The following is a 57,671-nucleotide window of genomic DNA, read 5'->3' as shown; positions in this document are numbered from 1 at the left end:
TGCAGCAATACTGAGCACTTGAAGTTAGAGCTACGTCCCGATTCCCGATTCCCGATTCCTGATTCCCGATTCCCGATTCCCGATTCCCGATTCCCGTTCCCCTCCTGGGAGGGGTTAGGGGTGGGTTCCAATCCCCGATTCCCAATTCCCGATTCCCAACTCCCGATTGAAGATTTCGTATTAGAGAATCAATACCTACGAGTGGTGGTAGACCCAGAAACTGGAGATTTAAGTAGTGTCTTCGATCAGGTTAATCAGCGGGAAGTGCTTAGTGGTCCTGGAAATCAGCTACAAGCTTTCGAGGATAGTGGTCAATATTGGGATGCATGGAATATAGACCCAAATTATGCTGACCATCCTTTGCCGAGCACTGAGCTGATCGGGATCGAGTGGATTGAAACCGGAGTATTGCGTCAACGTTTGCGAGTGGTGCGTCGGCTAATGCGATCGCAATTTTGTCAGGACTATATCCTCTCAGCAGAATCCCCAGTCCTCAAAATTGCCACTACCGTAGACTGGCAGGAACGCCATGTATTAGTCAAAGCTGCGTTTCCATTAGCCATTGATGCCGATTATGTGTCCTATGAGATGCCTTGTGGGGTAATTCAACGTTCTACTCGACCCCAAACCCCTGCTGAGCAAGCTAAATGGGAAGTACCTGCTCTGCGTTGGGCAGACTTGAGTGATCAAACCTATGGTGTCAGTTTGCTTAATGATTGCAAATACGGCTATGATGCCCAGGCTTCCCAATTACGTCTAACATTGCTTCGCTCTCCCACTTGGCCCGATCCTGAAGCTGATCAAGGCATCCACCAATTCACCTATGCTCTCTATCCTCATCAAGGCAATTGGCGTTCTGCAGATACGGTTAAGCTAGCATACCAGCTTAATTTACCATTTCTAGGGTTACTTTGGTCTCCCGCTAATAGTTCTATTTTCAGTAATAATGTCAGTAATAATAGTAGACCTTCTTTACCATCAACCGGACAACTATTAAATTTGTCAGCCAAGACTCTAATATTGATGGCACTTAAACAATCCGAAGATATCCCTGATCAATGGATTCTCAGGTGCTATGAATCTCATGGGGAGTCAGCGAATTTATCCTTAGTGAGTGATTTGGGATTAAAAGTAGTTCACCCAGTTGATTTATTGGAAAGACCTGTTAGTTTATCAGAAGCATCAGCTGATGGAAAAGTAGTTAAGATAGAGCCTTGGAAAATAACTAGTTTGGCAGTTAAATCCATAATTTAGAAGGGAGTCGGGAGTCGGGAATCGGGAATCGGGAGTCGGGAGTCGGGAGCTATAAAAATTTTTCCTATCTCGCTATCTCGCTATTTCCCCATCTCCCCATCTCCCCATCTCCCCATCTCCCCATCTCCCCATCTCCCCATCTCCCCATCTCCCCATCTCCTCAATTTCAATTTCAATTTCAATTTCAATTTCAATTTCAATTTCAATTTCAATTTCAATTTCAATTTCAATTTCAATTTCAATTTCAATTTCAATTTCAATTTCAATTTCAATTTCAATTTCAATTTCAATTTAAACAATCAATAAAATTACCTAAAATGTAATTACTATTCTATTGAATATAGACTGTACTGTGTATAAAACAAATTTTAAAAACTAAGAGCTTCGTGTCTTTGATTTCCTTCCTAGCACCCCTTGAAACAACTCGGCTTTTTTAAGGGGGATGGAAGGGGGTTAATTAGGCAGAGGGAGTAAGCATTCAGCGGTCAGCGCTCAGCGGTCAGCTTATTTTATTCAAGTGCGACCCGTGGCGAATTTAATAATTAGATGCGGAAAGCGCACCTAAGCATCTCAAGTAGCGTGGCCACAGGCCTTTAGCTGATAGCTGATAGCTGATAGCTGATAGCTGATAGCTGATAGCTTACCAGAGGGATTTAGGGTAATCATAATTTTTTGACAAACAATCTATTAGCAACAACCCCAATACTTCTGTAACTACTACAGGACATGGTTGATTGCTCTTATTCACAAGGATCCTTCTTTATACTATGTTGTATTCACCAAAAGCTATAGTAAAAGAACTGGCTTCAACGCCTACTACACTATGCTAGAATCTGGAAAAGTCCTCCAAAATCGCTATTACCTCCAGCAGCAGCTGAATGACAATCCAGTGCGCCAGACTTGGCTAGCACTGGATTCCGAGTCTGACACACAAGTCGTAGTCAAGCTTTTGGCTTTAGGTGGTCCCGTACAATGGGACGATTTGAAACTATTTGAGCGGGAAGCGCAAGTTCTCAAACAACTGGATCATCCTCGGATTCCCAAGTATCGGGATTATTTTTCCCTCGATGAGAGTATCCTATGGTTTGGACTGGTTCAGGAGTATATCCCTGGTCTATCCCTGAAACAGCAACAGTCTCAAGGGTTTAGATTCTCTCAGCAGCAGGTAAATACTATCGCAGCTGATATTTTAGAAATTCTTCAGTACTTACATCAGCTCAACCCCCCAGTCTTACACCGAGATATCAAGCCAAGCAATCTAATTTGGGGTGAGGACGAGCAGGTATATTTAATCGATTTTGGAGCAGTGCAGGCTCAACCAACTACTGCGGGTGCCACATTTACAGTGGTGGGAACCTATGGTTATACTCCCATGGAACAGTTTGGGGGTCAAGCTGTGCCTGCTTCTGATTTGTATGCCTTAGGGGTGACCTTGATTGAACTGCTGACTGGAGTGGCACCTGCTGAGTTACCTCAGGAAAATTTGCGGATTCAATTTCGTCAACTACTCGGTTCTACTGTTGAGCCTGGCTTGGTGACCTGGCTAGAGAAAATTACAGAACCAGCTGTGGAGCGCCGCTTCAGTGATGCTAAACAAGCTACTGAAGCCCTATACACTAACCCAGTGGTTCCATCAAACAACACCTCCCCAACTGGTCTGCCAGACACTGTTGTCCGTATTCATAAATCAGCAGAACAACTAATCATTGATATCCCCTCTCACTGGGAAATGATAGTGATGAAACCCTTCAAACATGCCCTAAAACAAGCTAGAGGGGTGGTAAAGGGGGTATTTTCTTACTCCCTACAGCGATTCAAGACCTTAGAAAAGTCTAGGCAAAACCGGATATTAGTTGGTGTTGGGTTGGGAGTAGTCGTAGCAATTTTACTTGATTTATTTAAGCACCTTATTGTTCAAATATTAGTAATTTTATTAGCAATTCCAGTATCATTACTGCCTTTAGCTATCCCATTTTTTTTAGTGATGTGGATAACATCATTAAACTCGGAAAAAGACTTTTCTGAGGCAGTTCGTATTTGTTTTGATAACAAAAAATTTGAAATTATTAAGGCATCCTTGAGCCGCAAAAAATGGGATCGAGGAGAAAACTCACAAATTAAAGAAGTTTATATTACTGCCTATCGGGATGCACAAGGCAGATACCATCGGGGGATTGCGATCACTACTCAGGTAGAACGACCATCACCCTTTGGTCAAAAATCCCAAACTTACATCTTTGGCGAACAATTACCAGAAGCTGAATTGAATTGGTTAGTTGAAGAAATCCGAGCTTGGTTGGATATCAAATCTAGTGATTCATCACCAAATCCAGAAGGTTGAAGGTTGTTCGCGTAGCGTGGCCGAAAGGCCAAGGTTTAAGGTTTACGATTGAAGGTTGAACGCGATGGACGAAGTCCCGCTTTCAGCGAACGCGTGGCCGAAAGGCCAAGGTTGACGGTTGACGGTTGAAGGCAAAATACAAAACCAATCAATACCGAAATTCAGCAAATCAGAACTCAGGACTTAGCTCATCGATGACATAAAAAATGCGATTAGAAACCCCATTATCGTGGATAAGACAACGGAACTGCCTCCCAATTCATAGGCTTCTGGCATCATGGTGCTAGCCAACATTGCCAAAATTGCTCCACCAGCAGTAGCCTGAGCTAAGGCGATGAATGATTCTGGGGTATGGCTTTCTAAAACATGACCTGCAACTGCACAGAGTCCGCACAGCATCACCGCCCCCATCCATAACCCAAGAATCTGAGTGGTTTTAGTTCCAGCTTGTTTCATCCCAGTAGCACTGGATAATGCTTCTGGAAAATTGGAGATAAAAACTGCTAGTAAAAATGACAAGCTGAAGTGAGAGTCCCCAGCATTCATACCGATAACTGCAGATTCAGGAATATTGTCAATCAAGGTACCGATGACAATAGCAAAAGGAGCAGAATTCTTAACTAATTTTTCTAGTATAGCTGGATCTTCTCTAATTAATAGATCCAGTTCTGCTTGAGCAATCAACTGTTGTCGCCAACGGTCTAACTTATGTTCTACTGCTACCCTAGAGTCAGTAGCAAATTGGAGTCGGCGTGCTAAGGAACGGCTGAGAGCCCAAGCTAAGTGGGGAGACCAACTCAGGACATGATTAAAATGTTCTTGGTGTAGTTGATATAACTCCATGGGAGTTTGGGCAATAACAGTGGCTGAACGGGGTTCTCCCGTTAGCAGTGACACTTCACCAAATACTTCCCCTGAACCCATAGTATTAATTAATTTTTTACCTCTGAAGACTTCCGCTTTTCCGTCCACAATCATATAGAGGTGATCACCAGGGGCTCCCTCCTGACAAAGAATATCTCCAGGTTGAGCATAGACTGGTTTGAGGTAGGGAACTATAGCTTGCTTTTCCTGGAGGGGAATATTTTGCATCACCTCCACGTGGGCAATCCGATTGAGTACATCGGATACCTGTTCCTGAGTATGTTCAATTAAATAGCGACGACTAGAGGCAGGTTTGCGTAGGAAACCACCGTGCTGGTCGATATATGTGGTGATTCCAGTAAACAGGCTACCCCCCACTAGGAATCCTAGCAGGAGGGGTAAAAATCCACCATTTTCGTAAGCAGGTATGGTGATTTCAAATGCGATCGCACAAATTAAGGTTCCACTACCAAATGCCATGATGGCAGCAGAAACAGTGCGGTTTGGCTGCCAGAAAACCCCAACTAAGGCTCCCAATGCCAAACTCGAAGCTCCTAATATACCTTGAAAAAATGCGGCGGTTGCCATAGGCGGCTGGCTGCTTCCAATACTGCTTATTTTATAGCTCCATACAATAGCTCGATACCAAGTATAAAGTCTGAAGACAAAAAGCATGGATGCCAAAAAATTCAGCCTTGGCCTTGGCCTTGGCCAAAAGGCCACGCTACGGGAATGGCCACGCTACGGGAACATACTTCATCCTTCATCCTTTCGTTGGTAGATCATGATGGATAGAGGAATACGCAATACTGTAGTTGCTAGTTTGGACAAGCCAAACTTAACTTTAAGGGATTTGGGTAAGTCTTGCCAGGATACTGACACAAAACCGAAACGGTTGTAAAATGGCGTCAACCAACCCATACATTCGAGATAAAGCGCACCGGCAGGCTGAGTTGCCTCTTTGATTAGATTTTCTATCAGATAACTCCCCAAGCCCTGATTGCGCCACTTAGGTGCCACAACCAAACTCCCCAATTCTTGGGCATCGGGAAAGTTGCGCAATTGTCCACAAGCCACCACACGCCCCTCAAATTCAATCACCCGAAACTGGGTCCAACGCAACTGGGTAGGCTCTAGTTTAGCCATCAGAATTAATTTAAGAATTGCCCAGGTATCCTTGGCACAGGCAGGGCGGAAAATACATCCTGGTGGTAACGATGGAGATGGTTTAGTCATCAGCTGTTGTAAATTGAATGTTTGTTCATGGTTGACCATCAACCGTCAACCGTCAACCGTCAACCGTCAAACCTCCACAAAAAACGACTCCACAAAAAACGACTCCACAACAGACCGTCAGCCTGTCAATTTATCAGTTACCCATTTCATAGGTTAGTTGTGATCTCCGTCAGCCCTGACTCAATACAATTATTGCTACACTCAAATAAAATTCTGACTGAATGCAAGAGACTGCTCAATATTCCTGTGCCTATTGTGGTGAAACCAATTTGACCTTTGTTGATCTAAGCGCTGGTGAACAGCAATCCTATATCGAAGATTGTCAAGTGTGCTGTCGTCCAAACATTTTGTATGTAAGGGTAGATCAAGAAACTCTCGATATTGAGATTGACAGCGATTATGATGGCTAACTAAAAGGCAGATTGACCCAAGTTCACTCTTGGTAAGGATTTATCATTAGATTTGTGGCTAGCATGGTGCGTCTACCCAAGACCTTGCTACTGATAGGGACAGTGGCGAAACTCACCGATTTGCTCAATCTTAAGGTAAATGCCCATGCCCACTCATGCACTATTATGCTCCAAGCAGTTGCTAGGGGGACTATACGTTAACGAAGACGAGGAACACTCGGTATTTCCTCTGAAACATACAGAGGTTTACGCCAAAATTACCGGTCACCTGTCACGGGTAGAGGTGATACAGACCTTTGACAATCCTTTCAGCGAACCCTTAGAAGCGGTCTATATCTTTCCACTACCGGATCAAGCGGCGGTGGATGAGATGGAGATTAAATTAAGCGATCGCATAATTGAGGGCAATATCAAAAAACGGGAAGAGGCTCAAACTATCTACGAGCAAGCTTGCAGTCAGGGGCGGACTGCGGGACTCTTAGAGCAAGAACGGGATAATATTTTTACTCAATCTCTAGCTCACATTAAACCAGGGGAGCAAATTGAGGTCACCCTTCGCTATACCGATCAGCTACAGTTCCAGGGAGGTAATTATGAATTTGTCTTCCCAATGGTAGTTGGCCCCCGTTTCATCCCTGGTACTCCCATTGATGAGAGTGGGGATACTGACTTTGTTCCCGATGCTTCCCGGATCACTCCACCCTTGATTCCGCCAGACATGCGCTCAGGTCATGACATTGGGGTAACCGTCGAGATTGACGCTGGAGTAGCAATTACAGAGGTTTATTCTACCTCCCATCAGATTAACATTGAACAACAGGGGCAAATCCTGCGGGTAAAACTGAGTCAGGAAGACACGATTCCCAACAAAGACCTGATTCTACGCTATGGGATTGCCAAGGAGCAAACTCAGACAACAGTACTTACCCACGCAGATCAACGGGGCAATCATTTTGCTGTGTATCTTATCCCCGCGTTGGACTATAGCACCGATGAGATTGTGCCAAAGGATGTGGTGTTCCTGATCGATACCTCTGGTTCTCAAATGGGGGATCCTCTGCTAAAGTCTCAGGAATTGATGCGTCGGTTTATTAATGGACTCAATCCGAAGGATACCTTTACCATTATTGATATTTCAGATACTGCTACCCAGCTATCTACCAAACCCTTATCGAATACCCCCCAAAACTGTAGAAAGGCGATTAACTACATCAATCAATTAAAAGCCAACGGTGGTACTTATTTACTCAAAGGTATTCGTAACTTGCTGAATTTACCGGCTGCACCAGAGGGACGACTACGGAGTATTGTACTGCTAAGTGATGGCTACATTAGCAATGAGAATCAGGTACTAGCAGAAGTACAGCAACAGCTTAAACCTGGAAATCGCATCTATAGCTTTGGTGTCGGCAGTTCTCCGAACCGCTTTCTGCTCAATCGCTTAGCTGAAATTGGACGGGGAATAGCTAGAATGGTGCGTCAGGATGAACCAACTGAAGCAGTAGCGGAACAGTTTTTCCGTCAAATTAATAACCCAGTGCTAACCAATATTCACGTTACTTGGGAAGGCCCAGGGGAAGCGATAATTTATCCCAATCCCACTCCGGATCTATTTACCCAGCAGCCTTTGGTTATCTGTGGACGCATTTCTCCCATTCAAGAGTTCCAGGCAGAACAGTTGCAGGTTAGCAAGTTGAAGGTTAAAGGTTTGGAGAATAACCAACCCGACTCGAATGCTACAGCTGATCGCGTAGCGTGGCCTACGGCCTTAGAACTTTCAACCAAACAACATTCAACCTTAACCCCAAACCAACCTTGGCCAAAAGGCCACGCTACGGGAACAACCCCTACTGGTACTCTCAGGATTACTGGTACTAGGGCGGATGGTAGTTACTACGAGAAAAGATTTAACCTCAATTTTGATCAAGCCGACAATCCAGCCATTGCCCAGCTGTGGGGTAGAGCAAGGATTAAACACCTGATGCAGCAAATGTTGAGCTGTGAAACCAAAGCTGGGGTAGAGGCAGTGACCGCAACAGCGTTGAGTTATCAACTATTGTGCCAGTACACCGCTTTTGTTGCTGTCAGTGATCAGGTGGTTGCAGGAGAAAGCCAGCTCGTATCGATGCAAGTACCAGTAACAATACCAGAAGGAGTTAACTGGGAAGGCATGATCAAAAGTACTTTTGCTAGTGCAATTCAGGATAGACTCAGGCTACAGAAGTGGCGTTCAGGGTTGAGAGCAGGGGATAAGGGCAGCACCAGACAAGCAGAAATTGACATCAATTCCAAATTCTTGCCTCATGACCAGGGGAAAAAGGCGACACCGAAGCACTCTAAGATCAACCGATCTTTACTGTTTTCCCTCTCTCCCTTGTCTTCTCCCACCGCCTGGTCTTCTCCTATGCCAAAGTCTGTCCTACCAATAAGTGAATATAGGAAATTGGGGGTTAAAACCAAAGCTTGGATTCAACAGTCAGAGTATAAGCAAAACAGGTACCAAGAATCTAAGCTAACTAATGATAATGATAATTTATATTCTGGCAATCAGGCATCAGAAATTATCCCTCAGGATTATATTACTTCTAAGACACTTCAGGATCGCATCACTGATAATGATAATCCCTATGATAACCATCAGGCATCAAAAATTATTACTGAGGACTATTTCGGCACTCAATCACCAGATAATTTTGAATTGACCTTGGTCTGTCCTAGATTGATTCAAAAGGTGAAGTCAGAGATATTAAGCTCAGCAGCAATCAGCCATCACAGGTTACAGTTGGTCAGAGTTAAGGGATTAGATGAAATAGGGACAACTTGTTTAACCCAACATCTGCAACGGTTGAACCTACCCCTAGGGGTAGCTGGTGAAATTGTCTTCGAGTTCCTAGTGCGTAGAGGTCGCGTGATCAGGGTGATGTGGGATGAAGCAGCCTCTACCCTGACCGAATCCCAAATGATTGATTTGATTAAGCGATCGCTTTCTTGTTGGCGAGTTCCCCAAACCTCTCTCAAGAGCGTGTGTTTAACCTTACGGATTAACGAAGGTGCAACTCAATGACATCTTGCTTAATGGTGAGATCATAATCTTGATAGAAATTGTGTCCTAGCAGTCCAATTGACAGGGATGGACTAACAGCAACCAGTAAGTTGTTAGCCACAATACCTCCTGCAGCAGCGGAGGTCAAGCGACCCAGGGGTACATCAATTCTACCATTAGCTGTATCCATCGTGGCAGTTCCTTCTGGCTTCAATGCCAAAGCTTTTGCCATTTTTGGGGTAATTGTCACGACGGATGCTCCTGTATCAACCACCATTTCAAAGGTTCGTTTACCATTAAAAGTGACATCAATTACAGGAGTGTTATAGACTCGGCGTTTGATCGGGATTGTAATCACTCCTGAACTCTTTTGCTTTGATATGCCGCAAAGTTTGCCAAGGTCAATCAGATTGCCATTGGCATCCCGCATGAAACAGGGTAAATCAATTTGAGCGTTAGAAACAGCAGGAGTGAGGGTGCTGGTTGTGATTAGAAATAATGTTGTTAATAGTTGGATTGGTAAATAGGGTTTCACCTGATTTATCTACTCCAGTATTTTTAATTAGTACAAACTTTTAGGAAAGATCAAGCATTAAGGCTGAATGGTTAATTATCACCTAATCCTAGATTACCCAGGGAAACTCTTAAACCAACACTACTTTTAGATAGAGTTTATAGATAGAGTTTATAGCTAATACCTAATAACTCAACTAGCAGATAGGGAATCTTTGTTGGCTCGTTATCGGTAAAAGTTTGGGGAGTTATACTGATAGCTGGCACCATTGCAAAAAAACTTAATAAAGCAAGTCATAACAATCGATTTCAGTACTGAAATCGATGCAGCAAGGCAACAGGGGAGCCAGCGCCAGCTGCACATTGAGCATCGGCCAGCAATCCCCACTGGGTCAGGGATTGCGCATTGCCGCACGCTACGCGATTGGCCGTAGGCCACGCTAAAAGCGATCGCCTTTGGTGCTCAAACAGTTGAGCGAACCATGGGCTTACTGCCTGTTGTCACTCTGTTTTTACTGTGCGATCGCACTCAAGTGTTGCCACTATCGGTTATTCAGAACTATCTTCGACTTTGGTGTTGGACTCAGACTGCCCATTCCCTACTGCCGGTTCTGCCGATATCTCTTCGACCACACTAGTTGATTCAGACTCCTCGGTCTCTACTGCTGGTTTTTCCGATATCTCTTCGACCACACTAGTTGATTCAGACTCCTCGGTCTCTACTGCTGGGTCTTCCGATATCTCCTCGACCACACTAGTTGACTCATATTCACTTGGTGTTACCGCTGGTTCTTCCGATATCTCTTCGACCACACTAGTTGACTCAGACTCCCCTGTCTCTACTGCTGGTTCTTCCGATATCTCTTCGACCACACTAGTTGACTCAGACTCCCCTGTCTCTACTGCCGGTTCTGCCGATATCTCCTCAACAACACTAGTGGACTCAGATTCCCTCGGAGCTACCACAGGTTCCTCTGATGTAATGTCCAGTTCCTCTAGCGCTTCAGGTGAGGGGCTAGGGGTGACAGCGGAACGTCCGAAGAAACTGCCAAAGCGACTCCAGATGTTTAATTTTGGCTTTTCTGACGGTTCAGGTAGAGGGGTTACTGATTCAGCGCCAGTAGTTGCTTCCTCAACTGGTACTGGGGTTTCAGTGGCAGGAACCAGCTCTTCTGCTTCCAAAGTTGTTTCCAGCTCAGGTAGGTTGGGCTCAACCTCAGGGGTTGCTTCCTCCAGAGTTATTGGCAGTTCAGTTGGTGTTAGTGATTCCTCTAGTTCTGGTATTTGCTCTGTTTCAGTAGGGGCTAATTCTCCTGGTGATGTAGTGTCTTCTTCTGTAGTTTCTTCTTCTGTAGTTTCTTGTTCTAGGGAAGTCGGTTCAGAGGTGAGAGGTTCTTCAACTATAGGAACAACCGAGGGTATTGGTGTTGGCTCTGGTGTTGGCTCTACTGTAGGTGAAGTAGTCAGTGATGGACTCGGAGCTGGTGTGACTTCTGGTACAGGTATTGGGGTTGGCGGTGGCTGATAGTTCGGGTCTACAATACCACCAGCTTGCTCAGCCGAGAGTTGACCTAGTACTAGCTGGGAAAGGGTGTCTTCACCGTTAGGCTGGTAGTTAATCACCTCTACTGTGTTGTTGAAAACATTCTTGACTGGGTTGCCCTGTTCATCCAGAAACTCTAACTCTACCCAGTTTTTGCCCTCTTTAAACCCTGTCAGATAAATCGATTCCCAACGGTCGAGTAGGAAACTTTGACCGTTGACAGTAACCCGAATATGCCAATCAACACTATCATCATCTAGATTGTCTTGAGCCACTAGCTGCAGAGGGGTATTACTCAAGGGCGTATTCGTCAAATAGAAGTCCAGCAGAATCGGCTCTGCTCCGTAGTCGCCTTTTGGAACGCTGTAAGTTAGGAGTGGCAGGGCTGGATCTGGGTTGTTGTCGTCAGTTTTAGTAAAGATATGAAATGTGGTCTGGGCATAGGCACCTTCATTTTTGAAGCTCTCATCCCAGGGGCGAGAGGCAAATGCCCGCAAGGTATGGGTGCCAGGGGATAAATCCTCTAGGATTAGAGGTTGGTCTAGGTCATAGATGGCTTGGAAAGGTTGGTTGTCCAGGATGACGTTCAGATGAGGACCTATACCTAGATCGGGATCTTGGAAAATTGGCAAGTCCTGAACCTGAAATTTCACTGATACTGTTGTATCTTCGAGCACCATGTCATCACCAGGTCTGACAATGATGACTTGAGGCTGGTAAGCCTCTAGGCTCTCACTAAGCTCTTGAATAGCTAGGGGTGGCCCTACTTCTGATAACTGATTAACTTGGTTGGTTTGGGAGCTGGCATCGATGCCAAACCGCTTCGATGTCTTTATGCGATCGCTTCCACAGGCCACCAGACCCCAAACTAAAATCGTTGTGATTAGGAAGAAAAAAAGTCTTTTCACCATGATTATCTGGCTGTTCCTACCCAACAAGCCATCTCCTTTGATCACCAGCCTTTAATCTTAACTTACAGGTTGACCTCTAGTCTTGCTGCTTGTCTAATGGTGTTGGTCTATGAGCGTTGGGGTTGCCTATTGGCAGGATGATCAAGTGTGTTCTCACTTTTTCCCTCTTGGTGCCCGTTCCCTTGGTTAGGGGATCTGCCCGGGGTCGCACCCCTGTTTCAAGTCTTCCGCTTTTTTATAAATATTCCGCTTCTGTATTAACCATATCCCTAGACGTTTAACCTTTGAGGGTCCTCTTTATAGATTGAGGACACTTTTTTTTAAAATATTTAGCATTTCTTTACGTTTTGTAACATTTTGAAGAAATTATCATTGATTTTTCCTATAGTTACTTTTGATTTGTTGTGATGGCGGCTTAGACACAAACAGTGGTATACCTATTGATACTGCTAATTGAAAATAGTTAACGATTATCCAAAAAATTGTTAACTATTTTTAACTGAATTCAAAAAGCGCCTGAAGCAAGACCTATTATCTTCTAAGGGAGGTATCCGTTTTGACGTAAATTCAGAACAGGTCCTTGCTTCCGTTAGAAAGCAGTGATTAGAAAAGTGCTTTCTTATCCATAAAAATAAAACTCCCCTAGGGGTATTAGTCGTTCCTTGTCTAGAGAGGAGATTCCTCATGCCACTCGAGGTCGATAACGACCCGGTACCAGCTTCCTTTGAGAAGTGGGGTAAGCCAGGTCATTTTGATCGAACCCTAGCGAGAGGTCCCAAAACCACCACTTGGATTTGGAACCTTCACGCTAACGCTCATGATTTCGATAGTCATACCAGTGACTTAGAAGACGTTTCTCGCAAAATTTTTAGTGCACACTTCGGTCACCTAGCCGTTGTCTTTGTGTGGTTGAGCGGCATGTACTTCCATGGTGCTCGTTTTTCCAACTACGAAGCATGGCTGAGTGATCCCACTACTATTAAGCCCAGTGCTCAAGTGGTTTGGCCTGTGGTTGGTCAAGGCATTTTGAATGGCGATGTTGGTGGGGGCTTCCACGGCATCCAAATCACCTCTGGTTTCTTCCAGCTGTGGCGTGCTTCCGGTATCACCAATAGCTACCAACTGTACGTAACAGCTATTGGTGGTCTGGTAATGGCAGCCCTGATGCTATTTGCTGGCTGGTTCCACTACCACAAGAAAGCTCCGAAACTGTCATGGTTCCAGAGCGTGGAGTCGATGATGAACCACCACTTAGCTGTGCTGCTGGGCTGCGGCTGCCTGGGTTGGGCAGGTCACCAGATCCATGTGTCTTTGCCCATCAACAAGCTCTTGGATTCTGGGGTGGCTCCTAGTGAGATTCCACTGCCCCATGAGTTCATATTAGATAAGAGCTTGATGGTAGATCTTTATCCCAGTTTTGCTAAGGGCATAACCCCCTTCTTCACCCTGAACTGGGGTGTCTACTCTGACTTCCTCACCTTCCATGGTGGTCTGAATCCGGTAACCGGTGGATTGTGGTTGTCAGATACCGCTCACCATCACTTAGCTCTAGCAGTCCTGTTCATCATTGCTGGCCACATGTACCGTAATACCTACGGTGTTGGTCAAAGCATGAAGGAAATTCTAGAAGCTCACAAGGGTCCGTTCACTGGGGAAGGACACAAAGGTCTTTATGAAATCCTGACTACGTCTTGGCATGCCCAGCTAGCGATTAACCTAGCCATGCTAGGCTCCCTGACCATAATTGTGGCTCATCATATGTACGCGATGCCTCCGTATCCGTACCTTGCCACAGACTATGGTACTCAGCTGTGCCTATTCACCCACCATATGTGGATTGGTGCCTTCTTGATTGTAGGAGGTGCAGCCCATGGTGCTATTTTCATGGTGCGGGACTATGACCCAGCCAAGAATGTGAACAACCTACTAGACCGGGTGATCCGTCACCGGGATGCAATTATCTCTCACCTGAACTGGGTGTGTATCTGGTTAGGTTTCCATTCCTTTGGTCTTTACATTCACAACGATACGATGCGGGCTTTGGGTCGTCCTCAGGATATGTTCTCTGATACGGCGATTCAGCTACAGCCAATCTTTGCCCAGTGGATTCAAAACATCCACAACCTAGCGCCGGGAGGAACTGCTCCCCATGCTTTGGAAACCGTTAGCTATGCCTTTGGCGGAGGCGTTGTAGAAGTAGGCGGTAAAGTGGCAATGATGCCGATTGAGCTGGGTACAGCGGACTTTATGGTCCACCATATCCATGCCTTCACCATCCATGTCACTGTACTAATTCTGCTCAAAGGGGTACTGTTTGCCCGTTCGTCACGTCTGATTCCCGATAAATCTGAGCTAGGCTTCCGCTTCCCCTGCGATGGTCCAGGTCGTGGCGGTACCTGCCAGGTATCTGGTTGGGATCATGTTTTCCTAGGCTTGTTCTGGATGTATAACTGCATCTCTGTGGTTATTTTCCACTTCAGCTGGAAGATGCAATCTGATGTCTGGGGAACAGTATTCCCAGATGGGACTGTGTCTCACATTACCAATGGCAACTTTGCCCAAAGTGCGATCACTATCAATGGCTGGTTAAGGGACTTTTTGTGGGCACAAGCCTCAAATGTAATCACATCTTACGGCTCAGCTCTGTCGGCATACGGCATAATGTTCCTAGCTGGTCACTTCGTCTTTGCCTTTAGCCTGATGTTCCTATTTAGTGGTCGTGGTTACTGGCAAGAACTGATCGAATCCATCGTTTGGGCTCATAATAAATTGAAAGTAGCCCCATCAATTCAGCCTCGTGCTCTGAGCATCACTCAGGGTCGGGCTGTGGGGGTAGCTCACTACCTCCTCGGAGGAATCGTCGTTACCTGGTCATTCTTCATAGCACGTATCCTGTCAGTGGGATAACTGCTTACCAGGAATCGATGCCAAACCTTGAGTGGGATACCATAACCTGTGTCTCGCCTGTCGATACCATAAGCAACCTGGAACTTCGGTTCCAGGGAGTTAATTAAGAAAAAACAATGAGCAGCATGATTGCATAAGTCTCATTGGTCAGCGAGGAGAATTTCCTTAAAGCATATGGCAACAAAATTTCCAAAATTTAGCCAGGACCTCGCTCAAGATCCGACAACACGTCGAATCTGGTACGGGATTGCCACAGCCCATGACTTTGAAAGCCATGATGGCATGACCGAGGAGAATCTATATCAAAAGATTTTTGCTTCTCACTTCGGCCATCTTGCAATCATTTTCTTGTGGACCTCTGGCACCCTGTTCCACGTCGCCTGGCAAGGTAACTTTGAAGAGTGGATTAAAGATCCTGAAACTGTCAAGCCCATCGCCCACGCGATTTGGGATCCCCAATTTGGCTCAGGGGCAATTGATGCCTTCACCCAAGCTGGTGCTTCTAGCCCCGTAAACATCGCCTATTCCGGTGTTTACCACTGGTTTTACACCATTGGTATGACAACCAATAACCAACTGCATGGTGGTGCCATGTTCTTGTTATTGTTGTCATCCCTATTACTGTTTGCAGGTTGGTTGCACTTACAGCCTAAGTTCCGCCCCAGCTTGAACTGGTTCAAGAATGCAGAGTCTAGGCTAAATCACCACTTGGCAGGTTTGTTTGGTGTTAGCTCCTTAGCTTGGGCAGGTCACTTGATTCACGTGGCTATCCCCGCATCTCGCGGACAGCGGGTTGGTTGGGATAACTTCCTGAGTGTCAAACCCCATGCAGCTGGATTAGGACCTTTCTTTACCGGGAATTGGGGAGTCTATGCCCAGAACCCAGATACCGCTGGACACATCTTTGGTACCTCTGACGGTGCAGGGACAGCGATTCTGACCTTCTTGGGTGGCTTCCATCCCCAGACTGAGTCCTTGTGGCTGACCGATATGGCTCATCACCACTTGGCGATCGCAGTGATCTTCATCATTGCTGGTCATATGTACCGCACCAACTGGGGTATTGGTCACAGCATCAAGGAGATTCATAGTGCCCACAATCCCCCAGCAGGTACTCCCTTTGGGGGCCTCTTAGGTGAGGGTCACAAGGGTCTATATGACACCATCAACAACTCTCTCCACTTCCAGTTGGGCTTAGCCCTGGCTTGTTTGGGTGTGGTCTGTTCCTTGGTAGCCCAACACATGTATGCGATGCCGCCCTATGCTTTCATAGCAAAGGATCACACCACCATGGCAGCACTGTATACTCACCATCAGTACATTGCTGGTTTCTTGATGGTTGGAGCCTTCGCTCATGGTGCTATCTTCTTTGTGCGGGATTATGACCCAGAGGCTAATAAGAATAATGTGTTAGCCCGGATGCTGGAACACAAAGAAGCTCTGATTTCTCACCTGAGTTGGGTAACTCTGTTCTTAGGTTTCCACACCTTAGGACTCTATGTCCACAACGACGTCGTGGTTGCTTTCGGCACCCCCGAGAAGCAAATCCTGGTTGAGCCAGTATTTGCTCAGTTCATCCAAGCGACTCATGGTAAACTGCTATACGGCTTTGACACCCTGCTGTCTAATCCCGATAGCATAGCTTCTGGCACTGGTGCAGCTTACCTTCCTGGCTGGCTAGATGCCATCAACAGCGGAGCTAACTCCCTGTTCCTGACCATTGGTCCTGGCGATTTCTTGGTACACCATGCGATCGCTCTAGGTTTGCACACCACCACCCTGATTCTAGTCAAGGGTGCGCTGGATGCCCGTGGTTCCAAGCTAATGCCCGATAAGAAGGACTTCGGTTATGCCTTCCCTTGTGATGGTCCTGGTCGTGGCGGTACTTGCGACATCTCTGCTTGGGATGCCTTCTACCTCGCCATGTTCTGGATGCTGAACACCTTAGGCTGGTTGACCTTCTACTGGCACTGGAAGCATCTGTGCGTCTGGCAAGGTAACGTGGCTCAGTTCAATGAGAACTCTACTTATCTCATGGGCTGGTTCCGGGATTACCTGTGGGCTAACTCTGCTCCGTTGATCAATGGTTACAGCCCGTTTGGAACCAACAACCTTTCTGTCTGGGCTTGGATGTTCCTCTTGGCACACCTAGTTTGGGCAACTGGTTTCATGTTCCTGATCTCGTGGCGTGGTTACTGGCAAGAGCTAATCGAAACTTTGGTCTGGGCACACGAGCGTACTCCTCTGGCTAACTTGGTTAGCTGGAAGGATAAGCCTGTTGCGCTGTCCATCGTTCAAGCTCGTCTGGTTGGTTTAACCCACTTCACGGTTGGTTATATACTTACCTACGCGGCATTCTTGATTGCCTCGACAGCTGGTGCGTTTGGCTAATGGTTGCTGAAACTAGCTTTTTAGGTATTTGAATTGTAGGTAATTAATTGAAATCTCCTGCCTTCCGGTGGGGGATTTTTTGTTGTCTACCAAAAGCGATTGACCGTAGGTCACGCTACGGGAACGGAGATTACGAACAGGTAAACAACCGCTGAAACATTGATTATTTCGTCAGTTTTACGTCTACTGAATAGAATTCCATGGCTTGGCAGGGGCAAAACTATAGCGCTATATCACACGTCAGTGATTATCAGGGAAAATAGTATTGACAAAAAATAGAAAATGTGGTATTGAAAAGAAAACTAGTGAATCATGTAAATGAACAACTATCTCGCTCAGTTACTGATTCCCCCAGAATCACTTAACTCTGCTCTAGTTCAATCTTGTCTACCATCTCGACAGTCGTACTGAGTACTGAGGGGGTTCGGTCGTCAGGGGGTCGCTGCTACTGTTCATAAATTACAAAAGATTGCCAGATAGATAAATAGTGTAAAACTTCTGTAATTCTCTGATCCATAGTTCGGTGATCCGAAGTTCCCTATTGGCTAAAACCTTGATTCTTGGTTTGAGCTGGATAAGTTCTATTAAGTTATATCAGGATTCACACCTTTTGAACCTTAAAAACTTTTATGAAAGACCTCAAGCCAAATGATTTACTTGATCGGCGTTATCGAGTAATTGATACCTTAGCCCAAGGTGGATTTGGAAAAACTTACATTGCCGAAGATACTCGCCGACCCACTAATCCCCAGTGCGTGATCAAACAACTGAAGCCACCTAGCAACCATCCCAAATCCTTGGAAAATGCCAGACGTTTGTTCCGAACTGAAGCCGAAACTCTAGAGAGACTGGGGAAGAATGACCAAATTCCGATGCTTTTAGCTTACTTTGAGGAAGATGAAGAGTTTTACCTGGTTCAAGAGTTTATTGAAGGAAACACCCTCAGCAGTGAAATCAAACCTGGTCAAAGCTGGTCTGAAAGCCAAGTTCGTCAAATGCTTCAGGAAGTGTTGAGAGCTCTGAGCTTTATCCACCAAAATCGAGTTATCCATCGTGATATCAAGCCCGATAATATCATCCGACGACATCGGGACAATAAGCTGGTTTTAGTTGACTTCGGCACAGTCAAGCAAATTCGCGGACCCAACCATCAAGTCAGTGGCACAATCGCTGTTGGAACCCCTGGTTATATGTCCACAGAACAAGGTAGAGGTAATCCTCGTGCCAACAGTGATATTTATGGTCTTGGCATGATTGCTATCCAGGCAGTAACTGGCTTAACGATTAATCAAATTCAAGAAGACCCTAATACTGGAGAAGTGATCTGGGAACCTTGGGCAAAGATCAGCGATCACTTAAAGTGGATTCTCTCTAAGATGGTGCGCTACCATTTTAGGGAACGTTACCAGTCTGCCACAGAGGTTCTACAGGCTCTTGAGTCATACCCACAAGTCTTATTACCACAACAGCAATCAGTACAACAGCCGACAATAATACAACCGACACTAGTTCCGCAACAGTACTCTCCAGTCCCCTCAACAGCCATTCCATCGATACCACAGTCTGGGCAACCTCAACCCACAGAGATTTCATTACCACCATCTCAACTTTCGGCAACAGCAGCATCATCGGCGCAACCGTTTGCTGGGTCTCAGTCTTCAGGAGTTGGATCTCAAAACCTTCGTCGGTTCTTGCTTCCCATCGGTGTCGCCACTACTGTTATTGGCATCCTTATCTATTTAATCTGGTTATTTTTATTTAATAAAACTCCCAAGACTACGGAGTCACCCAACCCATCACCTTTTGCTACGAATGCTCAAATTACTCCAACTTCAACACCTGATCAGAGTAATATTCAAGCTCGAATTAGCCTTGGGGAAAAGTCTCTAGTTAAAACAGAAGAGGTAGGCACTCTAAATCCCCAATTCCAAGCTACCAAACAACAGGGTATGCAAGCCATGGCTGCTAGTGATTATGACAAAGCCGTGAGTGACTTTGAAGCAGCAATTCGGAAATACCCCAACGCTCCTGAAACTCTAATTTATCTCAATAATGCTCGCATTGGTAATCAGAAATCCTATACTATTGCTGTCGCTGGACCGATTGCTACTGACCCCGATGGCACATTAGCAATTTTGCGTGGCGTTGCTCAAGCTCAAGATGAAATCAATAAAACTGGGGGAATTAATGGCGTACCCCTCAAAGTAGCTATTACCAGTGATGATCAAAATCCCGATATTGCTAAACAAATTGCGTCAGAATTGGTCAACAATCCGGAAATATTAGGTGTAATTGGTCATTCCGCTAGCAGTGTAACCTTAGCCGCAGGAGAAGTATATAATTCCGGTAAACTAGCAGCTATCTCTGCTGTTAGTACTTCCGTAAAGTTGTCAAACTTTAGCCCCTATGTGTTTCGCTCAGTGCCAAATGATGCGTTTTCAGCCAGAGCCTTAGCTAACTACATGCTTACCCAGTTGAAAAAGCAGAATGCAGCGGTTTTATATAATTCTAAGAGTGACTACAGCAAATCTCTCAGAACTGAATTTGTCACAGCGGTTTCCCTAGGAGGAGGACAAGTTGTTGATGAGATTGACATCTCCAATCCAGATTTTAATCCTGTTACACCTGTAGAACACGCGATTGAGCGGGGAGCACAGGTGCTATTTTTAGCTCCTAACCCAGCAGTTCTAGATCAAGCTTTGGAGGTTGTTAAGGTCAATGGTAAACGTCTAAGTCTGTTGGGAGGAGATGTAATGTATTCTCCCAAAACCTTAGAGAAAGGTTCAGAAAACGCTGTTGAAATGGTGGTAGCTGTTTTTTGGGATATTGATAGCAACCCTCAGTCAGACTTTGTCCGTAAATCCAAAGCCCTTTGGAATGCCGAGGTTAACTGGCGCACAGCCATGGCTTACGATGGAACCCAGGCTTTGATAGAAGCCCTGAAACGTAATCCTACTCGTGCTGGTGTTCAAGAAGCCCTCTCAGCCTCAGACTTTGTAGCACCTGGAGTATCTGGTTCAATTCGGTTTTTGCGTTCAGGCGATCGCAATGGTTCAGTCCAACTAGTAAAAATTCTTCCGAATCAGAACACTTCCAGCGGTTACGATTTCCTGCCCATACCCTCTAATTAGTTTTAGGAGTTTTAGTTACCTAATAGCTTACTCGAATTGTGTAATAATTGTCTAATTTAAAAAATAAAACCTCTTGCAACTGGAGTTTAGTCTAAACTCTAGTTGATACTATTCTAGGGAATTCCAAGCTAAATTACATGACACAAAGACTTTCTGGGTCTTTTGGTGTACCCACACCAACCGATGAAGAACAAGAACACTTGTTTGATTACTTTTACGATCAACCAGGCACGATACCGGGAACAATCAGCATTGACGAAGATGCTAGACCATCCACAATCGTTCTAATTGACTATAACCAAGAGCAAGTCAGACGCATCGCTAACCTAACGCCAGAAGCTTGTGGCTCTTACCTAGAGACAAATTCAGTTTCGTGGATTGATGTACTCGGCTTAGGTAGTGAAGATATTTTAAAGGGGTTGAGTCAAGTTTTCAAATTACATCCGCTGGTGCTGGAAGATTTGGTCAATGTACCTCAGCGACCGAAAGTGGAGAACTATGAAGACCAGCTAGTGGTCATTACCCAGATGGTCATGCCCAAGGAAAAAGCTAGTGGTTTTTGGATTGAACAAGTCAGTTTTGTTTTGGGGAAACATTATTTGCTCACCTTCCAGGAAGAACCAGAAAGAGATTGTTTTAACCGAGTTCGGAAGCGCATTCGCCACAACCAAGGCATCATCCGCAAGCGCCAAGCTGATTATTTAGCCTATGCCCTATGGGATGCAATTATCGATAGCTTTTTCCCCGTACTAGAAGCCTATGGTGAGCAAATTGATCAATTAGAAGATGAAGTAGTGATCAACCCTACCAACAAAACCTTAGCAAAAATTTATCAACTTAAGCGGGAATTACTGGCGCTGCGTCGTGTTCTTTGGCCACAACGGGATGCAATTAGTACCCTGATTCGAGACCCAAGTCCTCTGATTAGTGCCGATGTGCAAATTTACTTACGAGATTGTTATGACCATACCGTTGAACTTTTAGACATTATGTCAACCTACAGAGAATTAGCATCAAGTTTGATGGATGTCTACTTGTCCTCGGTTAGCAACAAAATGAACGAGGTAATGAAGCTGCTGACAGTAATCTCAACTATTTTTATTCCTCTGACTTTTGTTGCTGGAATCTATGGGATGAATTTTCACCCCGAAGCTTCTCCCTGGAACATGCCAGAGCTAAACTGGTATTGGGGGTATCCAGTTTGTTGGGCTGTGATGATAGTGATTGCTTCTGGGCTAATATACTTTTTTTGGTGGTGTGGCTGGTTTTCGAGTTTTTCTAAAATCAACAATGGTTAATTCAGTTCTAGTGTTGGTTCTATTGGTAGGAATGAGCGTTTCAGGTTGCGTTAAGGTAGCTAAAGAATCAAAAAACTCTGAAATTGGAACCCAACAAGCAAAAGCAATGAATTGCCCAGGCTGCGATCTAAGTTACTCTAACCTGAGTTACACTCGGTTAAATGGTGCTAACCTCAAGGATGCTAATCTAAGTTATGCTCAACTCAAGAATGCTAATCTCAATGGTGCTAACCTCAGTGGTGCTCAGTTAACGGGAGCCAATCTTACGGGAGCTAACCTTAATAATGCGAATCTCAATCGCGCTAACTTGAGTCGCGCCAAATTGATTAGCGCTCAGCTAGTTAACACCAAGCTAATTAGTGCTAACTTAAGTGGGGCTAACTTTAACGGTGCTAATCTATGCAATGCTCTGATGCCTGATGGCACTATCTCCCATCGCGGTTGTGAATAAGGGGATTTTAAATAGTAACAGGGGACTCTACATAAATTGTTGGTTCCTCCATTTTAAACTCGATCCCATAAGCCATCAGCTTCTTAGACATAGTTACATTCGCCAACTCCAGTAGACGCTTACGCAGTTGCACTGAATTCTCACTGGAGCCAAGGATAAAAAAGGTCACTCTAGCACGGGTAAATTTTGGCTCAGGCAGGTCTAGAAAATTGATCTTAGTACTACCTGGGTCAATACCAAACAAAGAGTTTGTGCTTTCCTTGATTACTTCCTGCACCAAAGCTTGTTCGGGAGCTGCTAGTAACTGGTAAAAATCTAAGTAGAGTAAAACCATGATCTTCTTACCTCTACTAATATTTTCAATTTCCAGATTGGCGAAAATAGAGTTAGGAACAACGAACAACGTACTTTTGGCCGGAGTCCGAATTTTGGTAGAGCGTAAACCAATCGATTCAACCCGACCAAACAAACCTTGAGGATTTAATCCTGATTGTAAACGAATATATTCTCCAGAGACAAAAGGACGGTCTAAATACAAAACAATAGTACTCAAAAGCTGCTCCAAAGTCTTTTGAGCGGCGAAAGCAATCGCTAATCCTCCTATTCCTAAACCAGCTAATAAGCCAATTAAATCAAAACGACCCTGGGCAAAGGCGAGAATGGCGATAAACCCAATAATCACATTGGCTAAAGCCTCAAATACTAATATTAATTCATCAACTTCCCACCCTAACTTGCGGACTATGTCAATTCCATAGATCCGGATAAATTGCCGGAACAAGCGTGAAAGTAACCAAGCTAGACTGACAATTAATCCTAAATCTATAAAGAACCGAAGAAAACCATAAATAAATTTATAGTTGCTTAGCCAAAATAAAGATAAAGACAGTAAAATTAAACTACCGGTTAGTCTAAACAAGTTAATAATCGGTTCAACGAAGTTTTCATAAATGTTCGTTATTGGTTCAGGTGAAAATCTCAAGATAGCTGCCCTTACCAGTGAAGGACTATATTGTCCAGCTATAACAGAAAAGAAAATTGAGAGCAGGAAGTAAATTAAGGTAATCAGTAAATTCTCACCAAAGCGGTAAGTCCACTGTCGGGTGATGGGAAACATGTTGAGGGAGAATAGGATTACCCACACCCAAACTATTGTGCGTGCTAGTAACAGTGTCAGCTTAGAATACAGATTTGATGCTAGGGATTGCCTTTGCTGGGTGTTGTCATCTACTGCTGGTAACTGTAGTGAACCTACCAGAGAATATCTCCACAACCTGCCCAAGCCCCAATGTAGGACGATTGCCAGCACTAAACTTCCAGAAACTAACAGCGATGCTTGCCACAGAAACTCGCTAGTCCTTTCTTTCCGGGCTTTCTTCACCGCCTGGTCAATGGTTTGGCTCCAGATTACGGCTTGTTTTTCAGGAGAGTTCTCCGAAACCACATCGCTTTGAGTTACAGTCAATAAGTAGCGACCATTGATACGAATAATTGGAGACTTATTGCGCTGCTCAATCTCGATTTTGGGAGGTTCCTCGGACTCCACTAGAGTTTCGAGTTGAGAGTTAATCCAGTCTGCTCTTCCCTGAGCAGTAAATGGTTCAGAGTTACTGACCTCAAAAAGTTGCCGACCATCGAAGACTACAGGAGCTAATTCTTTTGACTGGGCTGTTGCTGGAACTAATAACACCATTAACAGTAGTGCGATAGTAATTCCTAGGATTTGCAGAAATTTGAAGCTCTGAGATTGGTATAATTTGCCCTTGAAATAGTTGTTTATCATTGAATACATCTCCATCAGATAGTAATCGGTGAATCAACATAGATACTTGGCTGTTCAATATCGAATTCAATGCCGTATTGTTGCAATTTATTAGTAATATTGTACTGGGCAATATCAAGTAGTTGGCGACGTAACTCCATGGAAACTTCTCCAGCACCTAGAATAAAAAATGTAGTTTGTGCTTGAGTTATTTCTTGATGCTCTGCACTAGAAAAAACTCTAAAGCCTACGTCTGTACGTCCGGAATTTATTCCTGGAATATCCCCAGTACTATCCACAATTACCTGACGAATTAATGCTCTTTCATCATTGCTGATGGTTCGATAAAACGTGAGATATAGAATGGAAATGACTTTTTTAGCACCCGTGAAGTTTTCAATATTTACCTGAGTTAAATAGTTATTGGGAACTACCATCAAAGTTCCCTTTCCAGAAGTGCGAATTTTAGTGGAGCGCAAACCAATAGATTCAACTCTGCCAAAGGTTCCATCCGGCAGACCAATGTAATCATCGACAATAAAGGGACGGTCAATGTAAATAAGAATTCCCCCCAATAACTGCTCCAAGGTTTTTTGAGAAGCAAAGGCAATGGCAATACCACCAACTCCTAAACTGGCGATCAAACCAAAAATATTGATTTGGTGAGTTTGAGCGAAAGTGAGAATAGCAATGACGACTATCAAAAAATTGGCTATTAACTTAATCAGAATTAATAGCTCACTGTTAATATTACCTCCTTTTTTGAGAGTACTATTTAGTAGATAGACATCAAAAAAATAGTTAAATGACTGAGAAGCTAGCCAGCCAAGTATAATTAATAGTGATAAATTAACTGGAATTTCAATAAGTCTCAGGAAAGAGACTTGAGACTTATTGATAAGAATTACATCAGCGGACGCTAAAATACTTACCAACCACAGTAACCATTTGTAGGGAGCAACCACTTTTTGATAGGCCGCGTAGATCTGGGAATGAACCAAAAGCTCTTGTAACTGCTTCAAAAGTTTGGGGACAAACCAGAAGCTGAAAATAACTAAACCTATTCCAGCTAATGCTACTGGAATTAGTAACCACCTTATGTCGATAAGAATAAGGTTTTCTGGCAAAGCCTCAAGCATCAATAAACTCCAAATAAACGAAAATAAGGAATAAGGATTGGCAGAGAAATTATCGTCCAAATTTTGTTAGCAATTACTCTTGAGCTTCTATTTTAGATTCTCTTACTCAATTGTTTTACTCAAATTTTTTTGGGAGTTATAGTTTCCTCTTCAGCAGCAGTAACGGAAGTTTCCAAAACATAAATTTTCAGTCCCACTGGCTGCTTCGAAAGATTTTCTGCCCAGAGTTGGTTGATGGGAGTATCGGGAGTAGCGGTTATTTCCAAGGGATTTCCTAGTGTACAGCTGTATGCTTGCAAGTTCCTGGTATGCCACCAGGCTTGGTAAACGGTTAACAGAATGTGTTTGTGCTTGCCATTACCAAAATGCTATGGTCACTTCAGCGATACAGTAAATATACACCCAGATTTCAGATTAGAGGAGAGTTAGCTTCCGCTGTATAGGGGATAGTTATCCTCCGCTATACAGTAAATATACACCCAGATTTGCTATTACAGGAGAGTTAGCCTCCGTTGTCAAATAACTATACACCAAGATTTGCTATTACAGGAGATTTTGCGATCGCTTATCAGGAGGTAGTTAGCTTCCGTTGGTTAGGGCAGAGTTAGCCTTGGCTAACTCTCCTGGTCTCTTAACCTATATGGACTGCTAACAGTTAAAACTCAACAGTCAAAACTAAACAATCAATCTTCAAACACCAAATCCCCTGCGTAAACCCGGAGATTACCTATTTTCCAACCTAGAGAAATCGGTCCATCACCATTAACTGGTTTGTACATATCAAGGTGTTTTGACCAGTCATGTTTTATCCCATTTCGGGTCACAATTGGCAAATCATTTTTAGGATTGTAGGTCAGTTTAAGACTCTCACCAGTGCTACCAATCCACTGCACTTTACCTAGGTCAATTTCACGTAAATCTAACTTACTTTTTTCCTTAACTGCCTGTTTAAAATCCTCATAGTTACCATGAGATTCCTCCTCTCCTACTTCTAGAGCAAAGCCAGCATAGCTATTGCCTAGAGTTGTTGCCTTCAGAGTTTTTTCCTGACTATAGAGCTGGGCGAATTTCTGGTTGGGTATAGCCACCTCAGTATAGGTATCCAAATTAATCGAGCGAATCGCTAACCAGGTTTTCTCCAGTTTAAAGAACCAAATCCCATCTTCTATTTCTGCTTGAGCCGTCTTAGGTAATTGGAAAAAGAATGGTCTATCCGTAGCTGGTCTTAACCAAAGAACTAGGTTACGGTATTGCCCAACTTGGTCTCCCTGATTTTTTCCTGGCTTCACCCAATCACCACCAGTATTAGCAACAAAAAAATCTACACCCCGCTGTTGATTGTATGCCATTAGCTTAAATGGTCCGACATCACCATCAGGGAATTCACCCGCCAAACTCCCCAACTGATAGGTATGACCAAAGAAGGTGGTTTCCCAATATCCTGGTTTGTCCTCACCTCCAGCTTTCCAATTTTCATAGACTGGTTTACTAGCCAGGATTTCCACAGGCTTCTGAAACTGCTTACGAGCTAACTTTACCACCGCCTGGGGAGGTCGATAGGCGCTAGTAATTACGTGAATCACATCCCGTTCTGGCTTAGGATTGACTAAGGTAACATCGCCAAAATAAAGCCAGAACAGACGGGCAGCACTGGCTCCGTATACCACATTACTTTTGCCGTAATCCCGCTTAGTCGGTCCGCCAAAACCACCTCGATAATATTTCACTGCTGCCGCCGCTGACATCCAATCTAGAGCCGCTTTGGCCAGTTGCTTCACCTCCGGCTCCTTCGCAAAGTCGTAGAGATTTAGATAAGCCGCAAAGGTGTGACCATGGTAAGTCTCTGAATCCCACTCTCCCATACCAATGTTGTAGAGCGCCCAGACATAGCGCTGAATTTTCTTTTTATACAGACGCCTAGTCTCTTCATTTCCGGTTTCCTCCGCGATCAGATAAACGGAAATCTCTCGCATTGCCCGGAGATTGTCCGTGTTGCGTCCATCCACCCAACCTCCTCGCACATCCGGTCCCCAACCATCACCACCTTTTCCCTTACCATAAATGGGGTGAGGACGCCCGTTGGGGTCTGTTTCTGTCCAGGTTTTAGCACCGTCAAACATTCGCTGTTTGTAGGTCGGGTCGAGAAATTGCCCAAAGAAAAAGTATTTTCGGATTTGTCCTTTGAGGGTGAAAGCGTAATAGTAGTCAATACCCTCAGTGTGTTGGTTATCTTCAGCTTGGGCATCTTCTGATTGCAGAAACTCTAGGGCTTTCTCCCGATTGCCAAAAATAAAATCAAACATGGCATAGGGATAAGACCGCTTCTCATTTTCCCCGTAGTTGTTGCCATAACCTTTACCACCGTAATACTGAATTGCCTGGTTGGCTCGCACCCAGAATTCCGATTCCAATTCAGGAGTCCACTGATTCCTATACTTGGTCGCAATCGGTAAGGGTTCAATCTGAATTAGATCAGTAACAGATCTGCTAATCACTGGTTTAGCCTCTAGCGCTGGTGTGGTCGGTATAACTTGGTGGGTACAGCCCAAGACAGCACCAGCCACCAAGGAAGCTACTAGTAAGTTACGAGATTTCGGAGATTTCACCAGATTTCACCAGTTGTAGCGATTGGCCTCAATTCTTACACAACAACCAAAACAGTACACCTGAGCGTCAACCCTAAATTAAACATCGGCACTTCAGAATTTTTAATCATGGGCAATGGGGCTCAGAACCCCCAGGGATTGAGAAATTCAGGATATAGTCATGTTCGATTTACTATTTGCTCGCAATTTGGCCACTACACTAATTATACTCACTGTCTTCATTCTTGGCTTAGACAAGTTGTATCGGCAGGATCAAAACCCTGGAAAACTCCAAAGGGTTCAGCACATGGAACACGCCCTTCGAGTCTGATTTGCGCTCAAGGCAACTCAATTCCGTTGAGATTCCCTGAACTAGGTGTGGAATAGGAGCCAGTTCCCTAGTTCGACCCAAGTTACTGGTTTGTCAGATCGCTGTGAATATTAGTAGACAAGAGCCCTATAGTAACCATGGATAAGGCAAGTACGTAATTATTCGTAGGCCACTATTGCGAGTGGCTCAGAGATTTCCGAGATTTTGCGGATACGGTTTACTGTCATTTCCGATTACTGTTGTATATGGTAGTTTTAACCTTTTGCTGCATCCCCCTGGGGCACCCAACCGCCCATCAGGGGTTTTTTGTATTGAGTGTGGCTAAATTTTATCAGTTATAGTATGCTGTAGTCTTAACCGTAATTTAAGGAGAGCGCAGTGGGGAGTAGGAATCGGGTTTTGATAATGTCTAGATTAGGCTAACCGTCGCCACCCAGTCTTATCCCCTAAACTCAAGGTCTCCCAACGTTACTACACTTTTAATAATCGGCAAAAAATTCAAGCTAGGCTAGTATTAGCCTGGGCAATACCTAAATTTTTCCAGATAAAGGACAATTGATTTTAAGCTTTTTAAGTTTTGTAGCCCTATAACTTAAATTCAAAGGTGACATAGTTTTCGATTATTTTTTCCAAAACTATTATATTTATATATAAAAATATTTGGATATTAACTATTAACATAACACTCAGAAATTAGTAAAAAATACTTGGCATTGGTTTGATTATTTTCACATAATTGAGTATTGATTTAATTTTTATTAAAGTTTAAAAAAAAAAAAATTAAAAATATTCTGTAAATCCTGCCATTAAAAAAAGCAAAAAACAACTGATCTAGAAATCCTAATTGAAACGTGATAAACATCAACAGGAGGATGGGTGGATTCTTCCCCATCTTCCCCATCTCCATAAATCATCCCCCTACAGGTGCAACGCTCCAGATTTATCTGTGGGGAGTCGTCAAAGCTAACAAGTTCTGATGGTACAAAGCGCACTAAAAACCGGAATTACGGGCTTGCTCCATCAATTGCTCAGCCCTACGTCCCCACTGGGGATTACCTTGGCTATTGTAAAGGTCTCTAGCATACTGCAAGACTTGCAGAGCATCACTAAACCGGTTTTGGCGCAGAAATACTACACCAGCAGCATAATAGGCATTAGCGTAATTCGAGTTAGCTACCGCTGCTTGCTGGAATGCTGCCAGAGCACCATCCAAATTTCTCTGACTAAATAAAATTCCCCCGATATTGTAGTGGGCTTCGGGGTATTTGGGATTGATTTTGATCGCTTGCTCAAATGCCTTTTTTGCCTCCTCTAGCTTGCCCTGTTGCCTATAAATCAGTCCTAAATGATATGGCGGTTCGGGAGCATTACGGCTAAATTGCATTGCTTGTTTAAATGATGCGATCGCTTGTGCGGGTGTTCGCAACTTGGACATAACTAGACCCATGTTATAGTGAGCAACACCAAGTTTAGGGTCAAGTTCCAGAGCTCTTTCTAGATATTCCCGTGCCTGAGACAAATTCTTTCCTTCCAACAGGGCAGCCCCTAAATTAGCAAAGGCTAGAGCAAATTCTGGATCGGTCTGGGTCGCCCGATAAAAGGCATCGGCTGACGCCTGCAATTTTCCAACCTGCCGCAATGCTAGGCCCAAGTTGTAGTGTGCTGGTGCTAGCTTGGGATTCAGTTGGGCGGCCTTTTCAAACGCCACGATTGCTTCAAGTACCTTACTCTCTTGAATTAATGCCAGTCCTTGGTTAAGTTGCTCGAGGGCTGCGGGTTGAGTTGGTTTGAGTGCTGGGAGATACTGAGACTGGGCGATTAGTCTACCACTGTAACGGTAAGGGCGAGTAAGGGGATGATGTCTACTCAGTCTCCCTGGTGAATCATTCAGATGATCTGGGTTAACCCCTAGGGCATGGGACACTAGTGGCTGTGTCAGCACCAACAGCCAACTGACTCCTAGGAAGAAATAGCTTCTAGTAGTGACTTTTCTGTTAAAAAACATTAAGTTGAGTGGGAATAAATTTTGCTTAAGATTTTTTAAACATTTTTTTTTATAGTTGTTACGTGTATTCATATTTTTTGAAAATTAGTGACCTAGAGTTATCTTACTTAACAGTTTTAGTAGTTTACATTACAAGACATTGCAAGTTCGATCTAGATCAAACCAAAATAAGTTAATCTCACAACCAGATAACGTTGATCCCATCTCAACAAAACTTACGCATAAACCAGTAGTCAGGAGATAAGTAGGTAGGATGAGCAGGTAAGAGAAGCGTTGACGTATGGCACGTTTTAACCAACTCACCTCGCTACCAGATCATCCCCTTCAAGCTCCGCTTCAATGCATAAGTCCAATTGAAATAATTTGGGGGTAAATTATGAACGGCAAAGCGTGTAAAGCCACCCGTAATGTGGCAATTGTTGGTCCGTATCTCAGTGGGAAAACCACTCTACTCGAAAGTTTGTTGTCCGTTACTGGTACGATTTCTCGCAAAGGCACAGTAAAGGAAGGCAACACCGTCGGTGATAATGCCACCGAGGCCAGGCAACGCCAAATGAGTGTGGAGGTAACTGCCGCCAGCACCGAGTATCAAGATATCTGCTTCAATTTTATAGACTGTCCCGGTTCCATTGAATTTGCTCAAGAAACCTACAACGCCTTAGTTGGTGTGGATGCGGCTGTCGTGGTTTGTGAACCAGTAAGCGATCGCGTCCTCACCTTAGCACCCTTATTCAAATTTCTCGACGACTGGGAAATCCCCCACTTAGTCTTTATTAACAAAATGGATCGGTTTGAGTTGACCGATGATGCTAATGGTAACTCCTTACGGTCCGTCTTTGATGCCCTCAATTCAGTTTCCACTCGCCCCTTAGTACTGCACCAATACCCCATTGGTAAGGGAGAACACCTCACCGGGTTTATTGATTTAGTCACCGAGCAAGCCTATCTTTACCATCCTGATGCCCCAGCTGATCCGATCCCACTGCCAGAGTCATTGAAAGAGGCAGAACAGCAAGCACGCACAGAATTACTAGAAACCTTAGCAGATTTTGACGACCACCTCCTCGAAGAACTACTAGAAGAAATTGAGCCACCCCAAGAAGAAATTGTCCAAGACCTGAAGATGGAATTGGGGGCCGACTTGATTGTACCTGTATTTATGGGTGTTGCTCAGCAAGATTATGGTGTTCGCCCCTTGATCGATGCCCTACTGCGGGAAGCACCAACCCCAGAAACCACCGCCGAGCGTCGCGACATTGCTGGTGATGAATCAAGCACGGTGGCACAGGTACTCAAAACCTATTACACTCCCCAAGGTGGAAAACTCTCCCTAGTGCGAGTGTGGCAAGGGAAACTAACCGATGGCATGGTCTTTAACGGTGTCCGGGCCGGAGGCTTATACCGTATGTTTGGTCACCACACTCAGTCAGTTTCCCAAGTATCTGCTGGTGACATCGTTGCCCTGGGACGCTTAGAGGGCATTAAAACTGGTGACACCCTGACCACGGATACGGGTAATCCAGAGATTAAATTACCAATAGCTGAGGGAACCAAACCAGTCTATGCGTTAGCCATTACTCCTGAGAAGCGCAAAGATGAGGTTAAGCTCAGTGGTGCCTTAACCAAGCTGCTGGAAGAAGACCCATCTCTGATCTGGGAACAACATGGAGACACTCACGAAATCATCCTATGGGGACAGGGAGATATTCATCTTCAGGTTGCTCTAGACCGGATGAGCCGCAAATACAACTTACCGATGACCACTCACTTACCCCGAGTGCCTTACAAAGAAACTATCCGCAAATCCACTATCTCTCACGGGCGCTACAAGCACCAAAGTGGTGGTCATGGGCAATATGGTGATGTCTACCTTGATATCCAACCCTTGTCTCGGGGTGAAGGGTTTAACTTCTCCGAAACCATTGTCGGTGGGGTCGTGCCAAAGCAATATATCCCTGGTGTGGAGATCGGAGTAAAGGAGTACTTGTCCCACGGACCCTTAGGCTTCCCAGTGGTAGATGTGGCTGTTACTCTCACCAATGGCTCTTACCACTCGGTAGATAGTTCGGAACAGGCATTTAAACAAGCAGCACGGCTAGCTATGACCGGTGGTATGCCCAATTGTGAGCCAATGTTACTTGAGCCAATTATGTCTGTTGGAATCTATGCACCTCAGGAATTTACCTCTAAGGTGCTGCAATTGATCACCGGTCATCGGGGTCAAATCCTGGGCTATGAGACCTGTTCTGATTGGACAGGATGGGATTGTGTTTCTGGCTATATCCCCCAGGCAGAAATGCAGAACTTGATCATGGAATTGCGATCGCTTACTTTAGGGATCGGTTTCTTTAATTGGACCTATGACCATCTCCAGGAAGTGCCAGGTAAGCTAGCTGATCGGGTGCTGGCCACCGCTGGCAATGGTAATGGTAATGGTAATGGTCGCAGCTAGGTGAATGGTTTTAGGGGTTAGGTTTTAGGTAAGCATATGCGCGTAGCGCATATGCTTACGGTTTTAGGTATTGGGTTAATGGTTAATGGTTAATGGTTAATTTCTAGTACTTAAAGCCTAAACCGATCATGGCTAATCCCTAGCGAGAGGCTACCCGCTGGAGTTTTTCAATAAAAAAGGGAAGGATCAAAATTAGTAGTTTGATTGGCCAAGGAACAAAAAATAGGCTGACAAACAGACAGATTAAGGCTGTTATAGCTGCAGCCACTTTGACGATTTCTTCAGTAGTCTTAACGCAAAGGTAAATGGCTACTGAGGCGATCATCAAAGTCATCGATAAGGGTATAAGCATAATTATTACCGATACTTTTTAGCTACCAAAGTCTACCAATATCAACTTTAGCCCGCCAATGCAAGCTGATTCCTCAGCCAGGGGGTATCTCCCAAAGCACAGTGAGGCGAGGGATTGCTCGCCTCACTGTGCGCCATCATAAAAGTGCGTAGACCAGATCCAATGTCACTACAAAACCCTTGGTTTTCGGGAAATTTATTTAATTGAGACAAGGTCGTGGCACTAATATCATAGTTAAAGTATAGCAAATTACTTGAGGCAATGGCCAAGCTTTGTGATACTTTTGCCTACTGTCCACTAACCTCAACTTTTTCCGCCATAATTACCTAACCTAGCATCAGGGTTATGGAAAACATAGCAGTTGAGTCAGGTCGCCCCGTCTAGGCAACAGGGGGGTGCTGACCATCCAACACTGCCAATTAGCAGAACGTGATCCCAGATTATTCTCCTAGAGACTACACGATTGAGAATGGGATTTTCGGATACTTATCTAAATTTTCCCACCTTGGGGTTGGTTTGATTCACCTCAAGATGCACCTCAAGTAGCGGCTCCTAGGTCCCATCTCATGGTGCTACAGCAGCAAAGCCTGGCAACGATGAAGCCAATCCCTTGTGGAGTCGGAGTAGAGCGATTGGCCGTAGGCCACGCGGGGCGCGTTCGCTTGATTTTGGTATTAAAGCGATCATGCTATCATGCTTAATCTCAGGGCAATTGGAGCGTGCCATTGAGTTTAGCTTGGCTTCAAGAAATATTATACATAACCTACACATAAATCATACGTTTAGCTAACGCGATTGGCCGTAGGCCACGCTACGCGATCGCAAACTTTCGTCAGCCTTACTAAAGATGTAGGCTAACGGAATTTGATATAACACACCGAACTCTTGACTAGCTCCTACCCCATCGAGACATTAATCATTTTGAATAACGAAGTAGGCGAAGCCAAAGAACGAAGCAATTAGGATTTCAGCAAAAGGGCTATCATCTTTTGGTTTGCGTCTACCCATAATTTTGATTACTGACCCGGTAGTCTAGCAGTTTTCTATGGTTATATCACACTCAGGTTAGCCGCCAAGAATCATGTAGGGTGCAAAGTAAATGGCAGTGCTTAACTTACAATACCTGATCGATATTCAGGAAGGATTAGGATTTGCGGAACAATTAGTGTTTTCCAACACAGGGCAATCTCTCAGTGATATCCAAAGAGCAGTTTTGCAAAAATCCTGGCAAGGGCAACGCAAAACCTATGACCATATCGCTCAAGAGTTAGGCTATTCAGCAAGTTATATCAAGCAGACCGTTGCCCCTAAATTATGGAAACTGTTCTCAGAGGCACTAGGGTAAAAAGTTAGTAAAACCAACTTTCGTAGTGTACTCGAAAGACGACAGGTCAATCAAGAATCGAGTCATACTCAGGAGCTGCTTGGGGTATTGAAACAGGGACTAGAGCCTTACGAAAAAGGGAAGGTGGAATCTACAGCTACTGAACAGATATCAAATGTTTCTTTTCCGAACCATCCCCAATCCCAAATCCTCAATCCTCAATCGCAGCAGTTGGAGTTACCAGAGGGAAGAGTTCCTTTAGCTTCCCGATTTTATGTCGAGCGAGTCCCCTATGAATTCAGGTGTTACGAAGAGATTGTTAAACCAGGAGCCTTTATTCATATTAAAGCACCCAGACAGATGGGGAAAACATCCCTGATGGTGAGGATTCTGGCTCATGCAGAAACTCAGGGTTACCAAACTGTGCGTTTGAACCTTCAGCCTGATTTAGCCGTAGCCTTTGAAGCAGTGGTTAGGGCAAAAGTTCCAGTGGCCTTGGAACAGGTACAGGCATTTAAGCTTTACAGTATGGGACTGGTGAATTGGTCAGACAATCAAGTCATGGTTAGCTGCAATTTGTATCAGCGATACTTTAGCGTTCGCTTTCATAGCCATAGCGCTACGGGCTGGGAATAGGCAAGAGGCATGCTAGCAAGAGGCATGCTAGCAATAGAAAAGCCAAGTTTGACAAAGCTTGTAGCAATTTATCCCTCACCATTATTTGTAAATACCCAAGCGCGTATTGCTATAGTAATCGGAAATATTGCTATATAATCGTTACTGTTCAAGGCCCCCCGATAGCCTGCAGAACTTAAACAAATATCTGGCAGTAACATTATGACCTCTTGCCACAATACCAGCACCGCCGTCATTGAAGAATCCAAAGGGGTTAAGCGAGTTGCCTTGCTAGGAATGCCCAACACGGGCAAATCAACCTTCTTTAACCGTATCACAGGTACCACTGCTCACGTTGGCAATTGGCCCGGCATTACTGTAGATCTACTACAAGCTAATGTCCAACTCAATGGCGAACCTACGGAATTCGTAGATTTACCAGGAATTTATGACCTCAAGGGATTTTCTGATGATGAGAAAATTGTTAAAACCTTTTTAGAAAATTTTGCTGTTGATCTATTTATTCTTGTTCTCAATGCTTCCCAAATTGATAGTCAAATTCGCTTAGCATTGCAGGTAAAATCCCTAGGTTTACCGGCAGTTTTGATGCTGAATATGGCTGATGAAGCTAAGCAATATGGAGTTAAAATAAACACAGAACTATTATCCGATAATTTGGATATGCCCGTGTTACTCATTAGTGCCAAATACGGAGACGGCTATATGAGGGCATACCTAGAAATTTCTAAAACTTTAAAGGCACAAGAACAATCGATTAATATAGATAATCTAAAAACTCGTTTATCTGAGCATAGCTCTATCTCCACTAAAGAGATAGATTCAGTCCTCAATGGTGCGGTAGAAATGCCCTCTGAGATGGCAGTCAATTTAACCGCCAGGATTGATAAGTTACTCCTGCATCCGATATTGGGATTACCTTTGTTTTTCTTAGGAATGTTCCTGGTATTTTGGGTAGTTTGGACTGTGGGACTCCCCTCTCAAGACCTGATGGATGATATGACTGGCTGGATTCAAGGTGCGATGATTGAGCCTGTCATCCAACCCTTACCCACAGTGGTTCAAGACTTTTTGATTAATGGGATTTGGAACGGTTTAGCTACCGTTGCTTCCTTTGTACCATTAATTGTGCTGTTCTTTATCTTAATGGCAATTCTAGAAGATAGTGGCTACCTATCCCGTTCTGCCTATTTAATGGATATCTTTATGGAACGGTTGGGGTTAGATGGTCGCAGTTTTGTGATGCAAATGATGGGATTTGGCTGTAATGTTCCAGCATTAATGGGAACTAGAGTTATGCGATCGCAAGCCTTGCGACTGCTAACTATGCTAGTCATTCCTTTTGCTTTGTGTGCTGCCAGACTCCAGGTATTTGTCTTTATCATTGCCGCTGTCTTTCCCCATGGCAACGGGGCTTTAGTATTATTTTCCCTGTACCTACTTAGTTTTGTAGCCGCCATTGTCACTGCTGCTCTTTTCCAAGGAGTCTTTAAAAACGAGGAACCCTTTATTATAGAATTACCCCCTTACCGAATTCCGACTATCAAACAAGTCTTACTGAGAGGGTGGGGAGAAGTCAAAGAATTTTTGCAACGAGCATCTGGGTTTATTACCTTTGGCTGTGTTGCCGTTTGGTTCATCACGAATTTACCTCCAGGAGCGACAGGATTGGATACCATTGGCGGGCAAATTGGACAATTTTTAAGTCCGATCATGAATCCCATTGGTATTAATCCCCATTTAACCCTAGCCCTAATTTTTGGTTTTATTGCTAAAGAAATTGTGATTGGCTCTTTAGCCGTAATTTATGGACTTAACTCCCTGGCTGTTAGTCAGCAGATAACTGATACAGTAACATTTATCCAAGGATATAGTTTTTGTATCTTTTGCTTAATCTACACTCCCTGTTTAACTACTATTGTTACCCTATTTAATGAGGCAAAATCATGGAAATTTACCCTATTTTCCTTAGTGTTTTCCTTAGGCTTGGCTTGGGTAGCTAGCTTGATATTTTACCAGGGAGCTTTAGCACTCGGATTTCATTGAAGATATAGCACTTCTCAATTGGGTGAGGTACAAATTTATGGGTTTTAGGGAGTAGGGATCCCCCCTAACCCCCCTTAATAAGGGGGGAATGGAGTAGGGAGTGGTAAAAAAACCTGTGTACCTCACTAGTGATGGGAATTTATATAAAAATTAAACGGGAAAAGTTAAATGGGAAAAGTGAAACGAAAAAATGGGGATTCTCCCTTATCCTCCGTGAGCAAGGCAGGCACGAACATGGGCGTTAACAAATGACCTATGACAAAAGTATTATTTTTTACAGAAAAATTTATTTTTCGTGGTATATCTGTCATGCTGGTCTTAGTCAATTGGAGTGGTAGCCCCAGTAAGGGGCTGGGAAAATGCAAAAAATCGAGGCAATTATCCGAGCCTATAAGCTCGAAGACGTCAAAATCGCTTTAGTCAATGCTGGTATCGTTGGCATGACCGTGTCTGAAGTTCGGGGATTTGGACGACAGAAAGGTCAAACTGAACAGTATCGCGGTACAAAGTACAGGGTAGACTTTCTTCCTAAGGTAAAGCTAGAAGTCGTTGTTGAAAATGGCTTAGTTGACATGGCAGTAGAAAAAATTCTCACTGCTGCTCACACCGGTAAAATCGGCGACGGTAAAATTTTTATCAGTCCCATTGAGCAAGTTGTCCGGATTAGGACTGGAGAAAGGAATTTAGAGGCTGTTTAATCTCTAATCTGCTTGAGCTTGTAGCTTGTAGGGTGGGCAAAAACAGTTTGGTTCAAATGAGTATTAATGATTAGATTACTTTGCCCACCCTACTTGAATTGGTCTAAGTGCTAATGGGTAATGGGTAATGGGTAATGGGTAATGGGTACTTGACGATTACCCATTACCCTTACCCAAAAATCCAGGGACGATTTGCTAAGTGATTAGTAGGAATTAGTTGGAATTAGATTCGTAAAACATTGATTTGCTCCGATCGTACACTGGCCAATCGTCGTTTTCACCACCAATAATTAATTTTTCAATCTCCACATATTCTTTGGCAAGTTGCCGCAGAGAATTAATTAAAATATCAAGAGCGATCGCATCACTAGTTCCTAAATCAAACCAGCAGCGCCCCCAAGTGCCTTCATACTCAAACTCGCCCTGATTATGCATCAAGGCCATTAAACTCTTTTCCGCTACTCTATCATCATATTCCATGTAGCTGATTTCTAGGCCAACCTCTTGCACCGGTAGGTTTTCTGCATCAAATCCTCCTAATTTCCCTAATAAAAACCAGGAATTGAACAATTCTTCCACATATTCCTTTTCCCGATAGGAGGGAACAGTGCTAAATTCTATCCAAATCCACAAATCAAATGGGTTAAACTCACGAAATATAATTTGCATATCGTTAGGGAATAGGGAACAGGGAATAGGGAATCGGGAATCGGGAATCGGGAATCGGGAATCGGGAATCGGGAATCGGGAATCGGGAATCGGTTAAAAGCAAATATTTTAACAATAACTAAGTTTTAGTTATTACCATAAATCCCTACTATCCGAGAGTAAACTTTTGATTAATCCTGAATTTTTTCCAAAAACTATCTTATCACAATTTTCAACTAGTTGTGAAAAATATAGTTATGAAAAATCACCAATAGTGAGAGAGGGAGCAGGGAGCAGGGAGTAGCGATGGAGCGCGCTCTTGGAGTTCCAGTTGCTTATCTGACTCCCCATCTCCCCATCTCCCCATCTCCCCATCTCCCCATCTCCCCATCTCCCCATCTCCCCATCTCCCCATCTCCCCATCTCCCCGCGCCCACTCCTGTGATTCCCTCAAAGAGTATAACTAATTGTTGCTACTACTACCCAATCGTGATCGTGAGTTTCCCCTAAGGCATAGTGAACTGTACACCATTCTCCAGACAGATTGAAGTTAAGATGGTAAGTTTTGGAATTAAGCAGTTGAGTGGCAAACAAGTTTCTCAAGTCTAACTCGAACTTGCATTCTGTTTGGATTTCCTCTAATCCTGCTCTTTCTTCTGACAATTATTCTTGAACCTCTTGGTCGCTGCGGTCTCGATCAGCAGCGTGTGGGGCAACGTCGGCAACGCCGGGCTGGCCATCGTCGCCTTCGCTCTCGGCGAAGACGCGCTGCCCATCGCCGGCCTGTTGATGGTGACGATCAGCCTCGGGTCGCTGGTGTTGNTGGAACTGGGTCGCTCTAACCTGACTAAGGATAGATGGGTGGATAGATGGGTTGTCAAGCCTGATTTGAGCTTTAATCCCTTAGCTTGATCGGTTGTCAAGCCAGACTTGACCTTGAATAAGTTAGCTTGATGGGTTCTATAAAGGTTACTTGTCATGATTCCAAAAGCAGTGTTTTATGGTAATAATCAAAAAAATATTCGGAAAAAATAAGCCTGGATTATGTCCAAGATAACCCTTAACTGATAAAGTTGTAAAAATAGTAATGATTTAAGACAAATCACCACATTATTAGCTGTAAACCGAGGAAAATCGTCACTTTAAAAAGACGTTTGGGCTAATTAGTACCGATTTTTATTTAATTGATTGCAGAAATGATGAGGTCAAGGCGTGATGACTGAGTTGCTTACTCAGACGATTTGGGTAGTTCCCATTTACAGTTGGATTGGGGCATTTTTAACTATCCCCTGGGCAACAGGAATAGTGCGTCGTACGGGACCGAGACCAGCGGCTTACTTTAACCTGTTGATGACACTTTTCGCCTGCATTCATGGCTGGCTGATCTTCCAAGCTTCATTACAGGAAGCGGTGCAAGAGATAGAGTTTCACTGGCTAATGGTTGCTGATATTGACATATCCTTTGTTCTGGAAGTCTCACCAGTGAGTACTGCAGCAATGGAGTTTATCACCAGCCTAAGTCTATTGGCGCAACTCTATGCTCTCGGATATATGGAGAAAGATTGGGGATTAGCTCGCTTCTTTGCCCTGATGGGATTTTTTGAAGGGGCATTGATCGGAATTGTCTTGAGTAATTCCTTATTCCTGACCTATGCTCTGTTGGAGATGCTCACGGTGTGTACTTTGCTCATTGTGGGTTTTTGGTACGCTCAGCCTTTAGCACTCAAAGCTGCCCGAGATGCTTTTCTAACCAAGCGTGTAGGAGATATATTGCTGCTAGTTGGGGTGGTGAGCTTAGCAACCTTTGCGGGAAGCTTAACCTTTTCAGACTTGTATACCTGGGCTTATTCAGCTAATCTACCGCCACTAGTGGGTAACTTACTGGGATTGGCTTTGATTGCTGGTCCAATTGGTAAATGTGCCCAATTCCCCTTGAATTTATGGTTGGATGAGGCGATGGAGGGACCCAATCCCGCTTCAGTACTGCGGAATTCCTTGGTGGTGACTTGTGGTACTTATGTGCTGATTAAACTGGTGCCGATCGTGACCATGGTCTCACCGTTGACCTTATCGGTGTTAGTAGTTATTGGTACTATCACAGCACTAGGCACCTCAATGGTAGCGATCGCACAAATCGATATTAAGCGATCGCTTTCCCATTCCACCAGCGCTTACATTGGTTTAGTATTTATCGCGGTTGGAATGCAGCGCGCTGATATTGGTGTGATTTTACTGGTTGCCCATGCCTTTGCTAAAGCCTTGATGTTTATGAGCATCGGGGGGGTAATCTTCAACACCAATAACCAAAATTTAGCTGAATTGGGGGGCTTAGGGTCAAAAATGCCCGCTACTAGCACTGCCTTTGCCGTGGGTATGGTTGGTCTGATTGGACTTTTCCCCCTGGGTGGCTTTTGGGCAATGAGTGAAGGGATTAACGCCTTTTGGTTTGATGCCCCTCTTCTGGTCATACCCTTTCTCTTCGTTAACGCAGTTACTGCCTTAGGTTTAGTCCGGGTGTTTCGGCTAGTTTTCCTAGGGAAACCCCAAGCGAAGACCCGTCGAGCACCAGAAGTACCGTGGGCTATGGCCTTACCAATGGTAGCGTTAACCATACTGACATTGCTGGTACCAGTGCTAATACGTCCGATGGAATTGCTATCGGAATGGGAGGATCTCAATCTCCTAGCCGAGGTAAGCTTGATAATCTCTAGTGTCGTAGGTTGCACTACAGGGGCTTTAATTTACCTACCCAGAACCTGGTCGCGCTCAATTCGGATGCCGTTGAAATTGTTCCAAGACCTATTCGCCTATGACTTTTACCTAGACGAACTGTATCGTTACACCATCGTGTTTGCTGTTCGCTTATTTTCTAACATTACAGCTTGGGTGGATAGATATATCGTTGATGGCTTAGTCAATCTGGTTGGTTTAGGAACAGTATTTAGTGGTCAAAGCCTAAAATACAGCGTTTCTGGTAAATCACAGTTTTATGTACTGACTATCCTTTTAGGAATCAGCTTATTAGCAATCTTCATCACTTGGCCCTTGAATCAGTGGTCTTGGAGTCAGTGGTCTTTGGAGCAGTGGTCTTTGTTGATAGGTGATTAGTTGAACGCGCACGCGTGGCCTTTTGGCCAAGGTTAGCAGGTTGAAGGTTAGCAGGTTGAACGCGCACGCGTGGCCTTTTGGCCAAGGTTAGCCCGTTGAAAGTTAGCAGGTTGAAAGTTAGCAGGTTGAACGCGCACGCGTGGCCTTTTGGCCAAGGTTAGCCCGTTGAAGGTTAGCAGGTTGAAAGTTAGCAGGTTGAACGCGCACGCGTGGCCTTTTGGCCAAGGTTAGCCCTTTGACTGTTGAACCTTCAACCCCAAACAACCTTCAACCTTCAACCTTCAACCAAACAACCTTCAACCCCAAACAACCTTCAACCAAACAACCTTCAACCTTCAACCAAACAACCTTCAACCAAACAACCTTCAACCTTCAACCTTCAACCTTCAACCAAACAACCTTCAACCAAACAACCTGCAAATAAACAACCCGATAAGAACAGTTAGTAAACAAATAATTAGGAGACTGGTCGATTTATGTTGAGTGCCTTGATTTTGGTACCAATACTTAGTGCCGCTATAGTGGGGTTTTGGCCCGGGAATGTCACCGCTAAAGCAGCTCGTCAAATTGCCTTGGTGGTTACTGGTGGTATTTTCCTCTGGTCAGTAATATTGATGACCATGTTTAACCCCGGTGACGTGAATCTACAATTTCAGGAAAATCTTCCTTGGATTCAGGCAATCGGTTTGACCTATAGTTTAGGGGTAGATGGTCTATCGTTGCCCTTACTTATCCTAAATGGTCTGCTAACCGCAATTGCCCTGTATTGCACAGATTCCAATACCATTCGGCCTAGGTTGTATTACGCTCTGATGCTCTTGATCAATGGCGCTGTTGCCGGTGCCTTCCTAGCTCAGGATTTACTGCTGTTTTTTATCTTCTATGAGCTGGAACTGATTCCCCTATATTTGTTGATTGCAATTTGGGGGGGTAAGCGCAGAGGCTATGCTGCAACCAAGTTTCTCCTCTACACAGCCCTTTCCGGAGCCTTGGTTTTAGCGTCATTCCTGGGCCTAGTGTTTTTGACTGGTTCCTCTAGCTTTAGCTACGCCGAGACCAAGGAGCTGGCATCATTACTACCCGTTGCTCAGCAATTAATTCTTTTAGGAGCAGTTCTAATTGGCTTTGGAATTAAAATTCCCTTCGTGCCATTCCATACCTGGTTGCCAGATGCCCACGTGGAAGCATCAACCCCAGTTTCAATTCTATTAGCTGGTGTACTCCTGAAATTAGGTACCTATGGTTTGTTGCGGTTTGGCTTAGGTTTGTTTCCGGAACCTTGGACAATTCTGGCACCTTGGTTGGGAATTTGGGCAGCAGTGAGTTCCCTTTACGGAGCGTTCAATGCCATTGTCCAGAAAGACATGAAAAAAATGGTGGCATATAGTTCTGTCGCTCACATGGCATACATTCTGTTAGCTGCTGCTGCTGCCACTAAGCTAGCGTTGGTAGCCTCAGTTTTGCATATGATCAGTCACGGTTTAATATCAGCGCTACTGTTTTTATTAGTCGGTATCATTTATAAGAAAACTGGCTCACGGGATATCACTATCCTCAATGGTCTATTAAATCCGGAACGGGGTATGCCAGTAGTTGGTAGTTTGATAGTGCTTGGTGTAATGGCTAGTGCTGGTATCCCTGGCATGGTGGGATTTATCTCTGAGTTTCTGGTCTACTGGGGTAGTCTCCAGGTGTTACCAATCCCAACTATCCTATGCATGCTCAGCACCGGTTTAACGGTTGTTTACTTTTTACAACTAGTTGGTGGAGCCTTCTTTGGTCGTCTGGCTAACCATTTAACTGATTTACCAACCGTTAAGTTCACAGAACAATTACCAGGGCTGGTTTTAGCACTATTGATTGTGGTTCTGGGACTACAACCAGGATGGTTACTTAATTTAAGTGAACCGATCACAGCAACTTTGGTAACGACACCACCGAATGTAGCTGTGAATGTATCAAGCAATAGTTGAAGGTTAACAGGTTGTTCGCGTAGCTTGGCCGAAATGTAGAATTTAGAATTTAGAATTTAGAATTTAGAATTTAGAATTTAGAATTTAGAATTTAGAATTTAGAATTTAGAATTCTACATTCTGCATTCTTCATTCTACATTTTGACAGATAACCTTCAACAACCTTCACCCTTCACCCTTCACCCTTCACCCTTCACCCTAATTATTATGGTAGTTAGCCAGAAAACCAAACGAAAGCATCCCTTAGAGGAGTATATAAAGCGACTACAAACTGGTAGTGCCCTGCTATCGGATTCCCCAGAAAACCTGATGGAAGTAGTCGGTATACTTCACAGCTACGGCATTGTTTTAGATGCTTACTCCCGCAATCTTATCTACACTGCAGATCATCAATTTTTAGTATTTTTTCCCTTCTTTAAATACTTCAATGGCGACATTTCATTCTCAAAGCTTTTACGTCATTGGTGGCACGACCGAATTAACTTTGAGTACGCTGAATACTGTATGCGCTCGATGTTATGGCACGGTGGTGGGGGCTTAGATACTCATCTCGATACCGATGAATTTGAGCAGCGATGTGCCGAAGCAATTCAGGCAAAGTTTAAGAGCAATCCCTTGATGCTGGGAATGAACAAGCTATTTCCTGAATTCCTGCCCGAACAAGTGCGAATGCTTGCCTATACCAGTGGATTAGGGCAATTCTGGCGGGTGATGAGTGATATATTCATGTCCCTATCTCAGGGCTATGACGAAGGGGAAATTAAGTCGATTCCCCAAGTAGTAGACCATATTAAAGCAGGGTTAGTCGCAGCAGCAAACAAACCCATTACCTATGCCCCTCAGATTGGCGCTCAAAGGTATGAGATTATTCCCGAATCGGTTGGTTTGACTTTCTTGTCTGATACAGGAGTACCCTATGTAGAGGCAATTTTCTTCCGGGGAACACCCTTTCTGGGGACAGTATCTCTGAATGCCCAAGCCTACCAGATTTCCCCAGATCAAACCCGATTTACCTATGGCGCATTGTATGCTGACCCATTGCCTATTGGTGGTGCTGGAATTCCACCGACATTGCTGATGCAGGATATGAGGCATTATCTACCCAAGTATCTCAGCGATTTTTTTATGCGATCGCATCGGGGTGAAATTGACTTGCGGGTCAAAATTTGCCAAACTTTCCAGAAATCTATGTTTTGTGTCACTACAGCTGCGATTTTGGGGCTAGCACCTCATCCGATGGATACCACGGATCCTGCTGAACTTGAGGAAAATCGAGCCTATTTGGAATACTGGATGGATCGATTGATCCCCTCCCGCTTAAGAGCAGCCAATGGTCAAATGACCAACGCCTAAAACTGCCCATTACCCTGAACTACGTGTTTAAGGGTAGTGAGAGTCTCCAGGCTAATCATGCCGCGAGAATGTCCTTTTTGATTAGACATACCTAGAAACACGGAGTCTCCTGGTTGCGGATTCCGTGAAAATCTTGGTGAAGAATTAATGTAAACCGATGCACTATCTACACCTAAGGCAAACTGACGGCTTTCCTGATAAGAATCTGTCACCAGGCAGTCAGCATGACCACTACTATATTGATTAATCCAAGCAATGCCTGATTCTATAGAATCTACCACTTTCAACGCAATAGTTTTGGTCAAGTAGGCTTGACCCCACTCGGATTCTGCTGCCAAGGTCAATTGTTCAGGAAACTTAGCCACTAGATTGGCATCACCTCTGAGTTCAAAACCGTTTTCCTTGAGGTTGTTCAACAGGGTAACTAAGGCAGAGGTTTTTTGATTCTGATTAATCAGAATTTTTTCAATAGCATTGACGGGATCCGGCTGACTGGCGTGGCTATCTAAAACCATATGCCTAAGCAGATCGACGTTACCATTAGCAGACCAGTAAAGGTAGCAGTTACCAATGGCCGATTGCAAAACTGGTGCAGTTGATTGCTGGATCACCTGCTTGAGCAGGGTTGGTCGTCCGTGGGGAATTACCAAATTCAGATATGGATTTTGAGTGACCAAATCCCGAATCGAAGCTCCCTGTCCAGAGGGGAATAGTTCCAGACATCCCGTTGGCAAACCGACCTCATCCAAAGCATTTTGCAACGCTTGAGCAATCACCTGGTTAGATTGACTGGCTTCGCTACTGCCTTTGAGAATCAGGGAGTTACCAGTTTTGAGACAAAAGCCTGCGGCAATTGCACCTAGTTCAGGGAATGCCTCATAAATTAGAGCAATCACTCCCAACGGCATTAGCTGACAGTAGGTCTGAGATTGGTCAGTTTGATAGGAAGCGTTCATTACCCGCCGGATTGGATCAGATAACTTTCCAATCCTTTCCAGGATCCCGATAGCCATCTGTAGCCTTTCTGGTGTTAGCTTCAGCCAGTCCAAAATTAGGTCTGGCACTGCCATGTCCCTACTGGTTTCCAGATCTAGGGTGTTAGCTTCCAAAATATCATCAAAGGAATTTCGCATTCCTTGAGCCATGGCCTCGATGCCACGAGAGCGCTCTTCTCCCTTGGTGTTTGCCAATGCCCGAGAAGCATGGTGGACACTGGCCATTAAATCATGTAACTTCGAGGCCTTGCTCCCAGAGTCTGTGTTCATTGTTTATTAACGCCGGTAAGCTAGCCAAACCATCATAGCCGGAAGTACTGCTAGCAGTACTGCCAGTAATGCCCAGACTATGATACCTGGCCCTTTTTGGGAGTGAAGTGCCAAAGGCAACCAGACAATCAGCAGAACTAATACAATACCCAACGCTACAGGTAAGTAGCTTTCCCCAAGACTACCATGGATTGTATTCCAACGATGTCCTGTCCAACGCCAAGCTTTTTTATAGGGGTAGTGGGTGGATAGTTGCTCAATCACATAACCACTTTCGTCTACCACAAAAATTTGCTGACAGCGATGGCAGCCAAGGGCTTCTGTCAGTGTAATTGGCACTAAATGACCCCGACGCCGACAAGGGCAGGGATACTCAGAGTTTAAGTCAATCTTTTGACCTTTTTGAGATTGCACAAGCGTTATTAAAAACCAAAAGACATCTGGATGGGATAGGACGATTATTCCCAGGTAATTCCTGGTATTTATTTGCAAAAGTTGTAAACGTATCCATCTTTTTTATGGACTTTAGTCAAATTTTTAACGTGTAAGCTCACGGCCTTTTTCCCTGGAACTGTGTAATTGAAAGAATTGCTTTTACTCCTAGGGTTGACTCTTCCAAACTCACCGGTTAACACATTCTTGGCTATATCTCCACTGCACCAGCCCTTAATCGGCTTTAATGGGTTGTGCCTAATGGGATAGCCATACTTATTGAGCGCTGCCTTCTGTCTACCTCCCTGCCCTTTGCAGGTAACTAATAGTGGTTGATTTGTCCTTAACCATAAAGGCTCAATATCCCCAACACAGGCAGCGTCAATCCAATGCTCTTTAGGAAAACCTAACTTAGTCCGGTTGTACTTGGTTTGTGCTCCGGTTCCAGTAACCACAGACTTGATTGCTCGAAGCACTTTTACTAATTTTTGGCGAGTTGCATTGACTGCCGCTGCATCTTTCAATGGTTGTTTGGCTTTGGTCTTGATTTTCTGAAGTAAGCTTGGTTTCTTGTTCAAAAACTCTTCTATTGGTTTATTACCTTTCCGTTGATTACATTTCTCGCAGGCTAGACAAAGATTGCTCACCCGATTACTTCCTCCCTTAGACTTTGGGTGAATGTGTTCGATTTGCAATGGTACGGATTGTTTACCGCAGTAAGTGCATTCCCTTCCCCATTTTTCTAGTAAGTACTCTCTCACCTCATATCCGCGTCGCTCACCTTGCTGGTACTCAACGCCGCTGATTTCAGGATTCTGCATCTTTTGAGCATCAAATTTAACTCTTTCGATCCAAATCTCGTTAACCGGACAAAATTTGATTAATCGTTTTACCCAAGTCTCAATAGTCAAAATCCTATGCTCTAAACTAGGTGGAAGCCAGCCCTCTGAACGTTTGCGGTTAAGGAATCTTGGCTTTCTGTAACGGGTATTGCGATTACGTCTTCGGTGTCTTACAGCTCTTCTAGATTCTAGTTTTTTCTTGATTAGTCCTCCCCTGTGCTCTAATTCCATTCCCCAAATAACCTGATTGTTTTGGACTAGAGCAAACCCAGTGACCTGGCTACCAGGATCAATTTTTAGTTGACAGTTGGTAACAACAGGATTCTCGTTCGCGCAGCGTCGGCTTTGCAGAATCGCAGTTTTCAAAATAATAGTAAAAGGGTACATCCTAAAAACCGCCGCTTTGCCTTTGTCTAATAACCTTCGTGCCTTCTTTGGTGGAATGGGGTTTAATGGTTGTTTGTTTGTGTCAATGACAAATACATAATTCTGCATTTTTAGTGCATCTCAATTCGGTAATGTTTTCCTCGACAAGGTTGTAATAGCTTGTTAGGTTAACCACACATTTGCCTTCACCTTAATGGTTAACGATAGAGCCAGGGACTGGAGTTCATCCTTGGGTATCTTGACCAAAACAACGTAGGAAACAAATCCTTAGTCTGCAACCTAGTCGGCAATCCCAGAAATTACCGGGAATTGCCTAGGCTTAAACTAGGTGGTTAGGTTTATCAAAAAACCTTTAATTGGTTGGTAGTGCTGCTTGATTTAATTAAATATAGGGACACTACAAAGCCAAGCATGTCCCCATCTATTATATAAGCTTATTCATTGCCACGGTTGGCATCAAGTGGGATGCTTAAGCTTAACACAGCCTCCCTCAGGTTCCCTTACTCTAGGTCTGACAGGTTTATTTACTATTCGCAAGCGGGTAACGCGATTCGAACGCGCGACATTCACCTTGGCAAGGTGACGCTCTACCACTGAGCTATACCCGCACCTCAACTTATCTCCTTCTAGTATGTCAGATCCGCCAAAATTTGTCAACCCCTTCTACTGAGTTTTTAGATTCAAGAAAATTAGGAAAATGTTCCAAGATTAACTCATATGTTAGGAATCAGGGTCAGATTCTGAAGCAATTGTCCAATTTGTCGAGAATGGTAGAGTTTGTTGGCCTAAAGTTCCCTGCTCAGACTCTTCATAGCCTAATATTGACTCTTGACCCCGAAAACTCCGGATCAGGTTAGCCATTTCTATGGCATTCATGGCATAATCCCAACCTTTATTGCTCTTGATTCCCGCCCGTTCTAGAGCTTGCTGCATGGTATCTACGGTTAGAATACCAAAAATAACAGGTACCCCGGTTTGAAAACCGGCAGCAGCAATGCCCTTAGCTACTTCAGCAGCGACGTAATCAAAATGGGGAGTTTGACCCCGAATCACTGATCCCAAGCAAATCACTGCATCATAACGACCGCTAAGAGCAGCTTGCCGAGCCATCAATGAAATTTCAAAGCTACCCGGTACCCAAATATAGTCAACTTGAGTACCTTGGGGATTGGGATCAATGCCATGGCGTTTTAAGCAATCTTTACACCCCTCTAAGAGTTTACCTGTCACTAGGTCATTAAAGCGACCAATGATAATCGCAAACCTCAGGGAGGTAGATGACGTAAAATTTCCCTCGAAAACTGCCATGACTATCGTTCTAAAGGCTGATTACAGTAATAATTTAGGTCTAGCTGAGGGCAATTATAACCTAAACCACCAAAAAGTTGAGGGCACCGACTAGAAGCACTAGAAGCACCCAGACCCCTGAACCAAGCCAAAGCAAGCGTTTTGATTGCTCCCAGTTCTGAGGTGTGGCATAAGCTACTGGTACACCGACTACCAAGACAAATGACAATAGGACTAGGGCAGTGAGTAATAGTTGGAATATAATAGTCATTTTCTGTGCTGATACCTTGACGCTAAACTTTCCTAAAACTTGTTTAAAACAGGCTAATGCCTAGCTAAGCACTATAGATTTTACCAGATGGTTTTACCTTTTCTGCCAAAATTTGTTGCAATCAATGCAGTTTGAACTTTCCGATCCAGGTGATGAGTGCGAGGAGTGTGGGGAATGTGGGGAGTGTAGGGATAGGGAATAAAGGGTTAAAACCGTGTAAACTATTGATAGATTAATAGCATCAATCAAAGTCAAAAGGGAGAGATGAGGAGATGGGCAGATGAAATTGATGTGTAGCCGTAATCCGCGAGAATTGGTAAGGTAATCATTATGGATCTGATTTTGTGTCATACCACCGTTGACTTTGATGCCCTAGGAGCAGCTGTAGGACTGACTCGCCTCAAGCCAGGAGCCAAAGCTGTACTAACTGGGGGGACTCATCCGGCTGTAAGAGATTTTTTGGCACTGCATCGGGATGAGTATGCCCTGATCGAGCGCCGCTCTGTACAATTGGCTCAGATTAATTCCGTAATTATTGTAGATACTCAAAAACGCGATCGCTTAGGGAAAGCAGCTGAGTGGTTAGACTTACCACAGTTAAAGGCTATTGAAATTTACGACCATCATCCTGTACCCCAAACTGATATCCCGGCTACCTATACACAGATTGAACCTGTCGGAGCAACCACCACCTTAATTGTGGAGCAATTACAGCAATCCCAAATCCAGTTAACTACTGCTGAAGCCACGGTGATGGCATTGGGAATCCATCTCGATACAGGTTCCCTGACCTTTGACCAGACAACACCAAGAGATGGGGCGGCTTTGACCTGGTTAATGGAGCAGGGAGCTAATCTGCGGCAGATAGCTCAGTATGTTGAGCCAGGGCTATCTCCTCAATTGGAAAAATTATTTAGGCAATCTCTAGACCTTTTGCAGCGACAAACCCACTTGGGTTACACCATTTCTTGGGTATTCCTCAAGACTCCTGGGCATTTGCCTGGCTTATCCAGTTTGGCATCACGCTTACTAGAAGTAACTGAAAGCGATGCCCTGCTTTTGGGGGCTGAGTATAAACGAAAGTCAAAAGAGGAAACCTTACAACCGGCAGATTTACCAGTTGTAAGGTTTCAGGTTGAAGGTTATTCACCGTTGCCGGTTGGCGGTTTAACGGTTGAAGGTTCTGGAAATTATTATAACAAGCAAAATTCCAAAATACAACCTCCAAGCCAAAATAACCTTGAAACTCAATCCCAGACTAACTTTCAACCAAATAACCTTCAACCAAATAACCTTCAACCAAATAACCTTCAACCAAATAACCTTCAACCAAATAACCTTCAACCAAATAACCTTCAACCTTCAACCGACACTAACCTACCCTACTCGAAGGCCAAGGGTGAACAACTGTCAACCTCAGTTACAAAGCTGACTATAATTGGGCGGACGCGAATTGAGGGGACGGATTTGAACCAGTTGTTGCAACCCCTAGGAGGGGGTGGACATTCCCAAGCCGCTGCGGTTACCTTACGAGACTGTGATGCCCAGACAATCCTAGAGCAGCTGGTCAACCAACTAAAAGACCAAATTCCCCAACCTCTGACCGCTCGGGATTTAATGTCCTCCCCCGTGCGCACCATTCGCCCCAATACCAAGATTAACGAAGCCCAGAGAATTTTGTTGCGCTATGGTCATTCGGGGCTTTCAGTAGTAGATCAACTAGACCAGCTGGTGGGAATTATCTCTCGAAGAGACCTGGATTTAGCCTTGCACCACGGTTTTGGCCATGCCCCAGTCAAGGGCTACATGACGAAGGATGTTAAGACCATTACTCCGGAAACCTCGATGGCAGACATTCAGTCCTTGATGGTGACTTACGATATTGGGCGTTTACCCGTTCTAGAGGATGGGCAACTAATGGGGATTGTGACCCGCACTGATGTATTGCGGCAACTGTTTCAGGAAGATACGAGGTTGAAGGTTAAGCAGTTGAAGGTTGATGGGTCAAACCTGAAACCGGCTAACCTGAAACCAGCTAACATCAAACCTCTGTTGGCTTCGCCCCTATGGGAACTTCTGACCATAGCTGCCGAGAAAGCTCAGGAGCGGGGTTGGCATCTCTACCTAGTTGGGGGAGCTGTCAGAGACTTGTTACTAGCGGATGGGAAAAAGCCACTACTCCTAAATGATATAGACTTGGTTGTCGATGGCTTTCACCGCTCAGCGGATGCGATCGCAGGAGTCACCCTGGCCAAGGAACTCCGGAAAATTTACCGTAAGGTGCGCTTGGAAGTACACGGGTCTTTTCAAACCGCTGCGTTGCTATGGCATAATGACCCGACATTTGGCTCCCTTTGTGTAGATATTGCCACTGCTCGTACCGAGTTTTATCCTTATCCCGCCGCCAATCCTCAAGTCGAAGCTAGTTCCATTCGTCAAGACCTTTACCGCCGAGACTTTACCATCAACGCCATGGCGGCAAGGCTGACAAAGGTTAATCCCCAATCTCAATTGCCCCTGTTGGACTTTTTTGGGGGTATGTTAGATTTGCGATCGCATAAAATTCGAGTCCTACACGCCAATAGCTTTATTGAAGACCCAACCCGAATCTATCGAGCGGTAAGGTTTGCGGTGCGATTGGGATTTGAAATTGAACCCCAAACCAGGGAATATATCCACTATGCCATTGAAAGTGGGGTATATCAGCGCACCCTAGCCGAAAACACCAAAGTACCAGCACTCCAAACCCGACTCAAAGCAGAACTTAACTATATGTTGCAAGCCCCCTACTGGCAACCAGCATTGCAGTTATTGTCCTCATTGGGAGCGTTGCAGTGTCTTCATCCTACCCTGACCCTAGATAAACCATTATGGTGGCGAGTGCGTTTGGTTGGGCGCTGGCTACAGAGATTTGACCCAAAGCAAACCTTAAGGCACTGGCAGATGCGTTTGGAAGTATTAATTGCCGATCTAGCACCAGACGAACGGGTTAAGGTGGCCAAGAATTTACAGTTGCCCGTAGACAGTGTTGAGCGTCTTCAAAAACTTGAGGGATTGCAAGCCGATTTCCTAGAATCTCTACCAACATGCCAGCTCAAGAGTCAAATCGTCCACATGTTGCGCGAGTATAAATTACCTACCTTAGTATTGATTGGGGTGCATAGTCCTAGAGGGATCCGACGCAACATTTGGCAGTATCTCACCACTTGGAGGAATGTTAAAGCGCCACTGGATGGCAATGATCTCAGAAAGTTAGGCTATAAGCCAGGAGCACACTATCGGGAAATTCTGGATGCACTCTTAGACGCCACCCTAGACAGGGTGATTCAGGATCAGGCTGAGGCTAAAGCATTTCTAGCCATACACTATCCACCTGTTGACAAAAAATAAGCTAAAAGGTATAAAGGCAAACCGAAAACACAGAACTGATAATGCTAGAATTCATCCGCTCTGATCTATCCGAATTAACCGCCTACACACCTCATCCTGGGGGCGAGGAAGGGAAAAAACCAGAATCAACTGTTCCCCTAGATCGCCTGGATACCAATGAATGCCCCTTTGACTTACCAGCAGAGTTAAAGGAAAAATTGGCTTGGAGCTATCAACAGCTGATTGAAGCTAATCGATATCCCGATGGTGGACATGGGGAACTCAAAAATGCGATCGCAGAATACGTTAACGAATCGGCTGCCCTAGAAAAGGTAGTAACAGCAAACCAGATTTCCGTAGGCAACGGTTCCGATGAACTAATTCGTTCTATTTTAATAGCCACCTGCTTAGGAGGAGAAGGCTCGATCCTAATCGCTAATCCCACCTTCTCGATGTATTCTATACTCGCACAGACCTTAGGAATACCAGTAGTGAGTGTCGGGCGTCGGGAAGAAAACTTTCAAATCAAGATCGACGATGCCCAAGCAGCCATTGAACAGACCGTAACAGAAACCTCGACCCAAGGACCACCAATACGAGTAGTATTTGTGGTTCATCCTAACTCTCCCACCGCCAACCCCTTGACTCCCCAGGAATTAGAGTGGCTACGTGGTCTAACAGAGACTATTTTAGTAGTTATTGATGAAGCCTACTTTGAATTCAGCCAAGCATCAGTAGTCTCAGAATTAGCCGACCATCCCAACTGGATAGTATTGAGGACATTTTCCAAAGCATTTCGTTTAGCTACTCACCGTGTTGGTTATAGCATCGCTCACCCAGAACTAATTGCTGCTCTCGAAAAAATTCGCTTACCCTACAACTTACCCAGTTTTTCCCAAGCTGCTGCCATACTCGCTCTCAATCACAGACAAACTCTGCTAGCATCAATTCCTGAGATTATCGCTGAGCGAGATAAGTTACTAAAAGCCCTATCAGAACATCCAGCCTTACAGGTTTGGCCAAGTGCTTCTAACTTCATCTACCTGCGTCTAGCACAATCCGGCAACGAGTCTACTAGCAAAGACCTGACTCAGGTAACTCAGGCTATGAAAGATCAAGGCACCCTAATACGTCATACTGGAGGAGGATTGCGGATCACCGTAGGCTCTCCTGAGGAGAATACTCGTACATTGCAACGATTACAAGGAGTTCTCGCCTAATTTACTTATACCCTAATTTACTTATACCAAGTTGCGCTCAAACGTACAACTTTCTCTTCCGCCAATCTCCCTATCTCCCTATCTCCCTATCTCCCAATCTCCCTATCTCCCCATCTCCCTATCTCCCTATCTCCCTATCTCCCTATCTCCCTATCTCCCTATCTCCCTACCTCGTCCCGCCCGTTTTGTGTCCTTTCAGACCTCCTTCCCGTAGCGTGAGCAAAGGTCAATCGCTCTTTTCTACCAGTTGTCTGAGACCTTCCCCTCAAAACCTGCATCCCATCACCCAGGCATAATCAGGCTTTGAGGCACTTGTGTCCGGCAGTCAGGGTCAATCCACAAACGAGCACCACAATCAAGGGGATTATCCGGCTGATAAACAATCTTACAAGGACCAAGGATTTCCACCTCATTACCGTAGAGATTAGTGCCCTTTCGTTTTACTGAAATCACTGGCTTCCGGTCTTTGGGACTTTTCTTGATATTCGAGCCAATGTGATTGCGATTGACATTAATCTTCGCTAAAGCTGGCGGACGACTAGTGCGCCATTTCCCCTTTGGTCCACGATTACCTTTAGTAATTTGTGGCAAATGGTTGAACAGAGGAATAATCCAGAATTTCCCGCTTTTATAGGCACCCCGGACCCGACCCTTCTCTAGGAGTTGGCGCAATCTTCGAGAGGAAATTCCTAATAGAGATGCTGCTTCAGTAGTTCCAACGCACTTGTTCATCAGTGGACTCTCCCTTAACTATTCCGATAATACTATTTTAATGGATAAAAGGAAAATTGACAACTTGAGGGAATTTAGAATTTAGAATTTAGAATTTAGAATTCAGAATTGGGAATCGGGAATCGGGAATCGGGAGTCGGGAATCGGGAATCGGGAAGAAACGGAAGAGTTTAGGATACTCGGTGGATGCGTTCGCGTAGCGGCTCCAAAGGAGCATCGCGTAGCGGCTCCAAAGGAGCATCGCGTAGCGTGGCCTACGGCCAATCCCGTAGCGGCTTGGAGTATCGCGCAGCGTGACCAAAGGTCAATCGCGTAGCAGCTCCAAGCTCCCATCACATATAGTTATATACAAAAATTAACTAATTAATTAGTTGGGTACACAGGATTTTTCCCCACTCCACTACTCCACTACTCCCTGCTCCCTACTCCCTGCTCCCTACTCCCTGCTCCCGATTCCCGACTCCCGATTCCCCACTCCCGACTCCCGATTCCCTGTTCCCTGTTCCCTACTCCCAAATTTGTTACAAAAGTTTTCACAAAATGTTATAATCAAGGTTTTTTTGTGCTATAATAAAAATACCGTGGACGCTAAAACGTTCCACGGTAAGAGCCAGCCGCTGATTTTTCCCGGGTCTCCGGCTGGCTCTAGAGCCCCAGTTAAGGAGATACCTAATATTTTATGTCGTACTCTCAACGCCTATATCCATGGGCAATCATTCGTCTATTGCCTAAAGCGATGCAGCGCGGTCTTGGGGGTTTCCCCCATGAGCGACTGCATCAAGACATGCAGCGGGTGGTTGTTCGTCGTTTCCGCAACCGTTCTGATGCTGAGGGTCACTTGCAGGCCCTTAAACGGCTGATGCCTGATCAAAAATTTATTATTATCTTCGATTTAGGAGACCCTATAGACGGCGAGTCTAATGACGGCGAGTCTAATGACGTTGAATCTTAAGAAGCAGGAAGTTTAGGAAGTCTGAAAAGCCCAGCTCTTCACTAATCAAATTTTAGTTGAACCCCAGAAATAGTCCTGGATGTAACTCAGTAATTAATCTTGATTTGGTAAATTAGACCTCTTGCAAAAGTATTTTTATGATAGTGTTTACGTCAATTCTTGTCCACTGTTCCCTGTTCCCTATTCCCTGTTCCCGACTTCTGCAAGAAGTCTATTGTATTGTATGGCAAAACCTGTAGATATTGGTAGCAAACGCCTAATCAGTCTCGCTCCTAATGCTTGGGTGCAATGGGTAACCGGTAATCCCCAAGTGCGGGCATCTCAGTTACTTGATGCTGAGTTTCAATGGATTAGTCGCGAAAGCGATGTGATTGTCAAAGCTTCTAGTCCTGAACATCAAGAATTTCTGATTCTCAATGAATTACAACTACGCTATGACCAGAACATGCCTCAGAGAATGCGCAATTATGTGGCTTTAGCTGAGGAAAAATACAACCTATCCGCTTATCCAGTATTAATTAACATCTTGCCGCCCCCAGCCACAGTCACAATCGTTGACTGTTACGACAGGGAATTTATGGGATTAAAGGCGCGTCAAGATTATCGGGTAATTAATCTCTGGGAAGTAGAGGCGGAATTAGTATTAGAACAACCTTTGCCTCCCCTATTTCCATTTGTCCCAATCTTATTTGGAGGTGGTAGCGAATCAAAATTGCGGTCAGCGGTGCAGGCTTTACGAGCAGATCAAACCTTGAATCAACTAGAACCGCTCTTAGCGTTCTTTGCTAGTTTTGTGCTAGAGATACCTTTAATTCAACAAATCATGAGGTGGGATATGACAGTATTACGAGAATCACCCTGGTATCAAGAGATTTTACAAGAGGGTCTTGCTCAAGGCATCCAACAAGGCATTGAACAAGGAATTGAACAAGGGATTGAACAAGGGATTGAACAAGGGATTGAACAAGGGATTGAACAAGGGATTGAACAAGGGATTGAACAAGGCATCCAACAAGAACGTCGAGGGAGTTTAGAGCGCATCCTTAAACTGCGATTTTCAGAGATTCCTGTCGAGATATCCGTCAGAATTCAAGCCTTAACTCTCGAACAATTAGAAGAGTTGATGGCCACAGCATTAACGGTTAACTCCCTAGATGAGTTTAGTGAACATTTGCCCAATTAATTAAATAAGGCCACACCCCACCTCGACCGTGGGGTGGGCGTAACTCAATATTTAGTCTTGATTCGATCAATTGTATTGTATGGCAAAACCTGTAGATATTGGTAGCAAACGCTTAATCAGTCTCGCTCCTAATGCTTGGGTGCAATGGGTAACCGGTAATCCCCAAGTGCGGGCATCTCAGTTACTCGATGCTGAGTTTCAATGGATTAGTCGCGAAAGCGATGTGATTCTAAAAGCGTCTAGTCCTGAACACTCGGAATTTCTGATTCTCAATGAATTACAACTACGCTATGACCAGAACATGCCTCAGAGAATGCGCAATTATGTGGCTTTAGCTGAGGAGAAATACAACCTATCCGCTTATCCAGTATTAATTAACATCTTGCCGCCCCCATCCACAGTCACAATTGTTGATTGTTACGACAAGGAATTCATGGGATTAAAAGCGCGTCAAGATTATCGGGTAATTAATCTCTGGGAAGTAGATGCTGAATTAGTATTAGAACAACCTTTGCCTCCCCTATTTCCATTTGTCCCAATCTTATTTGGAGGTGGTAGTGAATCGAAATTGCGGTCAGCGGTGCAGGCGCTACGAGCGGATCAAACCTTGAATCAACTAGAACCGTTGTTAGCTTTTTTTGCTAGCTTTGTCCTAGAGATACCTTTAATTCAACAAATCATGAGGTGGGATATGACAGTATTACGAGAATCACCCTGGTATCAAGAGATTTTACAAGAGGGTCTTGCTCAAGGGATTGAACAAGGGATTGAACAAGGGATTGAACAAGGGATTGAACAAGGGATTGAACAAGGCATCCAACAAGAACGTCGAGGGAGTTTAGAGCGCATCCTTAAACTGCGATTTTCAGAGATTCCTGTCGAGATATCCGTCAGAATTCAAGCCTTAACTCTCGAACAATTAGAAGAGTTGATGGCCACAGCATTAACGGTTAACTCCCTAGATGAGTTTAGTGAACATTTGCCCAATTAATTAAATAAGGCCACACCCCACCTCGACCGTGGGGTGGG

At 44.5% G+C, this 57,671-nt stretch carries 44 protein-coding genes and 1 tRNA gene (1 of these 45 only partly in view); 24 read left to right on the top strand and 21 right to left on the bottom strand.

Going from position 1 to position 57,671, the window contains the following annotated elements; translation table 11 throughout:
- Together F6J94_RS00800 and F6J94_RS00795 are read left to right on the top strand one after the other, a co-directional pair.
- Positions 1 to 1,254: the end of an alpha-mannosidase gene (locus F6J94_RS00800; protein ID WP_293035920.1), read on the top strand. The gene continues 2,316 nt to the left of window position 1, outside the view; only the last 1,254 of its 3,570 coding nucleotides appear in the window; its start codon lies beyond the left edge, outside the window; the stop codon is at positions 1,252 to 1,254.
- Between the two features lie 823 nt (positions 1,255 to 2,077).
- Positions 2,078 to 3,595 carry a serine/threonine-protein kinase gene (locus tag F6J94_RS00795; RefSeq protein WP_293035919.1) on the top strand — a complete coding sequence of 506 codons (1,518 nt, stop codon included), beginning with the start codon at positions 2,078 to 2,080 and terminating at the stop codon, positions 3,593 to 3,595.
- 183 nt (positions 3,596 to 3,778) lie between these two features.
- Here F6J94_RS00795 and F6J94_RS00790 read toward each other — a convergent pair whose 3' ends face one another.
- Together F6J94_RS00790 and F6J94_RS00785 are read right to left on the bottom strand one after the other, a co-directional pair.
- The gene (locus F6J94_RS00790) at positions 3,779 to 5,047 is read right to left on the bottom strand and encodes a cyclic nucleotide-binding domain-containing protein (protein WP_293035918.1); all 1,269 of its coding nucleotides are present in this window, start codon (positions 5,045 to 5,047) and stop codon (positions 3,779 to 3,781) included.
- Between the two features lie 168 nt (positions 5,048 to 5,215).
- Entirely contained in the window at positions 5,216 to 5,695 is a 480-nt protein-coding gene (locus F6J94_RS00785; RefSeq protein ID WP_293035917.1) for a GNAT family N-acetyltransferase, read from the bottom strand.
- A 221-nt stretch (positions 5,696 to 5,916) separates the two neighbouring features.
- Here F6J94_RS00785 and F6J94_RS00780 point away from each other — a divergent pair, with 221 nt between their 5' ends.
- Positions 5,917 to 6,105, top strand: coding sequence for a CPXCG motif-containing cysteine-rich protein (locus F6J94_RS00780; protein ID WP_071103615.1), 189 nt, complete (start codon positions 5,917 to 5,919; stop codon positions 6,103 to 6,105).
- A 145-nt stretch (positions 6,106 to 6,250) separates the two neighbouring features.
- A complete protein-coding gene (locus tag F6J94_RS00775; protein WP_367142141.1) occupies positions 6,251 to 9,169 on the top strand; it encodes a VIT domain-containing protein in 2,919 nt (972 codons plus the stop codon).
- Here the strand turns inward: F6J94_RS00775 and F6J94_RS00770 are convergent.
- Positions 9,147 to 9,683, bottom strand: coding sequence for a retropepsin-like aspartic protease (locus F6J94_RS00770; protein ID WP_293035915.1), 537 nt, complete (start codon positions 9,681 to 9,683; stop codon positions 9,147 to 9,149). The two genes, F6J94_RS00775 and F6J94_RS00770, sit on opposite strands and share 23 nt — an antisense overlap.
- A gap of 527 nt (positions 9,684 to 10,210) precedes the next feature.
- Positions 10,211 to 12,115, bottom strand: coding sequence for a hypothetical protein (locus F6J94_RS00765; protein ID WP_293035913.1), 1,905 nt, complete (start codon positions 12,113 to 12,115; stop codon positions 10,211 to 10,213).
- Positions 12,116 to 12,799: 684 nt separating this feature from the next.
- Between F6J94_RS00765 and psaA the strand changes: the two genes are divergently transcribed.
- The 5 genes from psaA to F6J94_RS00740 all read left to right on the top strand — a co-directional run bounded on the left by psaA (position 12,800) and on the right by F6J94_RS00740 (position 22,293).
- Positions 12,800 to 15,022: a photosystem I core protein PsaA gene (gene psaA, locus F6J94_RS00760; RefSeq protein WP_293035911.1), complete on the top strand. Its 2,223-nt coding sequence runs from the start codon at positions 12,800 to 12,802 to the stop codon at positions 15,020 to 15,022.
- A 174-nt stretch (positions 15,023 to 15,196) separates the two neighbouring features.
- Complete coding sequence (gene psaB, locus F6J94_RS00755) at positions 15,197 to 17,413, top strand: photosystem I core protein PsaB (RefSeq protein WP_293035909.1); 2,217 nt, start codon at positions 15,197 to 15,199, stop codon at positions 17,411 to 17,413.
- Between the two features lie 629 nt (positions 17,414 to 18,042).
- The gene (locus F6J94_RS00750; protein ID WP_293035907.1) at positions 18,043 to 20,544 is read left to right on the top strand and encodes a bifunctional serine/threonine-protein kinase/ABC transporter substrate-binding protein; all 2,502 of its coding nucleotides are present in this window, start codon (positions 18,043 to 18,045) and stop codon (positions 20,542 to 20,544) included.
- A gap of 137 nt (positions 20,545 to 20,681) precedes the next feature.
- Entirely contained in the window at positions 20,682 to 21,842 is a 1,161-nt protein-coding gene (gene corA, locus F6J94_RS00745; RefSeq protein ID WP_293035905.1) for a magnesium/cobalt transporter CorA, read from the top strand.
- A complete protein-coding gene (locus F6J94_RS00740; protein WP_293035903.1) occupies positions 21,835 to 22,293 on the top strand; it encodes a pentapeptide repeat-containing protein in 459 nt (152 codons plus the stop codon). The genes corA and F6J94_RS00740 overlap by 8 nt, the downstream gene beginning before the upstream one ends.
- A 7-nt stretch (positions 22,294 to 22,300) precedes the next feature.
- On the opposite strand, the gene F6J94_RS00735 is transcribed toward F6J94_RS00740, so the two are convergent.
- From F6J94_RS00735 to F6J94_RS00715, 5 genes are all read right to left on the bottom strand, one after another.
- Positions 22,301 to 24,076 (bottom strand): mechanosensitive ion channel domain-containing protein, encoded by a 1,776-nt coding sequence (locus F6J94_RS00735; RefSeq protein ID WP_293035901.1) that lies wholly within the window; start codon positions 24,074 to 24,076, stop codon positions 22,301 to 22,303.
- 14 nt (positions 24,077 to 24,090) lie between these two features.
- Positions 24,091 to 25,194 (bottom strand): mechanosensitive ion channel domain-containing protein, encoded by a 1,104-nt coding sequence (locus tag F6J94_RS00730; RefSeq protein ID WP_293035899.1) that lies wholly within the window; start codon positions 25,192 to 25,194, stop codon positions 24,091 to 24,093.
- A gap of 119 nt (positions 25,195 to 25,313) precedes the next feature.
- The gene (locus tag F6J94_RS00725; RefSeq protein ID WP_293035897.1) at positions 25,314 to 25,460 is read right to left on the bottom strand and encodes a hypothetical protein; all 147 of its coding nucleotides are present in this window, start codon (positions 25,458 to 25,460) and stop codon (positions 25,314 to 25,316) included.
- A gap of 417 nt (positions 25,461 to 25,877) precedes the next feature.
- A complete protein-coding gene (locus F6J94_RS00720; RefSeq protein ID WP_293035895.1) occupies positions 25,878 to 27,800 on the bottom strand; it encodes a hypothetical protein in 1,923 nt (640 codons plus the stop codon).
- A 1,301-nt stretch (positions 27,801 to 29,101) separates the two neighbouring features.
- On the bottom strand, positions 29,102 to 30,115 hold the full coding sequence (locus tag F6J94_RS00715; RefSeq protein ID WP_293017580.1) for a tetratricopeptide repeat protein: 1,014 nt from the start codon (positions 30,113 to 30,115) through the stop codon (positions 29,102 to 29,104).
- Between the two features lie 376 nt (positions 30,116 to 30,491).
- Here F6J94_RS00715 and F6J94_RS00710 point away from each other — a divergent pair, with 376 nt between their 5' ends.
- From F6J94_RS00710 to F6J94_RS00685, 5 genes are all read left to right on the top strand, one after another.
- Entirely contained in the window at positions 30,492 to 32,567 is a 2,076-nt protein-coding gene (locus F6J94_RS00710; protein ID WP_293035893.1) for an elongation factor G, read from the top strand.
- 1,451 nt (positions 32,568 to 34,018) lie between these two features.
- The gene (locus tag F6J94_RS00705; RefSeq protein WP_293035891.1) at positions 34,019 to 34,264 is read left to right on the top strand and encodes a sigma factor-like helix-turn-helix DNA-binding protein; all 246 of its coding nucleotides are present in this window, start codon (positions 34,019 to 34,021) and stop codon (positions 34,262 to 34,264) included.
- A gap of 87 nt (positions 34,265 to 34,351) precedes the next feature.
- Positions 34,352 to 34,879 (top strand): AAA-like domain-containing protein, encoded by a 528-nt coding sequence (locus F6J94_RS34055; RefSeq protein WP_364305445.1) that lies wholly within the window; start codon positions 34,352 to 34,354, stop codon positions 34,877 to 34,879.
- Positions 34,880 to 35,080: 201 nt separating this feature from the next.
- The gene (gene feoB / locus F6J94_RS00690; protein ID WP_293035889.1) at positions 35,081 to 36,922 is read left to right on the top strand and encodes a ferrous iron transport protein B; all 1,842 of its coding nucleotides are present in this window, start codon (positions 35,081 to 35,083) and stop codon (positions 36,920 to 36,922) included.
- A gap of 359 nt (positions 36,923 to 37,281) precedes the next feature.
- Positions 37,282 to 37,620 carry a P-II family nitrogen regulator gene (locus tag F6J94_RS00685; protein WP_293035887.1) on the top strand — a complete coding sequence of 113 codons (339 nt, stop codon included), beginning with the start codon at positions 37,282 to 37,284 and terminating at the stop codon, positions 37,618 to 37,620.
- A gap of 213 nt (positions 37,621 to 37,833) precedes the next feature.
- Here F6J94_RS00685 and F6J94_RS00680 read toward each other — a convergent pair whose 3' ends face one another.
- From F6J94_RS00680 to F6J94_RS00670, 3 genes are all read right to left on the bottom strand, one after another.
- Positions 37,834 to 38,289 (bottom strand): DUF3531 family protein, encoded by a 456-nt coding sequence (locus F6J94_RS00680; protein WP_293017508.1) that lies wholly within the window; start codon positions 38,287 to 38,289, stop codon positions 37,834 to 37,836.
- A gap of 244 nt (positions 38,290 to 38,533) precedes the next feature.
- Positions 38,534 to 38,659, bottom strand: a complete 126-nt coding sequence (locus tag F6J94_RS00675) for a hypothetical protein (RefSeq protein WP_293035885.1) — start codon at positions 38,657 to 38,659, stop codon at positions 38,534 to 38,536.
- A gap of 59 nt (positions 38,660 to 38,718) precedes the next feature.
- Entirely contained in the window at positions 38,719 to 38,931 is a 213-nt protein-coding gene (locus tag F6J94_RS00670; protein WP_293035883.1) for a hypothetical protein, read from the bottom strand.
- A gap of 552 nt (positions 38,932 to 39,483) precedes the next feature.
- Here F6J94_RS00670 and F6J94_RS00665 point away from each other — a divergent pair.
- The 4 genes from F6J94_RS00665 (at position 39,484) to F6J94_RS00650 (ending at position 44,702) form a co-directional block, all read left to right on the top strand.
- A complete protein-coding gene (locus F6J94_RS00665; RefSeq protein WP_293035881.1) occupies positions 39,484 to 41,376 on the top strand; it encodes an NAD(P)H-quinone oxidoreductase subunit F in 1,893 nt (630 codons plus the stop codon).
- Between the two features lie 242 nt (positions 41,377 to 41,618).
- Entirely contained in the window at positions 41,619 to 41,822 is a 204-nt protein-coding gene (locus F6J94_RS00660) for a hypothetical protein (RefSeq protein ID WP_293035879.1), read from the top strand.
- 30 nt (positions 41,823 to 41,852) lie between these two features.
- Positions 41,853 to 43,349 carry an NADH-quinone oxidoreductase subunit M gene (locus tag F6J94_RS00655; RefSeq protein ID WP_293035877.1) on the top strand — a complete coding sequence of 499 codons (1,497 nt, stop codon included), beginning with the start codon at positions 41,853 to 41,855 and terminating at the stop codon, positions 43,347 to 43,349.
- Positions 43,350 to 43,556: 207 nt separating this feature from the next.
- Positions 43,557 to 44,702 (top strand): CO2 hydration protein, encoded by a 1,146-nt coding sequence (locus F6J94_RS00650; RefSeq protein WP_293035939.1) that lies wholly within the window; start codon positions 43,557 to 43,559, stop codon positions 44,700 to 44,702.
- Here the strand turns inward: F6J94_RS00650 and F6J94_RS00645 are convergent.
- From F6J94_RS00645 to psbZ, 6 genes are all read right to left on the bottom strand, one after another.
- Positions 44,699 to 45,967: a glutamate-5-semialdehyde dehydrogenase gene (locus F6J94_RS00645; protein ID WP_293018932.1), complete on the bottom strand. Its 1,269-nt coding sequence runs from the start codon at positions 45,965 to 45,967 to the stop codon at positions 44,699 to 44,701. The two genes, F6J94_RS00650 and F6J94_RS00645, sit on opposite strands and share 4 nt — an antisense overlap.
- A 6-nt stretch (positions 45,968 to 45,973) precedes the next feature.
- The gene (locus F6J94_RS00640) at positions 45,974 to 46,381 is read right to left on the bottom strand and encodes a hypothetical protein (RefSeq protein ID WP_293018933.1); all 408 of its coding nucleotides are present in this window, start codon (positions 46,379 to 46,381) and stop codon (positions 45,974 to 45,976) included.
- 68 nt (positions 46,382 to 46,449) lie between these two features.
- Complete coding sequence (iscB, locus tag F6J94_RS00635; protein ID WP_293018935.1) at positions 46,450 to 47,736, bottom strand: RNA-guided endonuclease IscB; 1,287 nt, start codon at positions 47,734 to 47,736, stop codon at positions 46,450 to 46,452.
- Between the two features lie 428 nt (positions 47,737 to 48,164).
- A tRNA-Gly gene (locus F6J94_RS00630) sits at positions 48,165 to 48,236 on the bottom strand.
- Between the two features lie 112 nt (positions 48,237 to 48,348).
- The gene (ribH, locus tag F6J94_RS00625; protein WP_293035875.1) at positions 48,349 to 48,936 is read right to left on the bottom strand and encodes a 6,7-dimethyl-8-ribityllumazine synthase; all 588 of its coding nucleotides are present in this window, start codon (positions 48,934 to 48,936) and stop codon (positions 48,349 to 48,351) included.
- 61 nt (positions 48,937 to 48,997) lie between these two features.
- Positions 48,998 to 49,186 (bottom strand): photosystem II reaction center protein PsbZ, encoded by a 189-nt coding sequence (gene psbZ / locus F6J94_RS00620; protein ID WP_070394766.1) that lies wholly within the window; start codon positions 49,184 to 49,186, stop codon positions 48,998 to 49,000.
- 330 nt (positions 49,187 to 49,516) lie between these two features.
- Between psbZ and F6J94_RS00615 the strand changes: the two genes are divergently transcribed.
- From F6J94_RS00615 to F6J94_RS00605, 3 genes are read left to right on the top strand one after another with little or no spacing between them, the layout of a single operon-like run.
- Positions 49,517 to 52,576 (top strand): CBS domain-containing protein, encoded by a 3,060-nt coding sequence (locus F6J94_RS00615; RefSeq protein WP_293035873.1) that lies wholly within the window; start codon positions 49,517 to 49,519, stop codon positions 52,574 to 52,576.
- A gap of 41 nt (positions 52,577 to 52,617) precedes the next feature.
- The gene (locus F6J94_RS00610) at positions 52,618 to 53,775 is read left to right on the top strand and encodes a histidinol-phosphate transaminase (protein ID WP_293035871.1); all 1,158 of its coding nucleotides are present in this window, start codon (positions 52,618 to 52,620) and stop codon (positions 53,773 to 53,775) included.
- A 31-nt stretch (positions 53,776 to 53,806) separates the two neighbouring features.
- Positions 53,807 to 53,989, top strand: coding sequence for a hypothetical protein (locus tag F6J94_RS00605; RefSeq protein WP_293035869.1), 183 nt, complete (start codon positions 53,807 to 53,809; stop codon positions 53,987 to 53,989).
- A 68-nt stretch (positions 53,990 to 54,057) separates the two neighbouring features.
- Here the strand turns inward: F6J94_RS00605 and F6J94_RS00600 are convergent, their stop codons facing one another.
- From F6J94_RS00600 to F6J94_RS00590, 3 genes are all read right to left on the bottom strand, one after another.
- Positions 54,058 to 54,507: a helix-turn-helix domain-containing protein gene (locus tag F6J94_RS00600; RefSeq protein WP_293035867.1), complete on the bottom strand. Its 450-nt coding sequence runs from the start codon at positions 54,505 to 54,507 to the stop codon at positions 54,058 to 54,060.
- A gap of 102 nt (positions 54,508 to 54,609) precedes the next feature.
- On the bottom strand, positions 54,610 to 54,840 hold the full coding sequence (locus F6J94_RS00595; RefSeq protein WP_293029790.1) for a hypothetical protein: 231 nt from the start codon (positions 54,838 to 54,840) through the stop codon (positions 54,610 to 54,612).
- A 75-nt stretch (positions 54,841 to 54,915) separates the two neighbouring features.
- On the bottom strand, positions 54,916 to 55,044 hold the full coding sequence (locus F6J94_RS00590; RefSeq protein ID WP_293035865.1) for a hypothetical protein: 129 nt from the start codon (positions 55,042 to 55,044) through the stop codon (positions 54,916 to 54,918).
- Positions 55,045 to 55,186: 142 nt separating this feature from the next.
- On the opposite strand from F6J94_RS00590, the gene F6J94_RS00585 reads away from it, so the two are divergent.
- From F6J94_RS00585 to F6J94_RS00575, 3 genes are all read left to right on the top strand, one after another.
- The gene (locus tag F6J94_RS00585) at positions 55,187 to 55,459 is read left to right on the top strand and encodes a hypothetical protein (RefSeq protein WP_293035863.1); all 273 of its coding nucleotides are present in this window, start codon (positions 55,187 to 55,189) and stop codon (positions 55,457 to 55,459) included.
- 121 nt (positions 55,460 to 55,580) lie between these two features.
- Positions 55,581 to 56,642 carry an Rpn family recombination-promoting nuclease/putative transposase gene (locus F6J94_RS00580; RefSeq protein WP_367142140.1) on the top strand — a complete coding sequence of 354 codons (1,062 nt, stop codon included), beginning with the start codon at positions 55,581 to 55,583 and terminating at the stop codon, positions 56,640 to 56,642.
- 79 nt (positions 56,643 to 56,721) lie between these two features.
- Positions 56,722 to 57,633, top strand: coding sequence for an Rpn family recombination-promoting nuclease/putative transposase (locus F6J94_RS00575; RefSeq protein WP_293035861.1), 912 nt, complete (start codon positions 56,722 to 56,724; stop codon positions 57,631 to 57,633).
- Positions 57,634 to 57,671: the final 38 nt, after the last annotated feature.

Source organism: Moorena sp. SIO1F2 (assembly GCF_010672755.1).
In the GTDB taxonomy this organism is placed as follows: Bacteria; Cyanobacteriota; Cyanobacteriia; order Cyanobacteriales; family Coleofasciculaceae; genus Moorena.
This window is presented reverse-complemented; position numbering and strand designations above follow the sequence as displayed.

Coding starts and splice junctions, on each gene's coding strand:
- F6J94_RS00615 (WP_293035873.1), top strand. CDS start 49,517: ATGGATCTGATTTTGTGTCATACCACCGTTGACTTTGATGCCCTAGGA.
- F6J94_RS00610 (WP_293035871.1), top strand. CDS start 52,618: ATGCTAGAATTCATCCGCTCTGATCTATCCGAATTAACCGCCTACACA.
- F6J94_RS00685 (WP_293035887.1), top strand. CDS start 37,282: ATGCAAAAAATCGAGGCAATTATCCGAGCCTATAAGCTCGAAGACGTC.
- F6J94_RS00650 (WP_293035939.1), top strand. CDS start 43,557: ATGGTAGTTAGCCAGAAAACCAAACGAAAGCATCCCTTAGAGGAGTAT.
- F6J94_RS00575 (WP_293035861.1), top strand. CDS start 56,722: ATGGCAAAACCTGTAGATATTGGTAGCAAACGCTTAATCAGTCTCGCT.
- iscB (WP_293018935.1), bottom strand. CDS start 47,736: ATGCAGAATTATGTATTTGTCATTGACACAAACAAACAACCATTAAAC.
- F6J94_RS00750 (WP_293035907.1), top strand. CDS start 18,043: ATGAAAGACCTCAAGCCAAATGATTTACTTGATCGGCGTTATCGAGTA.
- F6J94_RS00785 (WP_293035917.1), bottom strand. CDS start 5,695: ATGACTAAACCATCTCCATCGTTACCACCAGGATGTATTTTCCGCCCT.
- F6J94_RS00600 (WP_293035867.1), bottom strand. CDS start 54,507: ATGAACAAGTGCGTTGGAACTACTGAAGCAGCATCTCTATTAGGAATT.
- F6J94_RS00645 (WP_293018932.1), bottom strand. CDS start 45,967: ATGAACACAGACTCTGGGAGCAAGGCCTCGAAGTTACATGATTTAATG.
- F6J94_RS00795 (WP_293035919.1), top strand. CDS start 2,078: ATGCTAGAATCTGGAAAAGTCCTCCAAAATCGCTATTACCTCCAGCAG.
- F6J94_RS00595 (WP_293029790.1), bottom strand. CDS start 54,840: ATGGGAGCTTGGAGCTGCTACGCGATTGACCTTTGGTCACGCTGCGCG.
- F6J94_RS00675 (WP_293035885.1), bottom strand. CDS start 38,659: ATGGGGAGATGGGGAGATGGGGAGATGGGGAGATGGGGAGATGGGGAG.
- F6J94_RS00585 (WP_293035863.1), top strand. CDS start 55,187: ATGTCGTACTCTCAACGCCTATATCCATGGGCAATCATTCGTCTATTG.
- F6J94_RS00665 (WP_293035881.1), top strand. CDS start 39,484: ATGACTGAGTTGCTTACTCAGACGATTTGGGTAGTTCCCATTTACAGT.
- F6J94_RS00780 (WP_071103615.1), top strand. CDS start 5,917: ATGCAAGAGACTGCTCAATATTCCTGTGCCTATTGTGGTGAAACCAAT.
- F6J94_RS00680 (WP_293017508.1), bottom strand. CDS start 38,289: ATGCAAATTATATTTCGTGAGTTTAACCCATTTGATTTGTGGATTTGG.
- feoB (WP_293035889.1), top strand. CDS start 35,081: ATGACCTCTTGCCACAATACCAGCACCGCCGTCATTGAAGAATCCAAA.
- F6J94_RS00775 (WP_367142141.1), top strand. CDS start 6,251: ATGCCCACTCATGCACTATTATGCTCCAAGCAGTTGCTAGGGGGACTA.
- F6J94_RS00715 (WP_293017580.1), bottom strand. CDS start 30,115: ATGTTTTTTAACAGAAAAGTCACTACTAGAAGCTATTTCTTCCTAGGA.
- F6J94_RS00735 (WP_293035901.1), bottom strand. CDS start 24,076: ATGATAAACAACTATTTCAAGGGCAAATTATACCAATCTCAGAGCTTC.
- ribH (WP_293035875.1), bottom strand. CDS start 48,936: ATGGCAGTTTTCGAGGGAAATTTTACGTCATCTACCTCCCTGAGGTTT.
- F6J94_RS00655 (WP_293035877.1), top strand. CDS start 41,853: ATGTTGAGTGCCTTGATTTTGGTACCAATACTTAGTGCCGCTATAGTG.
- F6J94_RS00730 (WP_293035899.1), bottom strand. CDS start 25,194: ATGCTTGAGGCTTTGCCAGAAAACCTTATTCTTATCGACATAAGGTGG.
- F6J94_RS00705 (WP_293035891.1), top strand. CDS start 34,019: ATGGCAGTGCTTAACTTACAATACCTGATCGATATTCAGGAAGGATTA.
- F6J94_RS00710 (WP_293035893.1), top strand. CDS start 30,492: ATGAACGGCAAAGCGTGTAAAGCCACCCGTAATGTGGCAATTGTTGGT.
- F6J94_RS00740 (WP_293035903.1), top strand. CDS start 21,835: ATGGTTAATTCAGTTCTAGTGTTGGTTCTATTGGTAGGAATGAGCGTT.
- psaA (WP_293035911.1), top strand. CDS start 12,800: ATGCCACTCGAGGTCGATAACGACCCGGTACCAGCTTCCTTTGAGAAG.
- F6J94_RS00765 (WP_293035913.1), bottom strand. CDS start 12,115: ATGGTGAAAAGACTTTTTTTCTTCCTAATCACAACGATTTTAGTTTGG.
- corA (WP_293035905.1), top strand. CDS start 20,682: ATGACACAAAGACTTTCTGGGTCTTTTGGTGTACCCACACCAACCGAT.
- psaB (WP_293035909.1), top strand. CDS start 15,197: ATGGCAACAAAATTTCCAAAATTTAGCCAGGACCTCGCTCAAGATCCG.
- F6J94_RS00790 (WP_293035918.1), bottom strand. CDS start 5,047: ATGGCAACCGCCGCATTTTTTCAAGGTATATTAGGAGCTTCGAGTTTG.
- psbZ (WP_070394766.1), bottom strand. CDS start 49,186: ATGACTATTATATTCCAACTATTACTCACTGCCCTAGTCCTATTGTCA.